The organism is Rhizobium sp. 'Codium 1' (genome assembly GCF_020889605.1).
In the GTDB taxonomy this organism is placed as follows: Bacteria; Pseudomonadota; Alphaproteobacteria; order Rhizobiales; family Rhizobiaceae; genus Allorhizobium; species Allorhizobium algae.
This window is the reverse complement of the sequence record NZ_JAJGPW010000002.1, coordinates 740,578-796,017: the sequence shown is the minus strand read 5'-3', so window position 1 is coordinate 796,017 and position 55,440 is coordinate 740,578. Positions and strand designations below refer to the sequence as shown.

Annotated in this window: 56 protein-coding genes (2 of these 56 cut by a window edge); 31 read left to right on the top strand and 25 right to left on the bottom strand. The window is 61.6% G+C overall.

Features of this window, described 5'->3' with window-relative positions:
• Both LJE98_RS08925 and LJE98_RS08920 read right to left on the bottom strand, forming a co-directional pair.
• Window positions 1–5: the beginning of an aldo/keto reductase gene (locus tag LJE98_RS08925; protein WP_229574799.1), read on the bottom strand. It extends 889 nt beyond the left edge of the window; 5 of the gene's 894 nt are visible here — the first part of the coding sequence; it begins with the start codon at window positions 3–5; its stop codon lies beyond the left edge, outside the window.
• Window positions 5–1,162, bottom strand: coding sequence for an LLM class flavin-dependent oxidoreductase (locus LJE98_RS08920; RefSeq protein ID WP_229574798.1), 1,158 nt, complete (start codon window positions 1,160–1,162; stop codon window positions 5–7). Before LJE98_RS08920 ends, LJE98_RS08925 begins: the two co-directional genes overlap by 1 nt.
• A gap of 93 nt (window positions 1,163–1,255) precedes the next feature.
• Here LJE98_RS08920 and LJE98_RS08915 point away from each other — a divergent pair, with 93 nt between their 5' ends.
• Window positions 1,256–1,975: a GntR family transcriptional regulator gene (locus LJE98_RS08915; protein ID WP_229574797.1), complete on the top strand. Its 720-nt coding sequence runs from the start codon at window positions 1,256–1,258 to the stop codon at window positions 1,973–1,975.
• Between the two features lie 73 nt (window positions 1,976–2,048).
• Window positions 2,049–3,122, top strand: a complete 1,074-nt coding sequence (locus LJE98_RS08910; protein WP_229574963.1) for a Gfo/Idh/MocA family protein — start codon at window positions 2,049–2,051, stop codon at window positions 3,120–3,122.
• Between the two features lie 249 nt (window positions 3,123–3,371).
• Here LJE98_RS08910 and LJE98_RS08905 read toward each other — a convergent pair whose 3' ends face one another.
• From LJE98_RS08905 to LJE98_RS08890, 4 genes are all read right to left on the bottom strand, one after another.
• Window positions 3,372–6,560: an efflux RND transporter permease subunit gene (locus LJE98_RS08905; RefSeq protein ID WP_229574962.1), complete on the bottom strand. Its 3,189-nt coding sequence runs from the start codon at window positions 6,558–6,560 to the stop codon at window positions 3,372–3,374.
• 53 nt (window positions 6,561–6,613) lie between these two features.
• Window positions 6,614–7,591 carry an efflux RND transporter periplasmic adaptor subunit gene (locus LJE98_RS08900; protein ID WP_229574796.1) on the bottom strand — a complete coding sequence of 326 codons (978 nt, stop codon included), beginning with the start codon at window positions 7,589–7,591 and terminating at the stop codon, window positions 6,614–6,616.
• A gap of 11 nt (window positions 7,592–7,602) precedes the next feature.
• On the bottom strand, window positions 7,603–7,803 hold the full coding sequence (locus LJE98_RS08895) for a YgaP family membrane protein (protein ID WP_229574795.1): 201 nt from the start codon (window positions 7,801–7,803) through the stop codon (window positions 7,603–7,605).
• Window positions 7,804–7,897: 94 nt separating this feature from the next.
• On the bottom strand, window positions 7,898–8,215 hold the full coding sequence (locus LJE98_RS08890) for an ArsR/SmtB family transcription factor (RefSeq protein WP_229574794.1): 318 nt from the start codon (window positions 8,213–8,215) through the stop codon (window positions 7,898–7,900).
• Between the two features lie 134 nt (window positions 8,216–8,349).
• Between LJE98_RS08890 and LJE98_RS08885 the strand changes: the two genes are divergently transcribed.
• From LJE98_RS08885 to LJE98_RS08875, 3 genes are all read left to right on the top strand, one after another.
• Window positions 8,350–8,682 carry a TIGR01244 family sulfur transferase gene (locus LJE98_RS08885; RefSeq protein WP_229574793.1) on the top strand — a complete coding sequence of 111 codons (333 nt, stop codon included), beginning with the start codon at window positions 8,350–8,352 and terminating at the stop codon, window positions 8,680–8,682.
• 115 nt (window positions 8,683–8,797) lie between these two features.
• Window positions 8,798–9,703 (top strand): MarR family transcriptional regulator, encoded by a 906-nt coding sequence (locus tag LJE98_RS08880; protein ID WP_229574792.1) that lies wholly within the window; start codon window positions 8,798–8,800, stop codon window positions 9,701–9,703.
• 160 nt (window positions 9,704–9,863) lie between these two features.
• Window positions 9,864–10,334 carry a chemotaxis protein CheW gene (locus LJE98_RS08875; protein ID WP_229574791.1) on the top strand — a complete coding sequence of 157 codons (471 nt, stop codon included), beginning with the start codon at window positions 9,864–9,866 and terminating at the stop codon, window positions 10,332–10,334.
• A gap of 336 nt (window positions 10,335–10,670) precedes the next feature.
• Here LJE98_RS08875 and LJE98_RS08870 read toward each other — a convergent pair whose 3' ends face one another.
• Window positions 10,671–11,396 (bottom strand): ParA family protein, encoded by a 726-nt coding sequence (locus LJE98_RS08870; protein WP_229574790.1) that lies wholly within the window; start codon window positions 11,394–11,396, stop codon window positions 10,671–10,673.
• Between the two features lie 358 nt (window positions 11,397–11,754).
• On the opposite strand from LJE98_RS08870, the gene ytfQ reads away from it, so the two are divergent.
• The 5 genes from ytfQ (at window position 11,755) to LJE98_RS08845 (ending at window position 17,096) form a co-directional block, all read left to right on the top strand.
• Window positions 11,755–12,717, top strand: a complete 963-nt coding sequence (ytfQ, locus tag LJE98_RS08865) for a galactofuranose ABC transporter, galactofuranose-binding protein YtfQ (RefSeq protein ID WP_229574789.1) — start codon at window positions 11,755–11,757, stop codon at window positions 12,715–12,717.
• Window positions 12,718–12,821: 104 nt separating this feature from the next.
• Window positions 12,822–14,345, top strand: a complete 1,524-nt coding sequence (locus LJE98_RS08860) for a sugar ABC transporter ATP-binding protein (protein WP_229574788.1) — start codon at window positions 12,822–12,824, stop codon at window positions 14,343–14,345.
• Window positions 14,342–15,385, top strand: a complete 1,044-nt coding sequence (locus LJE98_RS08855; RefSeq protein WP_229574787.1) for an ABC transporter permease — start codon at window positions 14,342–14,344, stop codon at window positions 15,383–15,385. The genes LJE98_RS08860 and LJE98_RS08855 overlap by 4 nt, the downstream gene beginning before the upstream one ends.
• Window positions 15,382–16,362 carry a galactofuranose ABC transporter, permease protein YjfF gene (gene yjfF, locus LJE98_RS08850; protein WP_229574786.1) on the top strand — a complete coding sequence of 327 codons (981 nt, stop codon included), beginning with the start codon at window positions 15,382–15,384 and terminating at the stop codon, window positions 16,360–16,362. The genes LJE98_RS08855 and yjfF overlap by 4 nt, the downstream gene beginning before the upstream one ends.
• Window positions 16,359–17,096 (top strand): FadR/GntR family transcriptional regulator, encoded by a 738-nt coding sequence (locus LJE98_RS08845; protein ID WP_229574785.1) that lies wholly within the window; start codon window positions 16,359–16,361, stop codon window positions 17,094–17,096. Before yjfF ends, LJE98_RS08845 begins: the two co-directional genes overlap by 4 nt.
• A 136-nt stretch (window positions 17,097–17,232) precedes the next feature.
• Here LJE98_RS08845 and LJE98_RS08840 read toward each other — a convergent pair whose 3' ends face one another.
• From LJE98_RS08840 to LJE98_RS08820, 5 genes are read right to left on the bottom strand one after another with little or no spacing between them, the layout of a single operon-like run.
• On the bottom strand, window positions 17,233–17,733 hold the full coding sequence (locus LJE98_RS08840; protein WP_229574784.1) for a GNAT family N-acetyltransferase: 501 nt from the start codon (window positions 17,731–17,733) through the stop codon (window positions 17,233–17,235).
• Between the two features lie 2 nt (window positions 17,734–17,735).
• A complete protein-coding gene (locus tag LJE98_RS08835; RefSeq protein WP_229574783.1) occupies window positions 17,736–18,668 on the bottom strand; it encodes an ROK family protein in 933 nt (310 codons plus the stop codon).
• Window positions 18,665–19,849, bottom strand: a complete 1,185-nt coding sequence (gene nagA, locus LJE98_RS08830; protein WP_229574782.1) for an N-acetylglucosamine-6-phosphate deacetylase — start codon at window positions 19,847–19,849, stop codon at window positions 18,665–18,667. Before nagA ends, LJE98_RS08835 begins: the two co-directional genes overlap by 4 nt.
• A complete protein-coding gene (locus tag LJE98_RS08825; RefSeq protein WP_229574781.1) occupies window positions 19,846–20,868 on the bottom strand; it encodes an SIS domain-containing protein in 1,023 nt (340 codons plus the stop codon). The genes nagA and LJE98_RS08825 overlap by 4 nt, the downstream gene beginning before the upstream one ends.
• A gap of 11 nt (window positions 20,869–20,879) precedes the next feature.
• Complete coding sequence (locus LJE98_RS08820) at window positions 20,880–21,647, bottom strand: GntR family transcriptional regulator (protein WP_229574780.1); 768 nt, start codon at window positions 21,645–21,647, stop codon at window positions 20,880–20,882.
• Window positions 21,648–22,127: 480 nt separating this feature from the next.
• Between LJE98_RS08820 and LJE98_RS08815 the strand changes: the two genes are divergently transcribed.
• The 5 genes from LJE98_RS08815 (at window position 22,128) to LJE98_RS08795 (ending at window position 27,579) form a co-directional block, all read left to right on the top strand.
• Window positions 22,128–23,312 (top strand): Gfo/Idh/MocA family protein, encoded by a 1,185-nt coding sequence (locus LJE98_RS08815; protein WP_229574779.1) that lies wholly within the window; start codon window positions 22,128–22,130, stop codon window positions 23,310–23,312.
• A 12-nt stretch (window positions 23,313–23,324) separates the two neighbouring features.
• Complete coding sequence (locus LJE98_RS08810; RefSeq protein WP_229574778.1) at window positions 23,325–24,209, top strand: carbohydrate ABC transporter permease; 885 nt, start codon at window positions 23,325–23,327, stop codon at window positions 24,207–24,209.
• Window positions 24,206–25,066 carry a carbohydrate ABC transporter permease gene (locus LJE98_RS08805; RefSeq protein WP_229574777.1) on the top strand — a complete coding sequence of 287 codons (861 nt, stop codon included), beginning with the start codon at window positions 24,206–24,208 and terminating at the stop codon, window positions 25,064–25,066. Before LJE98_RS08810 ends, LJE98_RS08805 begins: the two co-directional genes overlap by 4 nt.
• A gap of 62 nt (window positions 25,067–25,128) precedes the next feature.
• Window positions 25,129–26,349, top strand: coding sequence for an ABC transporter substrate-binding protein (locus tag LJE98_RS08800; RefSeq protein ID WP_229574776.1), 1,221 nt, complete (start codon window positions 25,129–25,131; stop codon window positions 26,347–26,349).
• Between the two features lie 99 nt (window positions 26,350–26,448).
• On the top strand, window positions 26,449–27,579 hold the full coding sequence (locus LJE98_RS08795) for a sn-glycerol-3-phosphate ABC transporter ATP-binding protein UgpC (RefSeq protein WP_324255823.1): 1,131 nt from the start codon (window positions 26,449–26,451) through the stop codon (window positions 27,577–27,579).
• 159 nt (window positions 27,580–27,738) lie between these two features.
• Here the strand turns inward: LJE98_RS08795 and LJE98_RS08790 are convergent, their stop codons facing one another.
• The 3 genes from LJE98_RS08790 to LJE98_RS08780 are packed head-to-tail and all read right to left on the bottom strand — an operon-like array spanning window position 27,739 to window position 30,838.
• Window positions 27,739–28,830 (bottom strand): D-TA family PLP-dependent enzyme, encoded by a 1,092-nt coding sequence (locus LJE98_RS08790; protein ID WP_229574775.1) that lies wholly within the window; start codon window positions 28,828–28,830, stop codon window positions 27,739–27,741.
• Window positions 28,827–30,308 carry a M81 family metallopeptidase gene (locus LJE98_RS08785; RefSeq protein ID WP_229574774.1) on the bottom strand — a complete coding sequence of 494 codons (1,482 nt, stop codon included), beginning with the start codon at window positions 30,306–30,308 and terminating at the stop codon, window positions 28,827–28,829. The genes LJE98_RS08790 and LJE98_RS08785 overlap by 4 nt, the downstream gene beginning before the upstream one ends.
• 38 nt (window positions 30,309–30,346) lie before the next feature.
• The gene (locus tag LJE98_RS08780; RefSeq protein WP_229574773.1) at window positions 30,347–30,838 is read right to left on the bottom strand and encodes a hypothetical protein; all 492 of its coding nucleotides are present in this window, start codon (window positions 30,836–30,838) and stop codon (window positions 30,347–30,349) included.
• A gap of 112 nt (window positions 30,839–30,950) precedes the next feature.
• On the opposite strand from LJE98_RS08780, the gene LJE98_RS08775 reads away from it, so the two are divergent.
• The 7 genes from LJE98_RS08775 to LJE98_RS08745 are packed head-to-tail and all read left to right on the top strand — an operon-like array spanning window position 30,951 to window position 38,468.
• The gene (locus LJE98_RS08775; protein WP_229574772.1) at window positions 30,951–31,337 is read left to right on the top strand and encodes a RidA family protein; all 387 of its coding nucleotides are present in this window, start codon (window positions 30,951–30,953) and stop codon (window positions 31,335–31,337) included.
• A gap of 16 nt (window positions 31,338–31,353) precedes the next feature.
• A complete protein-coding gene (locus tag LJE98_RS08770; protein WP_229574771.1) occupies window positions 31,354–32,220 on the top strand; it encodes a MurR/RpiR family transcriptional regulator in 867 nt (288 codons plus the stop codon).
• 31 nt (window positions 32,221–32,251) lie between these two features.
• Entirely contained in the window at window positions 32,252–33,028 is a 777-nt protein-coding gene (locus LJE98_RS08765) for an SDR family oxidoreductase (RefSeq protein ID WP_229574770.1), read from the top strand.
• Window positions 33,029–33,054: 26 nt separating this feature from the next.
• Window positions 33,055–34,986 (top strand): beta-N-acetylhexosaminidase, encoded by a 1,932-nt coding sequence (locus tag LJE98_RS08760; protein ID WP_229574769.1) that lies wholly within the window; start codon window positions 33,055–33,057, stop codon window positions 34,984–34,986.
• Window positions 34,987–34,999: 13 nt separating this feature from the next.
• A complete protein-coding gene (locus LJE98_RS08755; protein ID WP_229574768.1) occupies window positions 35,000–36,439 on the top strand; it encodes a M81 family metallopeptidase in 1,440 nt (479 codons plus the stop codon).
• A gap of 59 nt (window positions 36,440–36,498) precedes the next feature.
• Window positions 36,499–37,710, top strand: coding sequence for an MFS transporter (locus LJE98_RS08750; protein WP_229574767.1), 1,212 nt, complete (start codon window positions 36,499–36,501; stop codon window positions 37,708–37,710).
• Between the two features lie 11 nt (window positions 37,711–37,721).
• Window positions 37,722–38,468: a copper homeostasis protein CutC gene (locus LJE98_RS08745; RefSeq protein WP_229574766.1), complete on the top strand. Its 747-nt coding sequence runs from the start codon at window positions 37,722–37,724 to the stop codon at window positions 38,466–38,468.
• Window positions 38,469–38,471: 3 nt separating this feature from the next.
• On the opposite strand, the gene LJE98_RS08740 is transcribed toward LJE98_RS08745, so the two are convergent.
• Window positions 38,472–40,469 (bottom strand): putative bifunctional diguanylate cyclase/phosphodiesterase, encoded by a 1,998-nt coding sequence (locus LJE98_RS08740; protein ID WP_229574765.1) that lies wholly within the window; start codon window positions 40,467–40,469, stop codon window positions 38,472–38,474.
• 188 nt (window positions 40,470–40,657) lie between these two features.
• Here LJE98_RS08740 and LJE98_RS08735 point away from each other — a divergent pair, with 188 nt between their 5' ends.
• Entirely contained in the window at window positions 40,658–41,254 is a 597-nt protein-coding gene (locus LJE98_RS08735) for a DUF922 domain-containing Zn-dependent protease (protein WP_324255822.1), read from the top strand.
• 35 nt (window positions 41,255–41,289) lie between these two features.
• Here LJE98_RS08735 and pcaF read toward each other — a convergent pair whose 3' ends face one another.
• Genes pcaF through LJE98_RS08720 form a run of 3 tightly spaced genes read right to left on the bottom strand, consistent with a single transcriptional unit; the run spans window position 41,290 to window position 43,910 of the window.
• Window positions 41,290–42,495 carry a 3-oxoadipyl-CoA thiolase gene (gene pcaF, locus LJE98_RS08730; protein WP_229574764.1) on the bottom strand — a complete coding sequence of 402 codons (1,206 nt, stop codon included), beginning with the start codon at window positions 42,493–42,495 and terminating at the stop codon, window positions 41,290–41,292.
• Window positions 42,496–42,504: 9 nt separating this feature from the next.
• Complete coding sequence (locus LJE98_RS08725) at window positions 42,505–43,206, bottom strand: 3-oxoacid CoA-transferase subunit B (protein ID WP_229574763.1); 702 nt, start codon at window positions 43,204–43,206, stop codon at window positions 42,505–42,507.
• Window positions 43,203–43,910 carry a 3-oxoacid CoA-transferase subunit A gene (locus LJE98_RS08720; RefSeq protein WP_229574762.1) on the bottom strand — a complete coding sequence of 236 codons (708 nt, stop codon included), beginning with the start codon at window positions 43,908–43,910 and terminating at the stop codon, window positions 43,203–43,205. Before LJE98_RS08720 ends, LJE98_RS08725 begins: the two co-directional genes overlap by 4 nt.
• 134 nt (window positions 43,911–44,044) lie before the next feature.
• On the opposite strand from LJE98_RS08720, the gene LJE98_RS08715 reads away from it, so the two are divergent.
• Window positions 44,045–44,806 (top strand): IclR family transcriptional regulator domain-containing protein, encoded by a 762-nt coding sequence (locus LJE98_RS08715; RefSeq protein WP_229574761.1) that lies wholly within the window; start codon window positions 44,045–44,047, stop codon window positions 44,804–44,806.
• Window positions 44,807–44,809: 3 nt separating this feature from the next.
• Here LJE98_RS08715 and pcaQ read toward each other — a convergent pair whose 3' ends face one another.
• Window positions 44,810–45,733, bottom strand: a complete 924-nt coding sequence (pcaQ, locus tag LJE98_RS08710; protein ID WP_229574760.1) for a pca operon transcription factor PcaQ — start codon at window positions 45,731–45,733, stop codon at window positions 44,810–44,812.
• 97 nt (window positions 45,734–45,830) lie between these two features.
• Here pcaQ and pcaD point away from each other — a divergent pair, with 97 nt between their 5' ends.
• From pcaD to LJE98_RS08685, 5 genes are read left to right on the top strand one after another with little or no spacing between them, the layout of a single operon-like run.
• A complete protein-coding gene (gene pcaD, locus LJE98_RS08705) occupies window positions 45,831–46,640 on the top strand; it encodes a 3-oxoadipate enol-lactonase (protein ID WP_229574759.1) in 810 nt (269 codons plus the stop codon).
• The gene (gene pcaC, locus LJE98_RS08700; protein ID WP_229574758.1) at window positions 46,633–47,052 is read left to right on the top strand and encodes a 4-carboxymuconolactone decarboxylase; all 420 of its coding nucleotides are present in this window, start codon (window positions 46,633–46,635) and stop codon (window positions 47,050–47,052) included. The genes pcaD and pcaC overlap by 8 nt, the downstream gene beginning before the upstream one ends.
• The gene (gene pcaH / locus LJE98_RS08695; protein WP_229574757.1) at window positions 47,045–47,794 is read left to right on the top strand and encodes a protocatechuate 3,4-dioxygenase subunit beta; all 750 of its coding nucleotides are present in this window, start codon (window positions 47,045–47,047) and stop codon (window positions 47,792–47,794) included. Before pcaC ends, pcaH begins: the two co-directional genes overlap by 8 nt.
• On the top strand, window positions 47,794–48,408 hold the full coding sequence (pcaG, locus tag LJE98_RS08690; RefSeq protein ID WP_229574756.1) for a protocatechuate 3,4-dioxygenase subunit alpha: 615 nt from the start codon (window positions 47,794–47,796) through the stop codon (window positions 48,406–48,408). The genes pcaH and pcaG overlap by 1 nt, the downstream gene beginning before the upstream one ends.
• 18 nt (window positions 48,409–48,426) lie before the next feature.
• Window positions 48,427–49,476, top strand: coding sequence for a 3-carboxy-cis,cis-muconate cycloisomerase (locus LJE98_RS08685; RefSeq protein ID WP_229574755.1), 1,050 nt, complete (start codon window positions 48,427–48,429; stop codon window positions 49,474–49,476).
• Here the strand turns inward: LJE98_RS08685 and LJE98_RS08680 are convergent, their stop codons facing one another.
• The 5 genes from LJE98_RS08680 to LJE98_RS08660 all read right to left on the bottom strand — a co-directional run bounded on the left by LJE98_RS08680 (window position 49,477) and on the right by LJE98_RS08660 (window position 52,774).
• Window positions 49,477–49,671 carry a zf-HC2 domain-containing protein gene (locus LJE98_RS08680; RefSeq protein ID WP_229574754.1) on the bottom strand — a complete coding sequence of 65 codons (195 nt, stop codon included), beginning with the start codon at window positions 49,669–49,671 and terminating at the stop codon, window positions 49,477–49,479.
• Window positions 49,668–50,303 carry a sigma-70 family RNA polymerase sigma factor gene (locus LJE98_RS08675; protein WP_229574753.1) on the bottom strand — a complete coding sequence of 212 codons (636 nt, stop codon included), beginning with the start codon at window positions 50,301–50,303 and terminating at the stop codon, window positions 49,668–49,670. Before LJE98_RS08675 ends, LJE98_RS08680 begins: the two co-directional genes overlap by 4 nt.
• A 106-nt stretch (window positions 50,304–50,409) precedes the next feature.
• The gene (locus LJE98_RS08670; protein WP_229574752.1) at window positions 50,410–50,841 is read right to left on the bottom strand and encodes a DUF3429 domain-containing protein; all 432 of its coding nucleotides are present in this window, start codon (window positions 50,839–50,841) and stop codon (window positions 50,410–50,412) included.
• Window positions 50,842–50,843: 2 nt separating this feature from the next.
• The gene (locus LJE98_RS08665) at window positions 50,844–51,833 is read right to left on the bottom strand and encodes an NAD(P)/FAD-dependent oxidoreductase (RefSeq protein WP_229574751.1); all 990 of its coding nucleotides are present in this window, start codon (window positions 51,831–51,833) and stop codon (window positions 50,844–50,846) included.
• Window positions 51,834–51,868: 35 nt separating this feature from the next.
• Window positions 51,869–52,774 carry a LysR family transcriptional regulator gene (locus tag LJE98_RS08660; protein ID WP_229574750.1) on the bottom strand — a complete coding sequence of 302 codons (906 nt, stop codon included), beginning with the start codon at window positions 52,772–52,774 and terminating at the stop codon, window positions 51,869–51,871.
• 133 nt (window positions 52,775–52,907) lie between these two features.
• On the opposite strand from LJE98_RS08660, the gene LJE98_RS08655 reads away from it, so the two are divergent.
• Complete coding sequence (locus LJE98_RS08655; protein WP_229574959.1) at window positions 52,908–54,482, top strand: proton-conducting transporter membrane subunit; 1,575 nt, start codon at window positions 52,908–52,910, stop codon at window positions 54,480–54,482.
• Window positions 54,483–54,486: 4 nt separating this feature from the next.
• On the top strand, window positions 54,487–55,440 hold the beginning of the coding sequence (locus LJE98_RS08650) for a YbcC family protein (protein ID WP_229574749.1). The gene runs 1,461 nt beyond the window's last position; the window shows 954 of its 2,415 coding nt (coding positions 1–954); its start codon is at window positions 54,487–54,489; its stop codon lies beyond the right edge, outside the window.

Below are 55,440 nucleotides of genomic sequence, written 5' to 3'. Positions count from 1 at the left end.
TGCATTAGCGGCGAACTCCATTTCCGAGAGGTGTGGGCGGCGTTTCCGAGGGAACGCGGCCATAAGCATGGGGGAGCGAGACGGTCTTGAGTTCCGGCAGCACCTTGGTGCCGAAGTGGACGGCCTCGTCGATATGCGGGTATCCCGACAGGATAAAGGCGCGGATGCCCATTTTCCGGTAGGCTTCGAGTTCGGACAGGATCTGGTCCGTGGAGCCGACAAGGGCTGCACCACAGCCGGAACGGGCACGGCCGATACCGGTCCACATGTGCGGTTCGATATAGCCGAACTGGTCGGCGAGTTCGCGAGCGCGGGCCTGATGCGCGACACCGAGCGAGATCGAGTCATGCGCACGGTCGCGGATCAGCTTGCCGTATTCGTCATCGAGCTTCGAGACGATGTATTCGGCGTATTCCCGCGCTTCCTTTTCGGTGTCGCGGACGATCATGTGAATTCGCAACCCATAATCCAGTGTGCGGCCATGGGCCTCGGCTCTGGCATGGACGGCCTTCATCCGCTCTGCAAGCTGGTCCTTCGTCTCGGGCCACATCAGATAGACGTCGCATTGCGCACCGCAGAGTTCGAGCGCGTCGGGCGAGTAGCCGCCGAAGTAGAGAAGGGGGCCGCCATTCTGCTGATAGGGACGGGCGGGTTCTGTCGATACACCCTTGAACTGGTAGACTTCGCCCTCGTGGTCGATCGTCTCGCGTGTCCAGGCCTGGCGCAGGATTTCCACGACCTCATGGCTGCGCTTGTAGCGGAAGGCGCTGTCTGCCACTTCGCCCGGAAAATCCGAGCTGATCACGTTGAGGGTCAGGCGACCCTTCAGCATGTGGTCGAGGGTCGCGACCGTACGCGCCAGCATGATCGGCTGCATCTCGCCGCAGCGGATGGCGGCCAGCATGTTGATACTGGAGGTGATCGGCGCGCAACCGGCAACGAAGCTGAGCGTGTCCTGACCCACCTGATAGGAGGAAGGACAAAGGATGTTGCGGAAGCCGAGCTGTTCGGCCTTCTGCACAATGTCCGAGCAGTGTTCGAAGCTCGAGCGCAGGCCTCCGTCCGGCACGCCGAGAAATTGATAATCGTCAGAGCAGAGCGCGGCGAACCACGACACTTCCGCGCCATCCAGGTCTGCCGATGTAACGGGTACGATGGTCATTGAGGTCTCCTCCAAGGCTCCAACTTTCCTCTTGCCTAACACCGGATTTGATGTAGATCAATAGTGTATCAATTTTTTCTCGGCGATACAGAAATGCCACAGAACCACGCGACCCAGCCGCCCGGCAGCCTTCCGATCTATGTGCAGATCACCGAACTTCTCGTTCGCGATATCGCGGCGGGGCGGTTGATCGACGGGGAGAAGCTGCCGCCGGAACGGGACATGGCCGAGGAACTCGGCATCGCCGTGGGAACGTTGCGCAAGGCTCTGGCTGAGCTGCAAAATCGGGGGCTTCTCGAGCGAGTCCAGGGGTCCGGCAATTATGTCCGTGCGATCTCGGATCCGCAGTCGGTCTATGCGCTGTTCCGGCTTGAACTGCTGGGCGGAGGTGGATTGCCGACGGCAGAGATCCTGACCATTGATCGCCTTGAAAAACCGGCTGATTTGCCTGCCTTTGGGCGTTCCGGCCAGGCGCATCGCATCCGCCGTCTGCGCCGCCTTTCAGGCAAGCCCGCTGCGCTCGAGGAGATCTGGCTGGACGGATCTTATATCGAGGCGATCGAGCGCGAGGCGGTGTCGGAATCGCTCTATCTCTTCTACAGGACCAAACTGTCGCTGTGGATCGCGCGGGCAGAGGACCAGATCGGCCTCGATCTCGTGCCCGACTGGGCGCCGTCGATCTTCGGCCAGGCGCCCGGAGCAGCGGTCACCCACATTCAACGTATCAGCCAGGATCAGGAAGGGTTTCGCGCCGAAGTTTCGCGGACCTGGCTCGACCACAACATTGCCCGCTACGTGTCGCGGCTGAAATGACGGCACGGCACAAGGCAGACCAACCCAGGAGGAAAGAGTGGCAGGACTGAATTACGGAATCATCGGTTGCGGCATGATGGGGCAGGAGCATTTGCGCAACATCGCCCTTTTGCAGGATGCAACGGTGGTGGCGATCTTTGAGCCGGATGCCGGCATGCGTGCACTGTCGGCAGAGGCGGTTCCTATGGCCAAAATGGTCGAATCGATCGAGGAACTGCTCGCCGTCGAGGCGGTGAACTGCCTGTTGATCGCGAGCCCCAACTTCCTCCATCTCGACCAGCTGGAAAAGATTGCCGCGATCCGCCCGCTGCCGGTGCTGGTCGAAAAGCCGCTTTTCACCGATCCGGCCGATGCGCCGCGTCTCGCCGCCTTGCGTGCCGCCTATCCGGCTCCCATCTGGGTCGCCATGGAATATCGCTACATGCCACCCGTCGCGCGAATGATCGCGCAGGCGGAAGAGGCGACTGGCGGCATCCGGATGCTGACCATTCGCGAGCATCGTTTTCCCTTTCTCGAAAAGGTCGGTGACTGGAACCGGTTCAACCGCAACACCGGCGGGACGCTTGTGGAGAAATGCTGCCATTTCTTCGACCTCATGCGGCACATCCTGAAATCGGATCCGGTGCGTGTCATGGCGTCCGGCGGTCAGGCGGTGAACCATCTCGACGAAGTCTACGAGGGCAAGTCCTCTGACATCTGGGACAATGCCTATGTCATCGTCGATTTTGCGTCGGGGGCCCGGGCCATGCTCGAGCTCTGCATGTTCGCGGAAGGCGCTCGTTATCAGGAGGAAATCTCGGCCGTGGGACCGGAAGGGAAGATCGAATGCCTGGTTCCCGGTCCCGGTCGCTTCTGGCCGGAACATCTCGGCGAGCCGCCGATCGCCCAGGTCATCGTGTCGCCACGCGATCCCAAGGGACCCCATGTGGTGGAAATTCCGGTCGATCCGGAACTGCTGGAAGCCGGTGATCACAACGGCTCCACCTTCTATCAGCACCAGCGTTTCCAGAAGGCCGTGCGGGGTGAAGGGGTGGTGGACGTTGCTCTCGACGATGGCTGGTGGGCGGTGGCCATGGGCCTCGCGGCCCAACAATCGGCGCAGACCGGCCAGGCTGTGACCTTCCCGCTTTCGTTCGCGCCACGCTGAATGGGCATCGGCGATGGCGCGATCTCCGGGGACGCGCCATCCGCCGACAACGACATCTCACGTCCTGTCTTGCTTTCGGGAGCCGTATTGCGACCAGGTTTCAGTCGCGGTCGGCCATGGGTCCTGCCTCGGCCCTAGTATGAATTTTCGCCCCCACCTTCCTTTCATGGTGGCGATGGGGAGCCCCGGACCTGAACGAAGACGGCCGCGCTCGAGGCGCGGCCGTTGGCATCAGGACCCATTCCTGCTTCAGGTTCGCAGCACCCGGTAGATCGCGGGGATGACCAGCACCGTCAGCAGTGTGGAGGAGATCAGGCCGAAGAGCAGGGAGATCGCAAGCCCCTGGAAGATCGGGTCGGTGAGGATCACGGCGGCACCGATAATGGCGGCAAGTGCTGTCAGGAGGATCGGCTTGAAGCGGATCGAACCCGCCTCGACCAGAACGTCTGTCAGGCTCCTTCCCGTGTGGTCGGCATGGCGGATGAAATCGACAAGCAGGATCGAATTGCGGACAATGATGCCGGCGAGCGCGATAAAGCCGATCATCGATGTCGCCGAAAACGGCGCGCCGAAGAGCCAGTGGCCGCCGAGGATGCCGATGAAGGTCAGCGGCACGGGCGTCAGGATGACCAGCGGCACCTTGAAGGAGCCGAACTGGGCGACCACGAGAATGTAGATGCCGAGCAGCGCGATCATGAAGGCAGCGCCCATGTCGCGGAAGGTCACCCAGGTGACTTCCCATTCGCCATCCCAAAGCAGGGTTGCCTCCTCCTCGTTGGTCGGTTGACCGTTCAGGGAGATGACCGGCTTGGGGAGGCCCGTCCAATCCTGCGCGTCGATCGCGTCCTGAACGGCGAGCATGCCGTAAAGGGGCGCTTCGAAGTCCCCGGCCAGCTCGGCCGTCACCATCTCGGCGCTGATGCCATTGTGACGGAAGATCGGCAGTGAGGTCTTCTCATCGAGGACACGCACGACGTCGCCGAGCTCGACCACGCCCTTGTCGCCCGGCAAGACATTGGCCGGCATCGGGGTCGAGAGGAAACGCTCGTCGATGACCTTTTCGCCTTTCGCCCGCTCAAGCCGGATCGGGATCGGCGGGCGGCCTTCGCCGCGATGGGAATAACCAATGGTCTTGCCGTTCGACAGGATCGAGATCGTATCGAAGACGTCGCCCTCTTCGACGCGGTAGAATTCTGCGTCGTCGGTCGAGATGACCAGACGCTTGCGCGGGGCCTCGACACCGTAGGAATTGTCGACGTCGACGATAAAGGGGACCGAGCGGAAGGCCGCCTCGACTTTGGCCGCGACACGGCGGCGGATCTCCGCCGTGGGGCCGTAGATCTCCGCAAGAAGGGTGGCCATGACCGGCGGACCCGGTGGGGGCTCGACGACCTTGAGGCTTGTGCCTTCGGGTGTCGGGATCGATGCAATCTTCTGACGGATGTCGAGGGCAATATCGTGGCTCGAACGATCACGGTCCGATTTCGGCGTCAGATTGATCGCGACGTCACCCTGATAGGAGGCCGCACGCATATAGGCGTGGCGCACGAGGCCGTTGAAGTTGAAGGGTGCGGCAGTGCCGGCATGGGTCTGCACGGACACCACTTCCGGCATGTCGAGGACGGTGCGGCCGACGGCCTGTGCAATGGCATCGGTCGCCTCGACGGACGAGCCCTCCGGCAGGTCGATCGTCACCTGCAGTTCCGACTTGTTGTCGAAGGGCAGGAGTTTCACCGTGACATGCTTGGTGTAAAACAGGCTCAGCGAACCGAGCGTGAGCAGCCCGACCAGTACCAGGAAGATCCAGCTTCGGGTCTTGGTGGCGAGGATGGGGCGGGCGGTCGCCGCATAGAGCCGTCCGAGTTTCCCGCCCGTCTCGTGGGCCTCATGGGCGTGGACGGGCGCGTTGCCTGCGACCTTCAGCATCAGCCAGGGCGTCACCATGACCGCAACGAAGAAGGAGAAGATCATCGCCGCCGAGGCATTGGCCGGGATCGGGCTCATATAGGGACCCATCATGCCGGAGACGAAGAGCATCGGCAGGAGGGCGGCGACGACTGTGAGGGTTGCAACGATCGTCGGATTGCCGACCTCGGCGACGGCCTCAATGGCGCTGCGGCGGCGCGAGCGCTTGTCACCCATGCCCCAGTGACGGGCGATGTTCTCGATGACGACGATCGCGTCATCGACGAGAATGCCGATCGAGAAGATGAGGGCAAAGAGCGAGACGCGGTTCAGCGTGTAGCCCATCAGGCGTGAGGCGAAAAGGGTGAGCAGGATCGTCACGGGAATGACAATGGCAACGACCAGAGCTTCGCGACGGCCGATCGCCAGCCAGACGAGGGCGATGATCGAGACGGTTGCGAGGCCGAGGTGGTAGAGAAGCTCGTTCGCCTTTTCGTTGGCGGTTTCGCCATAGTCGCGGGTCACCTCGACATGGATGTCCTCAGGGATCAGCTTGCCTTCCAGGGCTTCGATCCGCTCGAGGATGGTTTCCGCCACGATCACGGCATTCGAGCCGGCGCGCTTGGCAATGGCGAGCGTGACCGAGGGCACGCGCTCGACGCTCTCGCCATCCTTGCTCAGCGTGGACACCAGGGCTTCGCTGGTGTCGGTGGCAAAGTCGATCATGGCCACGTCGCGGACATAAACCGGGCGACCATCGCGGGACGTCAGCAGCAGATTGCCGATCTCGGCCGGGGTGGACAGGGTCTCACCGGCGATGACGTCGATCTGGCGGCCCTGTTCCCGCACCTGCGAGGCCGGCATGGCCGTGTTTGCGCCGCCAACCTTGCCGGCCAGCTGCTGCAGGGTGATCCCATAGAGGGCGAGCTTTTCCGGCTGGGGAGAAATGCGGATGATCTCGTTGGTCTCGCCCACCACATAGGTCAGGCCGACGTCCGGGACCTTGGCGATCTCGTTGCGGACTTCGCGCACGATGCGGGTCAGGTCGTTGGCGCCGATATGGTCACTGGCGACCTTGGTCGGGGAGAAGGTGAGCGTGACGATCGCGACGTCATCGATGCCGCGCCCGACAACCCTTGGTTCAGCAATGCCGACGGGAATACGGTCGATATTGGCACGGACCTTGTCGTGGACACGCAGCACCGCCGTGTCGGACGAGGTGCCGACAAGGAAACGGGCGGTCACCATGACCATGTTGTCCATGGACTGGGAGTAGATGTGCTCGACGCCGTTGATGCTCTTGACGATCGTTTCCAGTGGTTCTGAGATCAGCTTCTGGGCGTTGTCGGCGCGCAATCCCGGAGCCTCGACGATGATGTCGACCATGGGCACGGAGATCTGCGGTTCCTCTTCGCGCGGCAGGGTCAGCAGCGCGATCAGGCCAAAGGCGAAGGCGGCGATCAGGAAAAGCGGTGTGAGCGGTGACTTGATGAAGGCGCGTGTGAGATTGCCGGCAATGCCCAGATTGCCCATGGGGGTATCGTTTTCCGGGTCCGCGCCACCAGGGGCGCTATCGATATGATCAGTCATTTCGTCACCACGACATCACCGGCCGCGAGGCCGGACAGGATCTCGATCTTTTCCTCCCCGTCGATCTCCACGGCATTGCCGGCGACCACGGCGCGATCCACCACCTTGTCGCCCTCGCGGACGGCGACGAAGTCGATGCCGGCTCGGCTGGAAACGGATGTCGGAGGCACCAACAGCGCCTGGCGATTGCCGACGGGCAGTTCAACGAGCACTCTCGCTGCGACGAAATCGGTGTCGAGGCCGTCGACCTCCACATCCGCCGTGACCCGACCGCCTTCGATCTGCGGATAGATCTTCACGAGTTCGCCTTCGAGCTTTTCCCCTGCGGCCTCGATGCGGATCTGTGCGCCTTGAGAAAGTTCATGGGCGTGCCGTTCGGGGACTGCGAGTCTCAGGAAGAAGCCACCTCCAGCAATCGTGGCGACCGTTTCACCGGCCATGACCACGGCGTCGCGGGTGACAGGCACTGAGATGACGCGGCCGTCCGACGGCGCAAGAACGGCGCCTTCGGAGGATTGCTGGACAAGAAGGGATCGCTGGGCTTCGGCCTGGCGAACCTGATTGGTGATCACGTCCAGCTGGGTGCGAAGCTGATCGAGCCGCTGGGTGCTGGCCGCGCCGCTGCGGACCAGCCTGTCTGCACGGTCGAGTTCAACCTGTGCATCATTCACCGAAGCCGTCAGGCCCTGAAGCTGGGCATCCACAGCCTTGATCTGGAAGTCGATTTTGTCGTCCTTGACCTCGGCAATCACGTCGCCGGCCTTGACGAGGTCGCCCTCGGTCACGGTGAGGCGTGCTACCGTGCCGCCGAGTCTTGCGCGTGCCAATACTCTGTTGCGCGGCTGGATTTGGCCATAGACCGCCTTCATCTCCGGTATGCTGACCGGCTTCAGCTCGGTGTCGGCTGCATGGGAGACGCTCATTCCGGTTGCCGTGAGGGCAGCGATCAGGGTGATGAAGGCGGTGGGCTGCATGACAAATGTCCTCAGAATGCGGTGCCGGGTCGAAGACCCAGCTTGCGGAAGATCATGGCTGCCGGGCAGAAGCCGGTGAAGGCCGACTGTAGCATGTTCACGCCAATGAAGACGGTAAACCAGATGAATCCTGGATGGACGAAGTGCGTGAGCAGCAGCGACAGGAGGACCATGAGGCCGGCAAAGGCGAGGACGGCGCGATCGATCGACATATTTTTCTCCTTAATGTACATATCTACGACAATACGTAGATAATGGGCAAGCGGAAGTCAAGCGGAGGCGGGCCTCATTCCATGGTCGCGGCTGTCAGGTGACGCAATCCGAGGTCTTGCAGAAACTGTCGTAGAGGGTGCCAATCACGGCTCGGGCCGGTTCGCTCTCAATCCGATACCAGATTGTCTGGCCGTCACGCCGCCCCGCAATGATCTTCTCGCGACGCAGGAGTGCCAGGTGCTGGGAGACGGTACTGTCGCGAATCCCAAGGAATTCCGCCAGTTGGCCGACGGAATGCTCGCCATCAGCGAGGCGGCAGAGGATCAGCAGGCGATACCGGTTCGATAACGACTTCAGGAGTTCGCTGGCCATATCGGCACCAAGCTTCATCTGTTCAGGATCAATCTTCATAGATACGAATGTATATCATTAATCAGTGCTGGCAAGTGTTGACATGCCGCGGGGGCGCTATAAATATAATAAAAATACTATGTGTTGTGCGTTGACAGCCTCGCGTCCGCATTTATCTCTCGAAGGAGCCCTGCATGAGCATTCGCAGCATCGATCCCAGTTTTCATGTCACCGGCCAGATCAAACCTTCGCAACTGCGCGAATTCGCAGATCTTGGCTTCAAGACCGTGATCTGCATGCGTCCGGACAAGGAAGGCTTTTTCCAGCCCTCCTTCGGGGAAGTGGAGGAGGCAGCGCGCGGTGTCGGGCTGGAAGCGCATTACCTGCCTGTTGTTCCCGGATCGCTCTCTTTCGATCAGGCGCGCCAACTCAGGGATCTGCTCTCCAGGCAAACTGGCCCGGTTCTCGCCTATTGTGCCTCCGGCATGCGCTGTATCGCTGCCTACGACCTTGCCAAGCGGGCCTGATTTGCGCGGATCCCCAGCTGCCTGCAGTTGGGCTCGGTGAGGCAGCGCACAAGGCCAGGGCTCGACGCAGCCGGCGATTTGTTCTCCTATGTCCGTCAATCGAGGAGCGGCGGCAATGGATCAGATGCATACAGAACACTTTGCAGGCAATCCACGCATCGTTTACGGCGGTGTCGAAGAACACCTCCAGGAGCCGGTCTGGCAGGCCGCCATGCCGCTTCTCGCACGACCGGGCTATGAGCGCGCAGTGCTCGCCTACTGCCGCAGAATGGTCGAACCGAACGACTTTCGCTGGCCGGCAAACAAGATCTTCGCACAGAAAACGCGCTACATCACCTGCTACATGCTGATCGCACTTGCGGGGCGTTTCGACCTTGGGATCGGCCCGGCGCCGACGATGACCCTGCTCAAGAGCGTCGTGCCGGGCAGCGGGCGGCAAGCCAGCGATCTGATAGCGGGCCTGAGGGCAGGCGGCTATGTCACAGCCGAACAGAATCCGAGCGATCGGCGCGAACTAATCCTTCGCCCGACCGAAGCGCTGATCCTCAAGATCGCCCGCTCGCCCCTGGCCTTCCTCGCGTCGTCCGCTCTGCTCGAACAGCATGCGTTGCATGACTGGGTGGCCGTTGATCCTTTACGGATGGGTGATCTCCTCGCGCGATCGATGGATGCCATCCTGACCAAGGACGTGCTTTTCGCTCCCTTTCCGACAATCGTCGATTTCTCCGGCCGGGATAGCGGTTATCTCATTCTGTGCGCCGTGATCGGCGCTCATCTCTCCCGATCCGGAGGCGAAAGCTGGGACCTTCAGCTGAGCTATGATGCTCTTTCGCAGCGTTTTCAGGTCTCCCGCCAGCACGTGGGCAATGTCCTGACGCCCTCCGTGAAACGTGGTCTCTTCAGCATCCAGAACGGCCGGATCGAGGATGTCGACGGAGGATTGCTCACCGAGTTCTTCTGGTGGAGCGCCGGACAGATGGCGCATTATCAGATGGTTGCGCGAGAATTGTCGTCTGGTTGACGTATATGGCAGAATCTATGCGTTGATTTAGAAATTATTTAATTGCTGGTGGGCTAGATTGATTCCGAGTTGCAGACTCAGGATTGCACGCCGGTCCAACCGGGCGATCATCATCGTGACAAGGTGCCAGCCGGTCGGGCTTGCCGAGGAGAAATTGCAGATGAACACGACGTCGAATGCCACAGATGCCCTCGAGATCATCGCTTTTCGCCTTCACCAGCAGGAATTCTGTGTCAAGACGACCTCCATCCGCGAAATCCGTGGCTGGGCACCGGTGACGCCGATCCCCCATTCTCCCTACGAAGTCCTCGGCGTGATGAACCTGCGCGGCACGGTCATCCCGATCGTCGATCTGGCGGTCAAGCTTGGCATGCCGGCGGCGCAGGCGACGGAACGCAGCGCCGTGGTCGTCACTGAAGTCAATGGCATGACGGTCGGCCTTCTCGTCGATGGCGTATCGGACATTCTGACCGTCGCCGGCAGCACGCTGCAGCCGCTTCCAGCCGCGACCGGCCCAAGCGCCGCCTTCTCCGACGGTATTATCGCGCATGACAAGAGCATGATCTGCTTCCTCAGCCTCGAGCGCATGTTTGGCGAGGATGATCCTTCTTCCTGGGGCATGGCAGCCTGATCATTCGGGGCGGGGCGATTGAAGCCCCGTTTCCTTTCAGGGCGACAATTGCGCCCGATCTCCCGTCAGTCTTTTGTCCAAATTTGTGACGTGATGCGGCGCATCAGCAGCGGCCACGAAGACATGCGATCTCATGCCGTCAGCGGAGACCCTCAAGGGTCTTCTGGACGACGCCGCTATATCCGCAATTGATATGGTTTCTGTGGGCTGACTTCTCGGTCTCGCAACGAGTGACCGATCGGCTCGCTCCGGACAAGACTGGTAGCCCGGCTTCCTGTCCGCCGACGAGCGCCGGGCCTCCATTCAGGACGACAATCCAACTTGTTTCGAAAGGCGTCAGGCAGCCGTTTCGTAACGGGCCATATTCCGCCGGCTCATCGGGGATCGGTCCTGGGTCTTGCCGGGCGTGACCAAGGTGAGAATTTCAGCGGCAAAGGCTTCTGCGTTGCGGATTGCCTTTTCGCCGCCGCTCGTCGTCGTGCCCTCAAGCTTGCGCAGGGGGCGATTGAGGTCAAACATCTCCCGGAAGGCTGCCCTTTCGGCGATCGGCGTGTCGAGAACATTGATCTGCTGCTCGGCCAGAAGGCGTTTCACGGCCGTCATCGAACGAGTGGTGATGGCGGGGTTGACCCTGGAAAGCACGACCGAATGGGGGATGCAGATACCGGCCTTGCGGTCGAGATAGCGCAGCAGATCGAGAACCTGTGCACCGCCTTGCGCATCCATGCTGCTGCCCTGGATCGGAACAATGACGTGGTCGGAGAGGCCGACTGCGGAAGCGAGAAGCGGGGATTGGATGCCGGGAAGGTCGATGATGACGAAATCCCATTCCTGCCGGCGTTCGTGGACGATCTTTTGTATGGTTGAGGCGGAGACATAGGTTTCGACAGACAGGCGTGGAATGAGTGGTGCACCTTCCTGCCAGCGCGAGAACCACCGTTGCGGGTCGGCGTCCAGAACGCAAACGCGATGATTCTGATGCAGGAGTTCGGTGGCGAGCAGAAGGGCTGCGGTCGTCTTGCCTGCGCCGCCTTTCGTGTTTGCGAAAGTGATTACTGCCATGGTTTATTCCTGGTTCGGGTATCGGGAGCCGGAATTGCTCATGCAAGGCACAGGAATCGTGCAGTCGAAGTTGTAAAGAAACGTGGGTAATAAGATATTGCGATTTTTAGGGAGGTTATGCACTTTGGCTAAACTTCAAGCATCCTTCGGCCTTTCGCGGACGACCGTTCAGCCTCGCAGTGAATGGATATTAACTTTCGGCATCTTGAAGTAGAGTGGCCTGCATCAGGGGCGTGTCGTAAGTCTATGCTGCGGTGCACAACATATAATAGTACTTTTTCTCTTTACAGCGGTTGAGCCGTTGCCTATGCATAATGGCAGGCACCGTGGAGGCGGTGTCTTTTCAAGGGAGGACATCATGACATTTCTTCGCAAGCTTGCGCTTAGCGCAAGCGTGATTGCACTCGGCTGCTCGTCTGCCCTGGCGGCAGACCTCACCGTCGGCTTCTCGCAGATCGGTTCTGAATCGGGCTGGCGCGCTGCTGAAACATCCGTCACCAAGCAGGAAGCTGAAAAGCGCGGCATCGAACTGAAGTTCGCCGACGCACAGCAGAAGCAGGAAAACCAGATCAAGGCTATCAGGGGCTTCATCGCTCAGGGGGTCGATGCCATCCTCGTTGCTCCCGTCGTCGCAACCGGCTGGGAAGATGTTCTGACGGAAGCCAAGGAAGCCGAGATCCCGGTCATCCTGCTCGACCGCGGCGTCGATGCTCCGCAGGATCTCTACCTGACCTCTGTCGCATCCGACCAGGTGAAGGAAGGTCGTGTTGCAGGCGAATGGCTGGTCAACACCGTCGGCGACAAGCCGTGCAAGGTCGTTGAACTGCAGGGCACCGTCGGGTCGACGCCTGCCATCAACCGCAAAAAGGGCTTTGAAGAAGCCATTGCAGGCAAGGCGAACATCAGCATTGCCCGCAGCCAGACCGGCGATTTCACACGCGCCAAGGGTAAGGAAGTCATGGAAGGCTTCCTGAAAGCTGAAAATGGCGGCAAGGACATCTGCGCGATGTATGCCCATAACGACGACATGGCCGTCGGCGCCATCCAGGCAATCAAGGATGCCGGGCTGAAGCCGGGTACAGACATTCTGGTCGTGTCGATCGATGCTGTTCCGGATATCTTCGCCGCCATGGTTGCTGGCGAAGCCAATGCGACCGTGGAACTGACCCCGAACATGGCAGGACCTGCCTTCGATGCGATCGATGCCTTCATGAAGGACGGCAAGCAGCCGGAGAAGTTCATCATCACGGAATCCAAGCTCTACACGCCTGCCGACAATCCGCAGGGCGAGTATGACAACCGCAAGGGCCTCGGTTACTAAGGTAACCCTCCCGGCAGGACCCCGCCAAATACTCGTGGCGGGGTCGCTGTCGCTTTCTCCCGGCGTCAGCAGGGGATAGCTTCGAGGGAGAGGGGGAAGAGGCAATGACCAAGCATCCATCGATCGTGCTTGCGGCGGCGGGCATCACCAAGACATTCGGCAATCACACGGCGCTCGCGGACGTCGACATCGCATTTCATCGCGGCGAGGTGCATGCGCTTCTCGGTGAGAACGGTGCCGGAAAATCAACGCTGATCAAGATCCTGACGGGAGCGTATATTCCCGATGGCGGGACGATTTCCGTCGATGGCGAAACCGTCCATTTTACCACGCCGCAGCAGGCCCAGGCGCTCGGCATCGGCACGGTCTATCAGGAGGTCAACCTCCTGCCCAACATGACCGTCATCGACAATCTGTTCATCGGTCGCCAGCCGACCAACCGCTTCGGTCTGGTCGACAAGCGCCACATGGAGCGGAAATCTCGCGAGATCCTGACGAGCTATGGCCTCGATATCGACGTGAAGGCCGAACTTTCGACCTTTTCCGTCGCTGTCCAGCAGATCATCGCGATCGCACGTGCCGTCGAACTCTCCGGCAAGGTTCTGATCCTCGACGAACCGACCGCGAGCCTTGATCGTTCTGAGGTCGAAAAGCTCTTCGGCATCGTCCGCCAATTGCGTGATCGTGGCCTTGCCATCGTCTTCATAACCCATTTTCTCGATCAGGTTTTCGAGCTGTCGGATCGCGTGACGGTCCTGCGCAATGGGCGCCTCGTCGGGACAGAGGCCATCGCCTCGCTCGACCGCACCAGCCTCGTGCGCATGATGCTTGGCAAGGATCTGGCCTTCCATCATCCCGAGGTGCTGGGCGAAGAGGGCGAGGTGGGCGAGACGCTGATGGAGTTCGAGGGGTTCGGGCTTTCCAACAGTGTTCAACCCTTCGATTTGAAGATCCATCGCGGTGAAGTCGTCGGTGTTGCCGGTCTCCTTGGTTCCGGACGCACGGAAATGGCACGGCTGATGTTCGGCATCGACCATGCCGACAGTGGCTCGCTCAAGATCGACGGCGCGACACGCCAGGTGCGCAATCCGCGCGATGCGGTGGAGCTCGGCTTCGGCTTTTGCCCGGAAGACCGCAAGATCGACGGCATATTCGGTGATCTCTCGGTCCGCGAGAACATCGTCATCGCCATGCAGGCGCGGCTGGGCTGGTTCAAGGCACTGAACCGTGACGAGCAGTTGGAGATCGCCGGTGACTTTATCGAGGCGCTCGACATCCGCACGGCATCGGCCGAGCTACCCGTCAAGCTCCTGTCCGGCGGAAACCAGCAGAAGGTGATCCTTGCCCGCTGGCTCGCCACCGATCCGCGCTTCCTGATCCTTGACGAACCGACGCGCGGTATCGATGTCGGCGCTCACGCCGAAATCGTCCGCATGATCAGCCGGTTGCGTGAAGACGGTCTCGCACTCGTCGTCATATCGTCCGAGCTCGACGAGATCGTCAGCTATTCCTCGCGCGTCGTCGTCATGCGCGACCGCAAGATGGTCGCAGAACTGCATGGCGCCGATATCACGCCCGGCGTCATTGTCCAGACCATTGCCGCCCTTCCGGCGGAGGCCGAGGCATGAAAAGGCTTTCTATGTCCCGTATCATTTCCCCGCAGCTGTTGGCGCTCGCCGGCGTGCTGTTCTTCAACTGGCTTGTCTTTCCCGGCTTTTTCAACATCACCTGGCAGGATGGCCGGTTGTTCGGCAGCCTGATCGACGTCATGAACCGTGGCGCCCCCGTCGCGATCCTTGCGATCGGGATGACCGCGATCATCGCTACCAAGGGCGTGGATCTCTCGGTCGGTGCGGTCATGGCGGTGGCCGGCGCGGTTGCCGCGACCTGTGCGGTTGCCGGCCAGCCGCTGATCGTCACCCTCGTCGCTGCCCTTGCCGTCGGGATCCTGTGCGGCATGTGGAACGGCATTCTCGTCGCCTATCTCGGCATCCAGCCCTTTGTCGCAACGCTGGTACTCATGGTGGCCGGGCGCGGGGTGGCACAGTTGATCACGGAGGGGTCGATCGTCACCTTTTCCGACCCAGCCTTGATCTTCGTGGGCACCGGCAATCTCTTCGGTCTGCCCATGCCGGCCGTGATCGCCATCGTCTTGATGCTCTTCGTCCATCTTGTGATGCGGCGCACGGCGATCGGTCTGTTCATCGAGGCCATCGGCATTAATCTTTCCGCCGCCAATTACACCGGGCTGCGCAGCAAGATTTTCATTCTCTGCATCTATGCCTTCGGCGGCTTCTGTGCGGCGACAGCGGGGATTATCGCCGCTGCGGACATCCGCGGGGCAGATGCCAACAATGCCGGTCTCTGGCTCGAACTCGACGCCATCCTCGCGGTCGTCATCGGTGGCACTTCGTTGCTTGGCGGACGCTTCTCGATCCCGATGTCGGTGCTCGGCGCGATCATCATCCAGGCGATGAACACAGGCGTGCTCGTCTCGGGCTTCCCGCCGGAGTTCAACCTGATCGTCAAGGCCGGCATGATCATCATCATCCTGGTGCTGCAGTCGGCCCGGATCGCCCATCTGCTCGGCCGCAAGTTCGGTCCGCGCCAGGCCGTTGCGACAACACCCCCCAAGACCTCAGGCCAAACTTCGGGACAGGCACGATGAATCCGCGTTATCGCCCACTCGCTGCGACCACCCTCATCTTCGTGGTCGCCTATGCCATCTGCATTTTCCAGTTCCCGGCCATGTGGTCGACCAGGGTGTTCGGGAACTTCCTGACGGACAACGCCTTTCTCGGCATCGCCGCCGTCGGCGCCACCTTTGTCATCATTTCCGGCGGCATCGATCTATCGGTCGGCGCGGTGATCGGCCTGACGGGGGTCATCACGGCCATCCTGATCTCCTGGGTCGGCATCCATCCGCTGGCGGTCTTTGCGATCGTGCTTGCGCTTGCGGCCACCTTCGGGGCCTCCATGGGAGCGGTCATTCACTTTCTGCAGGTGCCCCCCTTCATCGTGACGCTGGCCGGCATGTTCCTGGCGCGCGGTCTGGCCTCGGTGCTCAGCCAGGATTCGATCCCGATCGACCACGAGTTCTACCGGACCATCTCCAGCCTCTACTACCGGCTGCCCGGTGGCGGCCGCCTGAGCTTCATCGGACTGCTGATGCTTTGCACCTTCCTCGTCTTCGGTTTTATCGCCCACAAGACGCGGTTCGGCTCCTATGTCTATGCCATCGGCGGCAACATCAATTCGGCGTCGCTGATGGGGGTGCCGACCGGGCGGGTAACGGTCGGCATCTATGCGCTGTCGTCCTTCCTGGGCGGGCTCGCGGGCATCGTCTATTCGCTCTACACCTCGGCCGGCTATCCGCTGGCGGCGGTGGGTATCGAACTTGACTCGATTGCAGCCGTAGTGATAGGCGGGACCCTGTTGACGGGCGGTTACGGTTTCATCTTCGGAACCCTGATCGGGGTCATGCTGCAGGGCCTCGTCCAGACCTATATCGTCTTCGACGGAACGCTCTCCAGCTGGTGGACTAAAATCGCCATCGGGTTCCTGCTGTTCATGTTCATCCTGCTCCAGAAGCTGGTGTTTACCGCACAGACCGGGCGTACGCGCCTGAAGAAGGCCCCTGCATGAGCGAGCCGGGGAGCCTTCTTCGCTCCCTGTCAGGGCGGTTGACGGCGCGTAACTATCATTCGCATGTCATCAACGAGATCGGGGCCGGGGTCATCTCCGGTCGCTATCCCGTTGGGACGACCCTTCCGAATGATGCCAAATTCATGGAAGAGTTCGAGGTGTCGCGTACGGTTCTGCGCGAGGCATTGAAGACCCTGGAGGCCAAGGGCTTGCTCGAAGCAAGGCCGAAAGTCGGTACCAAGGTTGCCAAGAAAAGCCGTTGGAACCTCTACGATCCTCAGGTGCTGGCCTGGCATCTCGAAGCGCCGCTAGACCCGGAGTTTCTCTCCGGCCTGCATGAGGTGCGCCGCTCGATGGAACCGCAGGCGGCAGCTGAAGTTGCCAGACGCCGCACGGCGGACCAGATCCGCCTGATGCTCTACTGGATCCACCAGATGGAGACCTCGCTGGGCTCCCTGCAGAACTTCGCGCTTGCCGATTTCGAGCTGCACCGGATCATCGCGGACGCCGCTCACAATCCATTCGTGCGGGCGCTTTACGGTGTCATCGAGCTCGCGCATGCGCTGGCCTACAAGGCACTGATGACTGCTCCTGACGCTTGTGTGCTGGACGCAATCCTCGACAAGCACCGGCTCCTGGTGAACCGGATCGAATATGGCGACGAAGCCGGAGCGCGAAATGCCATGCTCGAAACCATCGAACATGACCGGATGGTGGCGCAGCGGTCCGGCTAGTCCCAGACCGGGCTGGTGGGTTCATAGGGCGAGTGCATTCTTGAGCATCGGAGCTTCTGCCATCGACAGGTCCGAGATCGGCCTCTATGTGCCCGGGCGTCGGCATCCCCCGACATCGGACTTCGGCTGAGGTGCTTCAGTCCGTCATGCCTGCCGGTGCGGCAAGCGGCAGCATGTCCTTGTAGATGCCAGGCGACGAGCCGGGAATTGCGATTGCACCCACGCTCCTCTCATAAAAACCCTCGGGGCCGGCACCGCCGATGATGGCATAACCGTAACCCTGATCGCGCATGTCGAGAAGGGTGCGGATCAGCAGCGCATGGCCGATGCCCTGACCACGGGCATTCTCATCCACACCGGTTGGGCCAAAGAAGCCCTTCATCGTTGCCTCGTGGCAGGCAAAGCCAAGCAGGGTCTCGCCTTCATGGGCAATCCAGCAGGTGACGGGCTGGCGCATGATTGCTGCCGTCGCCTCGGCTGCCCAGCCGGCGCCGAAACGCGGCTCGATCCAGGCACAGATCCCCGAGAGTTCCGGCACGAGCGCGCGCCGGATCGTTACGCCTTCGGCCTGCATGCGCCTGTCGAGGTCGGGGTTTGGCTGCAGATCGTAGAGTTTTACGAGCATGTCCGTAGCCATTCTCAGCCTCCTCCATGCTCTTTGGCGAAGTCGAGCCCCAGGATCGCGGCCCCGATGAGGCCCGGCTCCACGCCGCAGGCGGCGGGAACGACGATCGGGTCCTTGAACTTGCGCAGAATGCGTGCACGCAGGGCCGTATCGATGCGTGCCAGAAGCGCCGGCACATTCGAAAGGCCGCCGCCGACGGGTAAAATGGTCGTGCCGGTGACGTTGACGACGACCGAAAGCGCATCCGTGAGGATGTCGACGTAAACGTCGATCGTGCGTTCGGACATGGCCTCCCCCTTCTGCCAGTCGGTGATTATCTGCTCACTGGTCAGATGTTTGCCATGGATATGCTTGTGCAGTTTCTCGAGGCCTCTGGCGCTGCAGACCGCGTCGATGCAGCCAATCTGGCCGCAGCCACACTGGAAGCGCGGCACGCGGATTGGTGGAGAGCCGGCCTCTGTCGGCTGGATCGGACCGTGTCCCCATTCGCCGGCAAAGCCGCTTTCGTTGATCAGCTTGCCGTCGATGACGAGTCCACCGCCGACGCCGGTGCCGAGGATCACGCCGAACACGACACGATGACCGCGGGCCGCCCCAATGCCGGCTTCGGCGAGAACGAAGCAGTCCGCGTCGTTTGCGACGATCACCGGGAGGCCCAAGGCGGCTTCGAGATCGGCCTGCAGTGGCCGGCCGTGGATGCAAGGGATATTGGCGACGACGGCGTTCGCGGTGTCGGGGTCGATTACGCCCGCAATCGAGATTGCGATGCAGGCAGCGCGCTTGCCAGCGAGTGCTTCGGCTTCCGCAATGACGGAGGCGAGTGTGGCCACGAAGGCGTCGAAATCATGAATGGGAGTCGGCTGGCGCGGGAAGGGACGGATATCCTCGGGGCTCGTTGCCAGGGCGCCCTTGATGGCCGTGCCGCCGATATCGAAGCAGACGATCATGCGAAGGCCCAGCTCGGTTTGGTGTCAGCAGTATGGACGCAAGTGCCTGCAATCCAGGTGGATCTGATGTCGAGGTCTGCGCCGAGCACGACGAAATCGGCATCCTTGCCGGCAATGAGGCTGCCCTTGCTCGGGGCGCCGATCGCTTCGGCCGGATAGAGCGACGCCATGCGCAGCGCCTCTTCCAGCGGCTGCCCAAGCTGTTCGTGCACGTAGCGGACGCAGGAGAGCATGTCGATGTCCGCACCGGCCAGCGTTCCGTCGGCGAGCGTCAGCCGGCCATCACGGCGGTAAACGGTTCGGCCGTTCAGGTCGAAGCCGTTCTCCCCGGTGCCGATGGTCGACATGGCATCGGTGACCAGAAAGATATGGGCGGGCCCTGTCTTTGCGGCGAGCGCGATCTTCATGGTGACCGGATCGACATGGAAGCCATCGGCAATGAGGCCGCAATGCAGGGAGGGGGAAGCAAGGGCAGCGCCGACAAGGCCAGGCTCGCGGTTGCCGAGCTGGCTCATGGCGTTGAAGAGGTGGGTGACGAGGGTGGCGCCCGCCTTGATGTAAGCCGCAACGCCAATGCAGCTGGTATCGGTGTGGCCGAGGCTCACCCGGTAGCCGGCCTGAACCAGACGCCGGACCTGATCCGGCGTCACGCTCTCGGGGGCAATCGTGATCATCGGTATGCCGAAACGCGGCGCCTGTTCGAGAAGATAGGCGAGATCGGCTTCGATCATCGGGCGGATCAGGGCCGGATCATGCGTGCCCTTGCGGGCAATCGACAGATGCGGTCCCTCGAGATGCAGGCCGAGGTAGCCGGGCTCTCCCGCTGCGGCTGCGGCCGCGCCGGCGGCGATCGCTTCTCTCTTGAGTTCCGGTGCATCGGTGATCAGCGTGACCATCAGCGCGGTCGTGCCATAACGAGCATGGGTCTCGCAGATCGTGCGGATGCCCGGCACCGTGGGATCGTTGTTGAAGAGCACGCCACCGCCACCATTGACCTGGAGGTCGATGAAGCCTGGGGTGATCAGTGCATCGCCGGCATCGTGGTGCATCATGCCGCCGGGCAAATCCGCTCTGGCGAGAACAGCCTTCACCCGGCTGTTCTCGACCAGGAGTGCAGCATCCTCGTGGAACATGTGCCCATCGAAGATGCGGCGTGCGGTGATGGCGAAGGCGGACGTCATTGTGTCTCGGTGACTTTCTTCAGCGCGACTGGCTTGTCGGGATTGAAACCGCGCGCACGGGAGAGGGATTCGATGAAGCCATAATAGGGAACGATCAGAGCCAGCGCATCCGTGATCGGATGGCCCGTTGCGATGATCGGCAGCTTGTGCCCGGCCGCCGCCTGGTCCGATGTGATGAAGCAGGTGGCATTGCTGGCCGCGAGCTTCGAGACAGTTCCGGCGATCGAGGCCTCGGCCTTGTCCCTTGCCGCAAAGGCAACGACGGGAAAGTTGCGGCCAACGATCGAGACCGGGCCGTGCAGCACTTCTGCCGAGGAATAGGCTTCGGCATGCAGTTCGCAGGTTTCCTTGCATTTCAGGGCCGCTTCAGCGGCAATCGCCAGCGTGGGTCCGCGACCGAGCATGTAGAGAGAGTCGGCCGACTTTAGCGGCTCGAGCAACGCGGTCCAGTCGAGGGCGAGAGCCTGTTCGAAATGCTCGGGCAGGGCCTCGACAGCGCGGGTGAGCGCTACGTCGCGGCTCCAGCTCGCGAGGATCGCAAGCCCCGCGACGATCGAATTCACGTAGGACTTGGTCGCAGCTACCGCGATCTCAGGACCCGCCTTGATGTCGATGGCGAATGTCGCCGCGTCCGCCAGCGGCGAGGGGAGCGTGTTCACCAGACTGATCGTCGTGGCGCCGCCGTCTCGGGCGCCCTTGGCCATAACAACGATATCGGGGCTGGCGCCGGATTGGGACACGGCAAAGGCGGCCGCGCTGCCGAGCTTCATCGGAACCTCGTAGATCGAGGCGAGGGAGGGGCCGAGCGAGGCGACCGGCAGGCCCATCTGCAGCTCGATCGCATATTTCAGGAAATATGCCGCATGATCGGACGAGCCGCGGGCAATCGTCACCACGATGGCGGGATCCTTGTCGCGCAATGCGTTCGCCGCGTCTGATATCACGGATTTCGAGCTGTCCAGCAAACGGGCGGCGGCTGCGGGGATCTCGTTGATCTCCTCACGCATCTTGGTGGTCATGGTACGCGCTTTCAGTCTTGGGGCTTCATGGGCGAGCCGATGCCGAGTTCGGCAACCAGATCATAGGCGTCGCTGCGATAAAGGGCGCGCGACATTTCCATCACGCGACCGGTTTCGAGATAGGCGATGCGCTGCACTGACAGTGCCGCAGAGCCCGGCGGGACACCGAGCAGCTTGGTTTCCTCGTCCTTCAGCAGAACGGCGGAAATACGCTGATTGGCGCGTACAGGCCGGATACCGGCGTCGAGCAGGCAGAGGTAGAGGGAATCCTCTATTTTTTCCGGATCCGGCAGAAGGTCATCCGGCAGACTGGTGCGTTCCAATGCGATCGGCATGTCGTTGGCGGTTCTCAAGCGGTCGATCCGCGCGACGCGCGCGCCGCTGACAAGGCCCAGCATCATGGTTTCTTCGGCCGTGGGATAAAACAGGCCGCGCCCCAGCCAGCGGGAGCCTGCGACCATGCCGCGCCGGCGCATGTCTTCGGTGAAGGAGGTGAGCTGACTGAGCGGCTGCTGCATGCGCGGGACGGGCTTGACCACAAAGGTCCCGGAGCCGCGGCGGCGAACGAGCAGGCCTTCTTCCACCAGTTCGTCGATCGCCTTGCGCACAGTCACGCGGCTGATGTCTGCCGCTTCGGCAATGTCGCGTTCTGCCGGCAGGGCATCGCCGTGCTTCAGGCGCCCCGAGGCGACGGCGTCCTCGATCATCTTGCGAAGCTTCACATAAAGCGGTCCGCCGCGCACCATCTGGAGCTGTTCAAGGGGGAGGGCTGTGCTCATGCGGCAAATCTGCCCCAGCGATGGCGTGGCTGCAAGCAGATGGCAGCGACGGCAATCCTCATCAACTTCTGCATGCTTCCGTCCCGGCGTTGGTCTTTGCGAAACAATACCAACCAGAGACCTATTTCGCAAATGGTTTTGAAGCTCTGACCTGATTTCTGAGGCGTTTTAGAAATTTCGCCGTGAAAACAGCATTTTGCGCGTTTTTCAAAGATTTTCGGCGAGCTCAGCTTTACGATTGGACTAGTTTTGGTATCTTAAATTAACGATTGGGGAAGATCGCAATCCAAATCCTTTGCGCTGGCATGCCCTTGAGGTTTCTGCCGTGGCTGGGAAGTGGAGTGCCAGATCTTCATCCAGTATCGCGAACGGTCATGAAAACAATTTTCATCAATGCTGGGATTTTCGCTTCCTGTGTTGACGATCTTGGAAAAGTGACGCAGTCTGCGAAAAATAATTACGAAAGCAGGGGAATGTATCATGAAGGTCGCGATTATCGGACTCGGATTCCGTCTCGGATATCTGGGTCGGGTGTTCAGGGAGATTGATCCGAGCTTCGAGATCGTTGGTTATGTCGATCCGGCTCCGGCCGGCATGCCGACGCTCGATGAATACGGTATTTCCCCCGGCAAAGCTTATGGCACCCCCGAGGCGCTCATCGCAGGCGAAAGCTTCGACCTCCTGATGATCGGGTCGCCGAACCACATGCATCTGGAGCATATTCGTCTCGGTCTCGAGGCAGGGCTCACAGTCTTCACGGAAAAACCCATCGTCACCAGCATCGAGGAGAGCTATGCGCTGGCCTCGCTGCTCCACACGCATGGACATGACCGGCTGCTCGTCGGCCTGGTTCTGCGGTATTCCCCGCTCTATCGCGATCTGCGCAAGGCGCAGGAGGAGGGGCGTCTCGGCAATGTCGTGTCGATCGAAGCTTCCGAGCACATTCAGCCCTATCACGGTGCCTTCTTCATGCGCGACTGGCGCCGCTACGGACGATATGCCGGTGGTTTCATGCTGGAAAAATGCTGCCACGACCTCGACCTCTACAACGGCGTGGTCGGTGCCCGTCCGCGTTTCGTCGCAAGCTTTGGCGGCCGCAAGAGCTTCGTGCCGGAGAATGCGCCCGAGGCCACCGGTATCAACGACCTCAATGTCTATCACCGCAAGCCGAGCGGCTGGCAGGGCTCCGACAAGGTCTTCGACAGCGACGGCGACATCATCGATTACCAGACTGCCATCGTGGAATACGAGAACGGCGTGTCGATGACCTTCCATACCAATCTCAATGTGCCGGACGAATTCCGCCGCTTCTGCGTGATCGGATCCAAGGGCATGGCGGAAGGCGATTTCGTGCGTGGTTTCATGGATGTGCATGACGCCCGCACCAATGAGAAGGTCATTGCCAACACCTACAAGGCGCCTTCCGCGCTTTCCCAGCACTACGGCGCCGATGAGCAGATGGCCGAAGATGTCATCGCCTTCGTCAATTCGGGGGCAAAGCAGCCGGTGTCTGCAATCGATGCGCTGGAAGCCGGCATGCTTGCGCTTGCCATGGACGAGGCCCGCCTCGGCCGCAAGGTTGTCGATCTGAAACCCGTCTGGGAAAAGTTCGATGCATGCCTTCATGGACCCGCCGGCGTTTCCGCCCGCGCGCGTTCGGCATAAGGGAGCGGTCGGATGCAAGCTCGCCAAAGCGCCATCACCTTCGCCTGGCTGCTGATCGCGCCGGCCCTTCTCTATATCACGGCCATCGTAGCCTATCCGCTGGTCGACACCTTCATTCTCTCATTCACCGACGCTTCGCTCAGGAAGACGACGAACTGGGTGGGCTGGGTGAATTACGAGAAGATCTTCAACGACACCTTCGCGACCGTCATCGTCAGGACGTTTATCTGGACCTTCTTCTCGGTGTCGATCAAGATGATCATCGGCACCTTCGGGGCTGCCATGCTGAACACGGCCGTGCCGGGTCGTACGCTCTTCCGCGTGCTCACCATGCCACCATGGATCGTACCCATGGCGATCGGCATCTTCATGTGGGGCTGGATGTATAACGGCCAGTTCGGGATGATCTCCGGCGTCCTGCAACGCACCGGCGTGGTCGATGGTCCGGTTGCCTTCCTCGCCTATGGCTCGACGGCCTTCTGGGCGACGATCTTCACGGATGTGTGGATCGGCGTGCCGATGGTGACGCTCTACATGCTCGCCGCCATGCAGGCGATCCCGCAGGATCTGTACGAAGCTGCCTGGACCGATGGCGCGGGGCGCTTCTACCGCTTTCGCCGGATCACCCTGCCGCTGATCCTGCCCGCCATGATCACCATGTCGATGATTTCGCTGATCTCCACCTTCAACTCCTTCGACATCATCTGGATCCTCACGCGCGGTGGCCCGAGCGGCGAGACCACGACAATGATCATCGACACCTATCACACGGCGATCGGGTCCAAGAAATACGGCGAGGGTGCTGCCCGGGCAGTCCTGATCTGTATCTTCCTCTCGATCTTCTGCGTCGCCTATTTTCGCGTGACCAGCCGTCTTTCGCAGGAGCATGCACGATGAGCTACGACAAGACAGCCCTGATCAACCGCTATCGTTGGTATGAACTGGTCGGCATCTATGCAGGTATCGCCGTGTTCCTGACCTTTGTGCTCGCGCCCTTCGTCGAAGGTTTCCTGGTGTCGCTGAAGCCGCTCAGCCAGCTCTTCTCCTCGCCCTATCGGTTCTTCCCGGAGAATGGTTCGTTCGACGCCTACATCACGATGTGGGACAGCGTGCCAGGCTTTGCGCGATACATCTTCAACTCCTTCTTCATCTCGACGATCGCGACCCTTGTCGTGCTGCTGCTTGTCGTGCCGGCCTCCTACGCCTTCGCCCGGTTCGAGTTTCGCGGCCGGGGGCAATTGCTCGGGGCCTTCCTCGCCGTCAACATGTTCTCGGGCGCGGTGCTGCTTATCCCGCTCTTCCGGCTGATGCGCTCAATGGGGGTCCTCAACACCTATTTTGCCATGATCGTGCCGGGTGTCGCCTTCCTCATCCCGACCGCCATCTGGCTCTTGCGCACCTATATGATGCGCATCCCGCGCGAGCTGGAAGAAGCAGCCTATGTCGATGGTGCCAGCTATTTCTATACGTTCCGTCGGGTCGTTCTGCCGCTCGCAATGCCGGGCATCGCCGTCGTCGCCATCACCACCTTCATCGGTGCCTATGCCCAGCAGTTCATCTTCGCCCTGACCTTCAATTCCAAGACCGAATACATGCCGCTGCCGATCGGGCTTTTTGCCTATTTCGGCCGTCAGGAGGTCATCTGGAACGAGCTGATGGCGGCGAGCTTCGTCGGGATCGCGCCTGCCATGATCGTGATCTTCTTCCTGCAACGCTACCTCGTCAGCGGGCTTACCGCCGGTGCGGTGAAGTAGGGCTGCCAACAAAATTCGGGTCAACCGGACGCTTTCAACCTGTCAACAAAGGGGAACTATCGATGACAAGAAAACTGACCATGCTCGCAGGCTCGTTTGCCCTGCTCGCCAGCTCCGCGCTCACCACGCTGGCGGCTGACCAGGAGATCAGCTGGATCTATTGCGGCGACAAGATCGACCCGATCCACGAGAAGTACATCGCCGAATGGGAAGGCAAGAACGAGGGCTGGAAGGTCAAGCCCGAGGTCGTCGGCTGGGAACAGTGCCAGGACAAGGCCACGACTCTTGCCGTCGCCGGTACGCCCGTTGCCATGGCTTATGTCGGCTCGCGCACGCTGAAGGAATTCGCCCAGAACGAACTGATCGTTCCGGTTCCGATGACGGATGAGGAGAAAGCCTCCTACTACCCGAACATCGTCGAAACAGTGACCTTCGAAGACACGCAGTGGGGTGTTCCCGTCGCCTTCTCGACCAAGGCACTCTACTGGAACAAGGATCTGTTCAAGGCTGCCGGCCTCGATCCGGAAACCCCGCCGAAGACCTGGGCTGAAGAGATCGAGTTTGCCAAGCAGATCACGGAAAAGGCTGGCGTCGCCGGCTACGGTCTGCCCGCCAAGACCTTCGACAACACGATGCACCAGTTCATGCATTGGGTTTACACCAACAATGGAAAGGTCATCGACGGCGACAAGATCGTCATCGACAGCCCGGAAGTACTTGCAGCGCTCCAAGCTTACAAGGATATCACACCTTACTCCGTCGAGGGTGCGACCGCGTATGAGCAGAACGAAATTCGCGCCATCTTCCTCGACGGCAAGGTCGGTATGATCCAGTCGGGTTCGGGCGCCGCCTATCGTTTGAAAGACACGAAGATCAACTGGGGTGTTGCCCCGCTGCCGCGCGGCCCATCGGCCCAGGGTGAAGGCACACTGCTGATCACCGACAGCCTGGCGATCTTCTCCGGTTCGGGCGTCGAGGAAAAGGCGATCGAGTTCGCCAAGTACATCACCTCGACCGATATCCAGCACGAATACGAGCTGCAGGGCGGCGCTGGCCTCACCCCGCTGCGCCCCGGTGCGGTCGTCGACCAGTTCGTCACCAACGAGCCTTTCTGGAAGCCTTTCATTGACGGCATCGCCTATGGCGGTCCCGAGCCCCTCTTCACCGACTACAAGGGCTTCCAGAATGTCATGATCGAGATGGTCCAGTCGGTCGTCACCGGCAAGACCGAGCCGGCCGATGCGCTGAAGAAGGCTGCAGCTGATCTCGAGCAGTACAAATAATCTCGGGCGACCGAGGCTCCGCGGGCCGGGTCCGGCCCGCGGATTTCATCAGGCATATTTGGCCGGTCAACGACGGACCGGCAGTGGAGACTAAGGGTCGTGGGTCAGCTATTTCTGAAAAAGGTGCGCAAGTCGTACGGGCATTTCGAGGTCATCAAGGGTGTCGATCTCGAGGTGAATGACGGTGAGTTCGTCGTTTTCGTCGGGCCATCGGGCTGTGGCAAGTCCACGCTGCTCCGCATGATCGCGGGTCTCGACGACACAACCGATGGTGACATCGTGATCGATGGCGAGCGTGTCAACGACAAGCCGCCTGTCGAGCGCGGCATCGCCATGGTCTTCCAGTCCTATGCGCTTTATCCGCATATGTCGGTCTTCGAGAATATTGCCTTTCCACTGCGCGTCGAGAAGCTCTCCGAGGCGACGATCCGCGAGAAAGTGGGGGCTGTCGCGAAGATCCTGCAGCTTGATCAGCGTCTGCAGCAGCGTCCCGGCCAGCTTTCCGGCGGCCAGCGCCAGCGTGTCGCGATCGGCCGGGCCATCGTGCGCGAACCGAAGATCTTCCTCTTCGACGAGCCGCTCTCCAACCTGGATGCGGCGCTTCGTGCCGACATGCGTATCGAGCTGACCAAACTGCACCGCGACCTTGAAGCAACGATGGTCTACGTCACCCATGATCAGATCGAGGCCATGACCATGGCAGACCGGATCGTGGTGCTGAATGCCGGCAACATCGCCCAGGTAGGCGCGCCGCTCGAACTCTATCACAAGCCGCAAAACACCTTCGTTGCCGGCTTTATCGGTAATCCCAAGATGAACTTCGTGCCGGTCACCTGTGTCGGTGTCGATGCCATTGGGGTCACTATTTCCTATGAAGGCCAGACGGCGCTGATCCCGGTCGACGGGCGCTCCGATCTTGTCGGCCAGACGCTGACGCTCGGCATTCGCCCCGAACACACACGTCTGAGCGATGGTGACATCAACATCATGGTAACGCCCGCCGTCATCGAGCGGCTTGGCATCAATACCATTGCCTATGCGGCCTTGCCAAATGGCGAGCCTTACTGCGCGCTGCTCCCTGGCTCTGCCCCGGTGCGTCCCGAACAGCCTATGACAACAGGCATCATGGCTGCCGACTGCCATCTGTTCGACGCCAACGGCCAGGCTCTGGAACGGCGCATCGACTGGCGCACCCTCGACCTCCCGGCGTCCGTCAAGGCCGCCAGTTAAAGCTCCTCCCGGCCCTGCCAAAGGCCAATCCCCTGGTCCGCCTTCGGGCGGACCTTTTTTTATATGGAGGGAGCGGACTTCTCCACCTGGAATGCGTCCGAGATCCGCAAGTCGCCCGCCGGCATGCGCTCGGGAACGGCTTTGCAACAGTCGCTGCTGCTACCAGACGAGCCCGCGAGCCGCGACGTCTTCCACGCGGGTGACGATGCCGTCGCGGTGGAAGGTCATGAGGTCGAAGAGGTTGGAGACGACGCAGGTGTGGTTGGGGATGATCCTGACCTTCTCGCCGATCTCCGGTCGCCGTCCCTGAACCTTCGACAGATCAACCGTGCCATGCTCTTCGGAGAGGCCGCAAATTACGGCGTCCGGATACTCGACTATGACGCCGTAGTCAGAGAAGCCGAGGAGGTCAGAGGTGAGGGCCTTGGAGCCTGCGTCGAGGATGGCACGATCCTCGGTCGGGCGGGAGACGACGGTGGCAAGGATAGACATGGCGCAGTCGTCAAGGCTGCAATGGCCGGCCCTTGCCATGGCGCGGTCGTTGTAGACATAGGTGCCGGCCCGGTGCTCGGTCGCCGAGGGTACTTTGTGGGCGAAGAAGAGGCTGGGCGTGCCGCCATTGGAGACGATGGGGCAGGGGAGGCCACGGGTGGCGAGGCCCTCGCGTGTCGTCGCGAAAAAGGCCTCCACGGCTTCTTCGCTATTCGCCTTTGGATAGGTCAGGATGCCGCCGAAGGTCAGGCCGGGGGCCGCGGCGATCGTCTCGGCGAGCGCAATGGCCGCCTCCGGGCTCTGGACGCCGCAGCGTCCGCCACCCGTGTCGCATTCAACGAGAACGCTCAGCGGGCGTTCAGCAGCAAAGGCGGCAGAGAGGCCGCGGATGGTGATTTCGCTGTCTGCCACAACCTTCAGGCCGGAAATGCGGGCATTGAGCGGAACGAGGCGTTTCAGCTTCTCGGGACCAAGAATGTTGAAGGTGATCAGCAGGTCTTCGAAGCCGGCATCGGCAAAGACCTCTGCTTCGGTGATCTTCTGGCAGTTGATGCCCTTCGCGCCCGCCTTGACCTGTTCGGCGGCGATCGCCGGGATCTTGTGCGTCTTGATGTGCGGACGGAAGGCGAGGCCATGACTGTACATATAGTCCTGGACGCGGGCGATGTTGGCGGCAAGCCTGTCCTCATCGACCAGGGGAAGCGGGGTCGACAGTTCTGCAATCGGCTGACCGATCCTCGGGCGGGGAAGTTGCATCATGCGGCCTCATTGCCCTCGGGCGTATCATGCGGGTTTGCCATGATCGGCCAGATATCGCGGCGCACATGGCGATAGGCTGTCTTGGCCGGGTCGTTCGGATAGGGCGTGCCGGCGGCACAGTACAGGATGTCCGAGGCGATCTGCGAGAAGGCGGCGTAGAAGTGGTTGGTCGACTTGATGACGAGGAGATGCTTGCTCGTCGGGTCAATGCCAAGGGCCGTGAAGAGAGAGGGGTCATAGCTCTGCACCCGGACCGAGCTCAGGATGATGTCGATGCCATCAAGCCGGATATGGGCCGCATCGCCGAAGGGCGCGATGCTGTCGCCGAAGCGCATCTCGGCATTGGCCACGACCTTGACCACCTTGACGAGACCATCGATCGGATGGCCGGTGCCGGGCGCAGACTTTGCGCCGAAGCGCAGCGGGATTTCAGCACCTTCGCCGGCCGCCATGCAGATCTGCACGGCGATCGGATCCCAGATCATGCCGATTGCAGCATTGGTCACGCCACGCGCCAGCATTTCCGCGAGGATCACGGTCGCATCACCCGCCGTGCCGCCACCCGGATTGTCCCACATGTCCGCAATGACCACGGGCCCTTGCGGATAGGCGAGCGCATGGTCGAGGGCCGTCTTTTCGTCGATCTGCGGCATCATGAAGGTGCCGCGCCGGGCGAATAGTTCGAGGCCGAGGTCGCGGGCAAGCATGGCGCCCTTTTCCGGATGGCCGTTGGTCACGGCTATGGTCTTCGTTCCCATCTCCGGCACATCGCCCGCCATGAAACCATGAATGACAGAGAGCGACAAAACCTCTGCATCCATTTTCTCGATGGCCATAAGCCTGTCAACAAAGCTGCGCATCGGCTCGCGCGATGTCGGGAAGATATCGATCATCCGGCAGTCAAAGACCGACATGACGGGTTTCGCCCGGCCTTCCAGCGTGTCGACCGCGATACGCCAGAGATCTTCGGCGCGATCGACGAAATCTGTGTGCGGGAATTCCTTGAAGACGACGAAAAAATCAGCGGCTGCGACGCGCTTCGCCGTCAGGTGGCTATGCGGATCGAGTTCGGCGCAGAGCAGGATGTCCGGGCCGATGATCTCGCGGATCCGGGTCAAGAGATCGCCTTCCGGGTCGAGATAACCGTCGGCGACCATGGCGCCATGCAGGCCGAGCACGACAGCATCAACGGGCAGTGCTGCCGTCAACTGGTCGAGGATCTCGTCGCGCAGGCTCTCATAGGTCTGCCGATTGACGAGACCCGCCGGGTCCGCCCAGGTTGCGGTGCCCTCGATCAGCATCCAGCCCTTCTCGGCGCAGACCTTGCGGCCGACGGTGATCGGCGCCGTGCAGAGCGTTGGTGTCGCGGGGTGCTCACCCGGAGGCGCGTAGAGCGAATCCTCGAAGGCGCGCCGGTCGATGCAGATCGGGGAGAAGGTATTCGTTTCCGTTGCAAGCGCGGCGGTGAAGATGCGCAAGGGCCGACCTCCGGGGTCTTGAGGGTTCGAGGGCGGGTTCAGCGCTTGCCCATCGGATTGGGCAGATAACCGGTAAAGCCGGAGATTTTCCAGCGGCCTTCATGCAGTCGGCAATAATAGAGCGTCTGCCAGCGCATGACATCGAGCGTGCCGTCGGCCTTCTTGAGGCCACCGTCGAACTTCTTGCGCACGAGGGCCGTCTCTCCGGAAATCTCGATCTCCTCGAGTGTCGTCGTGGTGAAGATCGCGGTGCGCGGATCCTCGCCGTAGCTCTGGGCGGCAAAATCCTTGGCCTGCTTCAGCCATTCGTCGCGATAGGCGGCGAGATTGGGGAAGGCCAGCGTCCACTTGTCCGCATCCTCCTCGCGATTGCCACTGATGCCGATAAAGCCGTCCTCGACGAAATCATGTGCGACCATGCTCCAGTCGGCGGCCAGAAACGCATCGATGTCGCGAGGGACGAGCATCTCCCAAATGGCATGGCGGGCTTCGTCCGTGGCCGGAAACGGATTCTGGAATGGGTCGCGCATTTCTTCCCCGTCTTTAAATTCTTTTCATGGATGTGAATTTTCTCTGGTCAAAATCGGTTTTTTATGGTCGCTTGTCAACGATCGAAGAAAATAATTTGCATAAGGGGTATCCATGACGATCAAGCGTTACGGGGCCGAAAAGGCGGGTGCAGGTGGTCAGCGTTTGCCGTTTGCGCGCGCCGTCGAGGCCGATGGCTGGCTCTATGTTTCCGGTCAGGTGGCGATGGAAGACGGGGAAATCATCCCGGGCGGCATAGTCGAGCAGACCCACAAGACGATCGCCAATGTCATCGCCATTCTTGACGAGGCCGGCTACGGCCTTGAACATGTCGTGCGCTGCGGCGTGTGGCTGGATGACCCTCGCGATTTCTGGACCTTCAACAAGATCTACCAGCAGTATTTCGGCGAGCACCCGCCGGCGCGCGCCTGTGTTCAGGCTTCGATGATGGTCGATTGCAAGGTCGAAATCGACTGCGTAGCCTTCAAGCCTTCGAAATAAGAGAGAGGGCAGGGCATTGGATATCTTCGCACGCATTCAGGAAGAGGCAGGGCAGTTTTCGGCCTCCGAGCAACGCATCGCGGATATCCTGCTCAATTCCTTCGATTTCGCGGTCAATGCCTCGATCATCGAACTGGCCGAAAAAGCAGAGGTCTCACCGCCGACGGTCACGCGCTTCTGCCGTCGTCTTGGCTGCCACAACTTCGCAGATTTCAAAGTGAGCCTCGCGCGGACTGCCTATGTCGGCGTGCGCTATCTCAATCCCGAAGCACAGAGCACCGAGCCGGCCGATGTCGCGACCGATGTAATCACCAAGGCGCAAAATGCCATGTTCATGGTGCATCGGGCGCTCGACCCCGTGATGCTTGATAAGGTCGCGGACAGGCTTGCGCGGGCGGAGATGGTCTATGCCTTTGGCTCAGGCGGCAACTCCTCGATGATCTCGGGCGAACTGCAGAACCGTCTTTTTCGCCTCGGCTCGCGGGTCACCGCCTCAGCAGACCATAATATGCAACTGATGCTGACAGCGGCTGCACGCTCGAATGATGTGTTGATCGGCTCGTCGTTTTCGGGGCGCAATACCGAGCTGGTGAAGTGTTTCAGGCTCGCGCGCGAGAACGGCATCACGACGATCGCGCTCACCCAGAGCAACAGTCTGGTGGCGGAAGCCTCCGAACTTGTCATCGGCATCGACCTCCCGGAGGGCGAAAACATCTTCCGGCCGACCTCTACGCGCTTTGCCTATCTCGCCGTCGTCGACGTGATCGCAAGCCTGGTTGCCTATCGCAATCGCAAGCAGTCGCAGGTGACGCTGCGCCATATCAAACAACAGCTGGTCGAGCACCGCGATGGTGGGGATGACCGGCAACTTCTCGGAGACTGAACCATGCCCGCATCGATGTCGGAGACCCGCCGTGACGCATAAGGTTGCTGTCGTGACCGGAGCTGCCGGAGATATCGGTCGGGCGATCGCAAGGCGCCTTGCCGACAGCCACGACGTTGTCGTGCTGCTGGATCTGGATCGTCAGGCGCTGGAACAAGCGATGATCGAGCTCGATGATGAAGCTCGCTTCGTCTCGCTCGTCTGCGATGTGACGGACGAAAAGGATCTTGCCGAGACCGCCGCGCGCATCGCGACCCATGGCCTCGTGCATACGTTGGTCAACAATGCCGGTGCGGCGCGGGCCGTCAGCCTCGGTGATACCGATGGCGAGATCTGGCGCAAGGACAGTGCACTCAATCTCGAAGCGCCCTTCCTCTGCTTCCGCGCGTTTGAGGAGGCGCTCAAGGCGTCCAAAGGTTCGCTCGTCAACATCTCCTCGGTCAACGGCATGGCCGTCTTCGGTCACCCGGCCTATAGCGCGGCCAAGGCAGGGCTTATTCACCTCACCAAACTGATTGCCGTCGAATATGGCAAACATGGTATCCGGTCGAATGCGGTCGCACCGGGTACCGTGCGCACCCAGGCCTGGGAGGCGCGGGCCGCCGCCAACCCTGATGTCTTCGAAGAGGCCAAACGCTGGTACGCGCTGCAACGCATCGCGACTTCTGAAGATATCGCAAATGCCGTGTTCTTCCTGTCGAGCGATCAGGCGGCTGCCATCACAGGCGTCTGTCTTCCCGTCGACTGCGGCCTGACGGCCGGTCAGGCCGAACTCGCGCGAACATTCTCGCAATCCGACAACTATTGATACCGAAAAGCCCGGAGCATTCCCCCATGGCAAACGAAGTTCAGTTCCGTCTCGAAAATGCGTGGCATCCCGTGGAGGGCGATGACTGCGGCGCCTTCGTCTTCACGCTGGTCAATCTCTCTGATGTCGCGCTTGCCGATTTCAAGCTGGCCTACACCTCACTCACCCGCGTGAAAGACGTGCAAGAGCCGATCCTGGAGAATGCTGTCTTTCTGAAGCGCAATGCCAATTTCCACCAGTTTGCGCCACCTGCCGGCTTCGTGCTGCAGCCGGGAGCCTCCTGGACTTTCCGCGTCGGCGGTCTGTGGCGACCGGCGAAGCATCGGACGGACGGGGCGAAATCCGCCTTCATCACCCTTTCCACCGGCCAGCATACGGCCGTTGCGGTGGCCGACCTGATGCTTGGCGCTGGCGACAGCGCACCGCCGCCGGCCCTCCTGCCTGAGGGCAAAGTCTCCCAGCCTTTCGCCATGCTGCCCTGGCCGGCGTCGGCCGAACTGGTGCCGGGTGAAGGTTTCCCTGTCGCGCTCTATCCTGCCGACGGTGCCTCGCTTGTTGAGTTGCGCGCCGTCGAGAACGTGTTGCGTCTCTTTTGCCGTCTCTTTGCCGTCGGCCATGCGCCGCTGTCGCTGGCGCCGGTTCACCAAGGGCGGGCGATTTCCTTCAAGTCGGACGAGGCCCTTGGTGTCTCCGTCTATAGGCTGGACTTTGCGGGTGACGGCATCACGCTCGCCTATGGTGATGTCGCCGGCCTGCAATATGCGCTGACACTGCTTGCCCAGATGCTGCATGGAGCCCGCACGCAGCCGGATACCTTCCGCTTCCCGGCTTCCGGCGTCGTTGCGGACAAGCCGCGCTACGGCTGGCGCGGTTGCCATCTCGATGTCTCCCGCCAGTTCTTCCCCGTTGCCGACGTCAAGCGGCTCATCGACATCCTCGCCTGGTTCCGGATGAACACCTTCCACTGGCATCTGTCCGACGACGAAGCCTGGCGTCTCGAAATCAAGGCCTTCCCGCAGTTGACAACGCTTGGCGTTTTGCGCGGACCCGACGAGCCGCTCTTGCCGCAGCTTGGCAACGGGGCCGAACCGGTCGGCGGCTTCTATGCGCAGGACGAGGTGCGCGATATCGTTGCCCATGCAGCAGCCCTGCAGGTCGAGGTGGTGCCGGAGATCGACGTCCCCGGCCACAGCACGGCCATGCTTGTTGCCCTGCCGGAGCTCGTCGATGGCCAGGAAGCGCCCGACAGCTATCGCTCGGTTCAGGGCTATCCGAACAATGCGCTGAACCCGGCGATCGAATATACCTACGAGGTGCTGGGCAAGGTCTTCGACGAGATGGTCGAGCTCTTCCCATCGACGCTCATCCATATCGGTGGTGATGAAGTGGCGGCCAATACCTGGATGGCATCGCCACTCGCCAAGAAACTGATGGAGCAGGAGGGTATCGAGGGGACCTTCGGGCTACAGAGCTATTTCATGAAGCGGATCCAGAAGATGCTGGCCGAGCGCGGCCGCAAGCTCGCCGGCTGGGACGAAGTCAGTCATGGCGGCGGCGTCGATCCCAAGGGGACAGTGCTGATGGCCTGGCAGAAGCCGGAGGTCGGGCTGGAACTGGCAGAACAGGGCTACGACGTCGTCATGACGCCGGGCCAGGCTTATTATCTCGACATGGTGCAGGACGAGGCGTTTCAGGAGCCGGGTGCGAGCTGGGCCGGCACCGTGCCGCCGAAGCACACCTACGCCTATGAGGCGGTCGCCGAGTTTCCAGCCGAGCTTGCGGCCCGCATGCGGGGTGTCCAGGCCTGCATCTGGTGCGAACACTTTCTGACCCGCGACTACTTCAACCACCTCGTCTTCCCGCGGCTTCCAGCCATTGCCGAGGCGGCCTGGACGCCGAAGGAAAACAAGGACTGGCTGCGATTTGCCGCCACCGTCCGTTTGAGCCCCCGCTACTGAGGATCCCAGTCCCATGACATTCCGCATTGCCGTTGGCGGTATCCATACCGAATGCTCGACCTCGTCTCCCGTCCTGATGCAGCCGGAGGATTTCCGTGTGCTGCGCGGGCCGAATCTGCTGGCGCATGAGTATTTCGACTTCCTCGATGCCGAGGATGTCGAGCACCTTCCGCTTTTGCATGCTCGTGCCGTTCCCGGTGGGCCTCTGGCGCGCGCCACTTACGAGGGGTTCAAGGCGGAATTCCTGGAGCAGCTGAGGGCCACACTGCCGATCGACGGGCTCTATCTCGCCATGCATGGCGCGATGAATGTGGAAGGCATGGATGATGCCGAGGGCGACTGGATTTCGGCGGCGCGCGCCGTTGTCGGTCCGGACGTGCCGGTGGCGGCAAGCTATGACCTGCATGGCAACGTCACCCAGAAGATCGTCGACCAGCTGGACATCTTCGCCGGTTATCGCACGGCGCCGCATATCGATGTGCGGGAGACCATGGTGCGGGCCTGGTCGATGCTGGTCCGCACGTTGCGCACGGGCGAAAAACCCGGTGTCGCCTGGGCGCCGGTGCCGGTTCTCCTGCCCGGCGAGCGGACCTCGACCGAGGACGAGCCGGCCAGGAGCCTCTATCTGAAGCTGCCTGAGCATGATGCAGTCCCTGGTATCTGGGACGCCAATCTGATGGTTGGTTATGTCTGGGCCGACGAACCGCGCGGCACGGCCTGTGCCGTGGTCACGGCGGTCGACAAGGCTGCGGCTGAGAAGGTCGCGGCTGCCATCGCGCAGTCATACTGGGATGCGCGCGAGGATTTCCGTTTCGGTCCCGTGACCGGCCCGCTGGCGAAGATGCTCGATATTGCCGAAAGCACCGAGACACGGCCGATTATCCTCGCCGACTCCGGGGATAACCCGACCGGGGGTGGCGTCGGCGATCGAGCGGATGTGCTGAAGGCACTTCTGAGGCGGTCAATCGACGAGGTTCTGATTGCCGGTATCACGGATCGACCTGCCATCGAACGCTGTTTTACAGCCGGCGTCGGTTCGCGGGTCACGCTCATGGTCGGCGGGTCTCTGGACCCGGCTAGCCCTTCCGTCGAAGTGGAGGCAACTGTCGTCTTTCTCGACGATCCCGGCTCCGCTGCCGATCAGCAGGCGGTCGTGCGGATCGGAGACATCACGCTGGTGCTTGCCGCGCGGCGTCGGCCCTATCACAATATCGCGGATTTCACCCGGCTTGGCCTCGATCCGACCAAGGTGCGGCTGCTGGTGGTGAAGTCAGGCTATCTGTCGCCGGAGCTTTCGCCGGTCGCCAATCCGAACCTGATGGCGCTGACGGACGGCGTGATCAACCAGGATATCGAGAACCTGCCCAGCCATCGCCGACATCAGCCGAGCTATCCCTTCGTCAAGGATTTCGGCTATACGGCAAAGGTCTTTTTCTCGACGCGATTCCCTTGAGACCATGATCACCGTGCCGTCCTTCCGGCGGCACGAACTCCAGACCGATAGTTCCCTTCATGTTGTCCTCCTTTTCGGTGGTCTATCGCCACAAGCCGATCCGGGTCAGTGCGGCCGCAATCTTCTTCTTCGGCTTCTCCGGCGCCGCGACGTCGCCCTACATGTCGCTCATCGGCATCCGGGAACTCGGACTGTCAGACGCCGTCTATTCTGTGCTGATCTTCCTGGCTGCCGTGGTGAATGTTTCGGCCAGCGTCACTGCCGGCATTATTGCGGATCGGCTCGGACATTTCCGGTCGCCGATGATCCTGGCCGCCGTCTTCGGCATCGTCGGTTTCGGACTGGTTTATGTGGTCCCGACGCCGGTGATGTTTGCGATCGCGACGCTGGTCCTGATCCCGGTCTTCGGCACGATCAATTCGCTCATCTTCGCCAATATCCGTGCGGTTTCCACCGGCATGGCGGTGCGCGAACTGATGGCGGTGAATTCTGCCGTCCGGGCCATTCTCTCTGCCTCCTGGGTACTGGTACCCGGAATCGTCGGTGCTCTTCTGATCGGTCAGCCGAGCATGCTGCCGGCCTTTCTGCTCGCGAGCCTCGCTTCTGCCGTCTGCCTCCTGCTCTTCGTCTTCGGGCTTGATCGTCAAAAGCCCGTGCAGGAGGGAGAGCGGCAGCACTATTCCTTCTTCCGTTCCATCCGCCAGATCGGCTCGGCAAGCGTCCTGCCTCGGCTTCTGGCGATTTCGCTGATCTCGGCCATGCTGCATGCCAATGGCACCGTCCTGCCGCTGATCGTCACCGGCAAGGCGGGTGGAACACCAGCTGATGTCGGCGTCATCGTCGGGATCGTCGCCTTTCTCGAGATCATCTTCATCCTCTTCTGGGGATGGGTCGAAGCGCGAACCTCCATCCTCTTCGCCATGGTCACCGCAGCACTCATCTATTGCAGCTATCTCGTCTTCCTCGGTCTCGCCGATCGTCCGGTCGATGTCTATCTGCTCACGTTGGTTGCAGGGCTTGGCGCCGCCGGTATCATTGCAATCCCGATCACCTATCTGCAGAACCTGATCGCCGACCGCGCCGGTCTCGGCAGTTCGCTGATTGCGGTCAACATCTTCCTGAGCGGCGGTATGGCCTCGCTGATGTTTGCGCTGGGCACCAGCATCAGCGACTATGCGGGTACGGCGATCATTGCCTCGATTGCCGGTCTTGTCGGGGTCTGCCTGCTCTGGCTGCTTGACGGGAAGTCACGGAAAAAAGCACAGGGTTGAGGGATCGGTTCATGACGTCCCAGGAAAAAGCTTCAGCTCCTCTACTCGAAGTCTGCGTCGATGATATCGCAGGCCTTCAGGCGGCCGTCTCCGGTGGCGCGGACCGCATCGAACTCTGCTCTGCACTCGGTTCGGGTGGACTCACACCGTCTCGCGGCTTCATGGCCGCTGCCGCGCAGGTGCCGATCCCCGTCTTTGCCCTGATCCGTCCGCGCGCCGGTGGGTTCGTCTATTCCGAGGCGGAGGTGGCGGTGATGGAGGCCGATATTGCGGCCGCTCGTGACGCCGGACTGGCCGGTGTCGTGATAGGGGCCACGACTGCCGACGGCGCCCTCGATCAACAGGTGAACCGGAAGCTCGTCGACGCAGCGATGGGCCTGGACCTTACCCTGCATCGGGCGATTGATGTCGTCTCGGATATGGAGCGCGCCCTCGATCTCGCCATCAGCCTGGGCTTCTCACGTGTTTTGACGTCGGGGGGCGCGCGTCACGCGGAAGAAGGGATCGACATGATCGCGCGGTTGGTCGAGCGCAGTACAGGCAAGATCTCGATCATGCCGGGCGGTGGCGTACGACCAGAAAATGTGGCACGCTTTCTGGCGATCGCCGGAGTAACCGAGCTGCATGCCTCCTGCAGCGGGGCGTATGTCGGCGCTGGGCGGCTCGTCGAACTCGGTTTTTTGAGCGAGATGCCGCGGCGAACGGATGCCGCGATCGTGCGGCAGCTCAAGGCGCAAATCAATGTGCGGGCGAGCTGAAGCTTACGAGGCCCGTGCCTGCCGTTGCGCCAACAGTAGCTTCATGGCCTCAGCGGCGACCATCGGCTTCCCGAAGTAATAGCCCTGAACCGCTCGGACGCCGAGATTTTCGAGGATGCGTAGTTCCTCTTCTGTCTCTACACCCTCGACGATCGCTTCCAGTTCCATCTCGGCACAGAGCGCCAGCACCGATTTGACGATGTTGAAGCTGGTCCTGCGGGTGTGGATGTTGCGAACGAAACTGCCATCGATCTTGATCTTGGTGAGCGGCAGCTTGTGTACATGATTCAAGCTGGAATAACCGGTGCCGAAATCGTCGAGCGAGATGCCGGCGCCCAGTTCACGCAGCATCTGGATCGAGGCGCTCGCCTGTTCGAAGTCGTGCATGACCGCAGTTTCAGTGATCTCGAAATTGATCCGGCGCGGGTCGAAGCCGCTTTTCAGCACGATTGAGACAATCTTCAAGGTGTTTTCCGGCGAGCTGAGATCGTGAGCCGAAAGGTTGAACGAGAGGTAGACGTCGTCCGGCCACAGGCAGGACACTTCGAGTGCGCGTTCGAGCAGAAGGCGGGTGATCAGCGTGATGCGCCCGTTATGCTCGGCGACCGGGATGAATTCGGCCGGCGAGACCTGACCGATACGCGGGCTTTCCCACCGGGCAAGGGCTTCGAAACCAATGCTGACGCGGCTGTCGACGCAGGTGATCGGCTGGAAAACGAGCGAGAGTTCCTGCTCCAGATCGGCAGCGACCAGTGCTTCCTCAACAATCTTCTGGCGGTTCAGTTCGTTCGCCTGAACGGCGTTGAAGATGACCGTCCCGGCGCGGTGGTGCCGCTTTGCGGTATAGAGCGCGTAGTCGGCGAGTTCGTAGATTTCCTGCCCGGTCTGGCCGACATCGGGGTAAAGCGCAAAGCCGACCGAGCCGGTGACCTGGACCATGCCGCTGCCGATGTTGATGCGTTCGGCGATCAGTTCGCAAACCTTTTCACCGAGCGCCATGGCATCGGCTTCTTCAACATCCCCCTGGAGCAGGAGGCCGAATTCGTCGCCGCCGAGGCGATAGACGGAGAGGCGCTGGTCCGCGAGCGTGGACAGCCGGTTGCTGATCTCTATCAGCACCTTGTCGCCTGCCGAGTGGCCATAGAGATCATTGACCGGCTTGAAGCCGTCGAGATCGATGACGCCGACCGCGAGCTTGCCACTGGCGGCACTCGCTCGGCTGAAGGTCGTCTCCAGCATCTGGAAGAAGCTACGGCGGTTGGCGAGCAGGGTCAGACTGTCAAGATTGGCGAGGCGCAGGTTTTCATCCGAGAGTGCCTGCATGGCCTTGTTCTGCTCCTGCAGCGCCTGCTGCTGCAGCATCAGGACGTTGCGAGACTCGTGCAATTGGCGGAAATCGCGATAGTGCGAGACAAGGATCATGATCATTGCCATCGTCACGAGGATCACGTTGACGCCCGTCGCGATGAAGGTGGGCTCGCCACTCAGGCACATGACCACGAAAAAGGGCAAGTTGACCGTCACCGTAACGATCAGGGCGGCCGAGCGCAGGTGCATCAGACAGAAGATGCAGCCGATGACCGTGATCGCCATGAAGAAGGCGACATGAGCCTGCTGATGGGCGTCGCCATAAGGTATGAGCGAAATCGACCAGGCAGTGCAGAAGACGGCGATCGGGAGAGACAGGAGGTTTGTGGCCCGGAGCTGGCGATAGGCCTGCTGCGGCGTGCGCTGGAGATTACGGCCACGCAGCCAGATCAGCGATCGGAGTGCAAAAAGCGTGGTGAGAATGGCGGGTAAATAAACGACCAGGTAATCCGGCGCTGAACCAAGGTGGGTCCAGGAGAGCGAGATCATGTTCGTCGCGAGGATGAAATAAAGAAGCGGGACCTGCTTGGAGAAGGCCTCGAACTGAGCTGCGGTCAGCGCCGGATTGCCATTGGGAACCTTGAGCAGGTCCACCCATCCCGCTGCACGGCTCAGGAAAGCATGCTTCGTCACCTTTTTTTCCACGCCTTTGTACTCTCCCCGTCTCTCCTGTCCGGTTTCATATATATGAGGATCAGTTAAATTTGCGGAAACTGCGGTCAATCGAAATACGGCGAGGCGGCTGTCGAGGTTGCAGTTGGTCATTGCGGTCGGGCATGGCCACCGGTATCAGGTTCAATGATCCTGGGAGCCTTTTGTCCGTGACCACTGTCTTTCGCCTGCTTAACGGCCTTCTTGTATCAATGGTTGCAGCGTTTCCGGCTGCCGGCCAGGAGTGGCAGGCCACAGAAAAGGTCGCCCACTACCCGGTGAACGGAACAACGCCGATGGCCCTGTATCAGTCGGTCGGCGAGCGGGGGCCTAAGCTCAGCCTCGGGCGGGTGATCGCCCATACGACGTTCAAGCTGACCTGGCAGCGCGACTATCAGCAGCAGGGGGCGGCTTGCGTGCTCGCAACGGCGAAACCCAAGCTTGTCGTCACCTACACCCTGCCGAAGCCCGCACAGAAGCTTCCGTCCGACGTGGCGGCGAAGTGGGACGCATTTTACGAGGGTATCGTCGCACACGAGAAGCTGCATGGTGAATTCATGCGGGATCTGACGCAGCAGATTCAGGATGTGTCGATCGGGCTTCGCCACGAAAACGACCCGGGCTGCCAGAAAGTGCGTGCAGCGCTGCAGGCCCAGTTGAAGCCCATCTCGGATGCGCATGTGGCGCGCCACAGCGAATATGATCGGGTGGAAATGTCACCCGGCGGGGCCGTGCATCAGCTCATCCTGGCCTTCCTCAATCCTTGAGCAGACAGGCGCCGGTTTCCCGCCGCCTTCGGATGTCAGACGCGCTCCAGCGCGATTGCAATGCCCTGGCCGACGCCGATGCACATGGTGGAAAGCGCGTAGCGCCCGCCAGTTTCTTTTAGCTCCAGTGCTGCCGTTCCCGCAATGCGAGCGCCCGACATGCCGAGCGGGTGGCCGAGCGCGATCGCGCCGCCATTGCGGTTGACGCGTGGATCGTTGCTGGCGATACCGAGGTCACGGAGTGTCGCGATGCCTTGGGACGCAAAGGCTTCGTTCAGCTCGATGACGTCGATCTGCTCCTGTGTCAGGCCGAGACGGGCGAGCAGCTTCCTGGAGGCCGGGGCCGGACCAAAGCCCATGATGCGCGGCGGAACGCCTGCGGTTGCACCACCCAGAATGCGGGCGATCGGGGTGAGGCCATATTTCTTCATCGCGGCTTCCGAGGCGATGATCAGGGCGGCGGCTCCGTCGTTGACGCCCGAGGCATTGCCGGCGGTGACAGTGGCCCCTTCTCGTCTGTTGATCGGCTTCAGCTTGGCCAGCGCCTCGATCGAGGTCGCACGCGGATGCTCGTCGCGGTCGATGATCACAGGATCGCCCTTGCGCTGGGGCACGGTGACGGGCGTGATTTCCTTGGCCAATCTGCCATTGGCTTGCGCTTCTGCCGCCTTGGCCTGGCTGTCCACGGCAAAGGCGTCCTGATCCTCACGTGAGACCTCGAAGTCGATGGCGACATTGTCGCCCGTCTCGGGCATGGAATCCACACCGTACTGCTTCTTCATCAGCGGGTTGATGAAACGCCAGCCGATCGTGGTGTCGTAGATCTCGGCATTGCGGGAGAAGGCGGTCTCGGCTTTCGGCATGACGAAAGGTGCCCGGCTCATGCTTTCGACGCCGCCGGCGATCATCAGCTCTGCCTCGCCTGACTTGATCGCGCGGGCAGCCGTGATCACGGCATCCATGCCGGAGCCGCACAGCCGGTTGATCGTGGTGCCTGTCACCGAGACTGGCAGGCCGGCAAGCAAGGCTGACATGCGGGCGACGTTGCGGTTGTCCTCGCCTGCCTGGTTGGCACAGCCGTATATCACGTCTTCTACTGCCTCCCAGTCGATGCCGGGATGACGTTCCATCAGCGCTTTCAGCGGTACGGCGCCCAGATCATCGGCGCGCACCGAGGCGAGAGAGCCGCCGAAACGGCCGATGGGCGTGCGGATGTAGTCGCAAATATAGGCTTCTGACATGGCTTGAACTCACAATTTGGGAACGACGAGGTCGGCGACGGGACCATCTGTGTGCAGTTTTGCACCGGTCATGGCCTGCAACTCGTCCATGCTCATGGCAGCGAGCTTTTCGCGCACGATAAACTTGCCATCGGCAATGTCGATCACGGCATGGCTCGTATAGACGCGGGTGATGCAGCCGACGCCGGTCAGCGGAAACGTGCAGCGCTCGACGAGCTTCGGCTTGCCGTCCTTGGTCACGTGTTCGGTGATGACGACGACCTGCTTTGCACCATGTACGAGGTCCATGGCGCCGCCAACGGCCGGAACCCCCTTGGAACCGACGCGCCAATTGGCGAGGTCACCGTTCTCGGCGACCTGATAGGCGCCGAGGATTGCGACGTCGAGATGGCCGCCGCGAACCATGGCGAAGCTGTCGGCATGGTGGAAGAAGGCGGCTCCCGGCTTCAGCGTGATCGCCTTCTTGCCGGCATTGATCAGGTCCCAGTCCTCTTCGCCTGCGGCCGGTGCTTCGCCGAAGTTCAGCACGCCGTTTTCGGTATGGAAGATCGCTTCGCGGCCCTCAGGCTGGAACTTGGCCACCATTTCCGGGAAGCCGATGCCGAGGTTCACATAGGCGCCGTCGGCGATATCCTGGGCGGCACGCCAGGCGATCTGTGCGTTGGAGAGCTTGATGTCTTCGCGGGTGTCGATTGCGGCTGCGTCGGTCATGCGTAGGCCACTCCGGCTCGGATGAGCTCTTCTTCCTGTTGCGGGTTGGCGACTTCGACGACGCCATCGACAAAGATGCCCGGGGTGATCACCTGCTCGGGATCGATCTCGCCGGGCTTCACGATTTTCGAAACCTGGGCGATGGTCTTGGCGGCGGCCATGCACATCAGCGGATTGAAGTTGCGGCCGGCCATCCGATAGGTGAGGTTGCCCATGGTGTCGCCGAGATGCGCCTTGACGATGGCGAAGTCGGCCTTCAGCCAGCGTTCCTGCACGTATTTGCGGCCGTCAAACTCCGCGATCACCTTGCCCTCCGCCAGTTCCGTACCGAAGCCGGTCGGCGTGTAGAAGGCCGGAATGCCGGCACCGCCGGCGCGGATGCGTTCGGCCAGCGTGCCTTGCGGCACCAGTTCCAGTTCGATCTCGCCAGCAAGGTAGCGATCGGTAAAGGCGCGGGGATCGGAAGACCGCGGGAAAGAGCAGATCATCTTCTTCACCAAGCCCGCATCGATCATGGCCGCGATGCCGATGCGGCCATTGCCAGCATTGTTGTTGATGACAGTGAGGTTCTTCGGGCCGTTGTCGATGAGGGCGTGAATGAGCTCAATCGGGGCGCCGGAGCCGCCGAAGCCACCGATCATGACGGTCGCGCCGTCGCGGATCTCGGCCACGGCTTCCACCAGGCTTGAAATTGTCTTGTTCATGGGAACTCCCGTCTCCTCAAGCGCGGTCTGCCTCGTAAACCTGTCGCCAAATATGACCTTGAAACCATCGACAGCAAGTGGTTTGTGCGATATTTGATATTTGTTCGATAATCGCACGAAATTGGAGGTGGTTTATGGCAGCGGGCGAACGTGACCTGATGGGTGGATTCGCCAAAGGCTTGAGGGTGCTGGAAGCATTCGGCCCCGAGCGCCAGAGGCTCAGCATCACCGAGGCTGCCGAAACCAGTGGTCTTGACCGGGCGACTGCGCGTCGCTGCCTGCTGACGCTCGCGGATCTCAGTTACGCCGACTATGATGGAAAGTTCTTCTCACTGACGCCGAAGATTCTGCGTATCGGCCATTCCTGGCTGTCGGCGACGCCACTGCCTGTGCTGTTGCAACCGCATCTCGATCAGTTGTCGGAACGCGTCGGCCACAGCGCCTCGGCCTCCATTCTCGACAGCACCGAGATCGTCTATATTGCACGCGCTGCACAGAAGCGCGTCATGTCGATCAACCTGATGCCGGGCTCGCGCCTGCCGGCCTACAGCGCCTCCATGGGGCGCGTGCTGCTGGCCGCGCTATCCGATGCAGAGATCGACGTCATTCTGGCGGCAACCCAGTTCAAGGCACATACGCCGCTTACTCTCATCGAGCCGTCGGCACTCAAGGCAGAGATCGCACGTGTCCGGGAGCGAGGCTATGCCGTCATCGATCAAGAGCTTGAGATTGGTCTCTGTTCAATTGCCGTGCCGGTCCGGAATGATCGCGGTCGTGTGGTGGCTGCCATCAATGTCGGTGCGCCGGCTGCGATCCTGCCAGCAGCCGAATTGCCTGCCCATTGCCTGCCCGCGATGTTGGAGCTTCAAGCGCGGCTGACGCCGCTGCTGCCCTGATCGTCAGGCATTGGCCACCTCGTGCGCGGCCTCGCGGATCGTCCGCATCAGGAGCGCCAGCGGCATGGACGGCACCGCATCCGCCCGAACGGTGAGGCCCACCGGGCCCTTTGTCTCGCTGGTGTCGATCGGCAATGCCGCCAGCGTTTTGTCTGCGAGGTCCGTTGCCACGACGCCCGCAGAGATGATCCAGATCGCATCCGTCTGGCGGACATAGGCGCGACCGAAGCTGTCGGAGACCGTCTCGATCTGGGTTGGCAGGCCGGAAATGCCGTTGGCGATCAGGAAGCGCTCGACGAAGGGGCGAATGATCGAGGCCCGCGTCGGCATCAGCACTGGATACTTTTCCAGTTCGCCAAACAGGTCGGAAGCGGCCAGCAGGAGCGGGTGACCGGCGCGAACGCAGAAGATCACCTGTTCCGAATAGAGATGTTCAAAGGAGAAGCCTGCCATCTGCTCGGGCGCGGCCAGCCGTCCGACGACGAGGTCGAGGTCTCCGACCCGCAACTGCTCCAGAAGGACCGCATTTTCACCGGTGACAATCTTGATGCGGGCGGGCACGTCCTCGCGCAGGAACCGGGTCATTGCCTGCGGCATGATGCGGGTCGAGACCGTTGGCAGGGCCCCGACGCGTATCGGTGGCGCATCCGCATGAAGGGCATGCGATACGGAATCGAAGCCTTGGCGGAGCGCGGTCAGGGCCGCACCCGCGTGCTTGAGAAAGGCCTCGCCATAGCGCGTGATCCGGATGCCGCGACCGTCCTTTTCGAACACGGCGACACCCAAGACTTCCTCGAGTTCGCGGATGGTCTTGGTTACGGCAGGCTGGCTGACATGCAGGAGTTCCGCCGCCTTCATGACGCTCTTCTGGCGTGCAACCTCGACGAAGGTCTGCAGGTGGCGAAACTTCACTCTGTTGTCGATCATGTGGAAACATAACCCTACGGTTAGGAATAAGATGGAAAACATCATTTTACCTAACCAAACCGCATGAGCAATATGTCGGCAACGGAGGGAGGAACCCGTGCAGTTCGTTCAGATCAACGGCGTCAGCCTGCATCACCAGATCATCGGTGGGCCGGGCAACAAGCCGGTCATCGTCTTCATCAATTCGCTCGGAACCGATTTTCGTATCTGGCGCGACGTGATCGTCCGGCTCGCTGGCAGCCATCCTCTGCTCACCTATGACAAGCGCGGGCACGGCCTGTCGGATGTCGGGCAAGCGCCCTATTCGATCGATGACCATGTCGACGACCTGATCGGCTTGCTCGAACACCTCAATGTTTCTGGCGCCGTCATCTGCGGACTGTCTGTCGGAGGGCTGATCGCCCAGGGCCTCTGCGCGCGGCGTCCGGATCTGGTGAAGGCGCTGATCCTTTGCGATACAGCGCACAAGATCGGGACCGCGGAGATGTGGGCAGCGCGCATCACAGCCATCGAAGAAGGCGGGCTTTCGGGCATCGTCGACAGTGTGATGGAGCGCTGGTTCACATCGTCCTTCCGCGCCAGCGATCCGGCTTACCCGGGCTATCGCAACATGATGCTCCGCCAGCCGGTCGAGGGATATACTGGCACCTGTGCCGCGATCCGGGATGCGGATTTCACCGAGGCCGCAACGAGGATCGCCGTTCCCACACTCTGTGTTGTCGGCGATCAGGACGGGGCGACGCCACCCGATCTCGTGCTGTCGCTCGCCAAGCTCGTGCCGAAGGCGCGCTATGAAGTCATAAAGGATGCCGGCCATCTCCCCTGTGTGGAGCAGCCGGAAATGCTCACAACCATCATAGAGGCCTTCCTCGCGCCCATCATATCAGGAGAGGCAGCTCATGGCTGATGCCCGCAGTTCATCAGATCGCTACCGGCAGGGCATGGCAACGCGTCGCCGCGTGCTGGGCGATGCGCATGTCGATCGCGCTTCCTTGTCGGCCACGGCGTTCGATCAACCCTTTCAGGAGATGATCACCGAGGGAGCCTGGGGGACCGTCTGGTCACGGGCCGGTATCAGCCCCCGCGAACGTTCGATGATCACCATCGCGCTGCTTGCGGCCTTGGGTCATGACGAAGAGGTCGCCATGCATGTCCGAGCCACCGCCAATACCGGGGCCAGCCGGGAAGACGTCACCGAAGCATTGATGCATGTTGCCGTCTATGCCGGCGTTCCCGCGGCAAACAGGGCATTCAAGATCGCCAAGCAGGTGTTTGACATGGTGGATGCCGGCGAGACCGGGGGAGAGGGCCATGACTGATCTTTCGAACAAGAAGCCGGAGACGGGCGCCTTTTTCCCGCGCGACCGGAGTTTGCATCCGCCGGCCTATACCCCGACCTACAAGACCTCCGTTTTGCGCTCGCCGCAAAAGGCGCTTCTGTCGCTGGACGGCACGAAGTCGGAAATCACAGGCCCGGTCTTCGGTCATTCTATGCTGGGCGAACTCGACAACGACCTGATCCATAATTTTGCCAAGCCGGGCGAGAGCGCGATCGGCGAGCGCATCATCGTGCATGGGCGCGTCCTCGACGAACGCGGTCGTCCCGTTGCCGGTGCTCTCATCGAATTCTGGCAGGCCAATGCCGGCGGGCGCTATCGTCACAAGAAGGAAAGCTATCTGGCGCCGCTCGATCCGAATTTTGGTGGTTGCGGCCGCACGATCTCCGACGAGAACGGGTATTATGCCTTCCGCACGATCAAGCCGGGTCCTTATCCCTGGCCGAATGGGGTCAACGACTGGCGCCCGGCGCACATCCATTTCTCCATATTCGGCCATGGTTTTTCGCAGCGCCTGATCACCCAGATGTATTTCGAGGGCGACCCGTTGATCTGGAAATGTCCGATCGTGCTGACGATCCCGGATCGCGCCGCGATCGAGCAACTGGTCGCAGCCCTCGACTGGTCGGCAACCATCCCGATGGATGCGCGCGCCTACAAATTCGATATCGTGCTGCGTGGTCGGCGTTCGACCCTGTTCGAAAACCGGATGGAGGGAAATTGATGGTCCAGGATCTCGGTTACCTCAAGGAAAGTGCCTCGCAGACGGCCGGCCCTTACGTTCATATCGGCCTGACGCCAAATTTTGCCGATATCAAGGGTGTCTATCCCGTCGATCTCGGCACCACCATGGTCAATGACAGGACGCGCGGCGAGCGGATTACCGTAACCGGTCGTGTCATCGATGGATCCGGCACGCCGCTCAAGGATGCGTTGATCGAGATCTGGCAGGCAGATGCCGATGGCCTCTACAACAGTCCCTCGGAAACGCGCGGCAGCGCTGATCCAAACTTTACCGGCTGGGGGCGCTGCCCTTGCGACCTCTCGACCGGCGAGTATCGTTTCGAGACGATCAAGCCGGGTCGGGTGCCTTTCCGGGATGGCCGCCTGATGGCGCCACATATATCTTTCTGGATCGTGGCGCGCGGCATCAATCTCGGCCTCAACACGCGCCTTTATTTTGGCGACGAAGAAGCGGCCAACGCCGAGGATCCGATCCTTGCGCGCATCGAGCACCGCGTGCGCGTGCCGACACTGATTGCACAGCGCGAGGGATCGACCTATCACTTCGACATCTACCTGCAGGGGGAGAAGGAGACGATCTTCTTCGATATCTGAAAAGGGCACCGGCACAGCATGACCGCATCCGTCTTCGACCATCCTTTTCTGTCCGGCCTCTTGGGTGATGAGGAAATCGGTGCTCAGTTCTCGGCCGCTGCCGAGCTTTCGGCCATGCTGCGTTTCGAGGTGGCACTGGCGGAAGCGGAGGCAGCGGAAGGCGTTATCCCTGTCGAGGCGGCCGGGGCGATCGCGGCCCTGCCGGAAGCATTTTTTGCCGATCTCGACGCCTTGAAACAGGCGATCGGCCGCGATGGGGTCGTCATCCCGGATCTCGTTCGTCAGTGGCGGGCAATGCTCGCAGAACAGGGCAAGCATCTGCACTTCGGGGCCACAAGCCAGGACGCCATCGATACAGGTCTGATGCTGCGTCTGGGTGCTGTGCTTTCGATCCTCGATGAGCGGCTGACATCCATCATCTCGTCCCTCGAGGGGCTGGAGCAGCGCTTTGGCACCCGGTCCTTGATGGGGCGCACGCGCATGCAGGCGGCGATCCAGATCACGGTTTCAGATCGCCTGTCGAGCTGGAAAGGGCCGATCGTCGCCCACCAGGCAGCGCTGCAGGGCATGCTGAAAGCCGGCCTGCCGCTTCAGTTCGGGGGTGCCGCCGGCACACTCGACAAGCTCGGTGGCAAGGCGCAGTTTGTCCGAGCCCGGCTCTCCGACCTCCTTCAACTGTCTGATCGGCCGCAATGGCACAGTCAACGGGCGATAATCACCGAGATCGGTGGCTTGTTCTCCCAGGTCACCGGCGTCCTCGGCAAGATCGGTCAAGATCTGGCGCTGATGGCGGATAATGGCACGGCGCTGATCGGCGGCGGCGGCGCGTCCTCAGCCATGCCGCACAAGCGCAATCCGGTGAAGGCGGAAGTTCTGGTAACGCTTGCCCGGTTCAACGCCGTGCAGATCTCGGGTCTGCATCAGTCCCTGGTGCATGAACAGGAACGGTCTGGGGCGGCCTGGACGCTTGAGTGGATGATCCTGCCGCAGATGGCGATCGCCACCGGTGCCGCCACGCGGCTTGGCACCGAGATCCTGCAGTCGATCGAGCAACTCGGCACCCGCTGATTAGGTCTCTCCCGGATCGGATACGTCGGTCGCGACGTAGCGGCGGCTTGCCTTGCGCAACACACCGATTTGCCGGACGAAGCCCGAGCAGGCATCGCAACCGACAAGATGCAGGCGCAGGCGGATGGTCTCAGGAATGGACAGGCGCCGGTCGAGTTTGTCCGAGGCAAGTTTGGTCGCCTTGTCGCACATCATGATAATTTCTCCTCCGGCGCGAACCAGTGTCCTTCTAGGCAATTGCGCAGGCGAAGCCGCGCGCGGTGCATCAGGACATGCATGTTGGTGCTGGTGATGCCGACCTCGGCGCAGATCTCGGCTGTGTCCATCTCGACGAATTCACGCATCATGAAGACGCGGCCCTGGTCGGGCGGCAGATGATCGAGGCAAGTTTCGAAGACCCGCCAGAAATCCTTGCCCAAGAGTTCGACTTCCGGATTGCCCCAACCGCTGGGGCGGTTCTCCGGAGCCCAAGAGCCATTGGCGTCGAAGTAGCGAGGCTCATCCTCGTCGGGGAGGTGACCGAGCGGCATGGCGATCATCTGAGATTGCTTGCGCTTGAAGCGGATCTGGTCTGCGATCTTGTTGCGCAGGATGGCGAAGACCCAGGTGCGAAAAGCGGAACGGCCGGCAAAGGCGTCGGCGTTGCGGAGCGCACCGGCCAGCGCTTCCTGCACAGCATCTTCGGCGAAGCCGGGATCCGCAAGCTGGAGGCTTGCGAATTTCAGCATGCGTTGACGGAGTTCCGCCATATACGTCGCATCGGCCAGAAACGGCGCTGCCGCACCGTCTCCGCGGTTCAACTTCTGCTCGCCCGCATTCCCCATCATGATCCCCCGCACATTGGCCGCGCCTGTCAAGATCCGGCGCGCCCCGCAGCACGCCTCCGTTCCTCGCGGAATTCATTGCCATCTTACAGCACTTACCCTGAAAATCTCATGTCAGGATCATGACCACGGCATAAGCGGCGATCACCAGCAGTGTGACATTGCGCCGAAGTGCCAGATACCAGGCGGGTTGGGCGCCTTTTCTGTGAATGCGGAGATCGGCGGCAAGCAGGACCAGAAATACCGTAACATGCAATGCCATCGTGACGGCCGGAGCATGGGCGTAGACCAGCAGGCCCCCGATGGCTGCGAGGGCTGCAATATTGCTGACGATCAGCATGAGCCCCGGATCCTGAGTGCGGATCTGCGCCTGGCTCCAGAGCGTGCCGGCCATGAAACAGGCGATGCCGGTTCCGTAGGCAATGAAGGCCTCAGCGGTGAGCGCTGGATCGCCGCCGAGCACCTGGGCCAGAGCGAGCGCCCAAAAGGGCAGGGCGCCGGCATAGGTGAGAAGTTTCGTCAGCGCCGGATCGCGATACATTGTCAGGCTCCTTGCAGGCGGGTGATCATCCTTTTCGACAGCGCGGTGGCACTTTCCACGGCTGCCTCGACCCGGTTGCCGAGGCACCAGTCACCACAGGCGCCAAGGCCGAGGACTTCATCGAAGAGGAAGGGCTGGCTGGCGGGTTCTTCGACATTGGCGTAGCGCCAGCGATGCAGGTCGAGCCAGGCGGCGTTCGAGAAGTCTAGTCCAAGCAGGCGCTTCAGCGACGCAAGCATCTCCGATTTCACCTCGTCGCGGTCGCGTTCCAGGTTTGCCTCGGCCCAGTCGTTTCGGCTGTGGATGGTGAGCGCCAGCTTGTCGCGGCGGCCGGGTTTGCTGTCCTCGACGGCGATCCAGCTCAGGATGTCGTCCTCGATACGGGCGGCGTGGAAGTCGAGGTGCAGGGGCTCGTCGAGACCGATCATCAGGGTGAAGCAACCACTCATCCGGACAATGGCCAAAGCGTCGTGTCCGGAAAATGTCTCGGGCATCAGCCGGATTGTCTGTGGTGCCGGCGCCGTGGAGATGACTGTGTCGAAGCGGCCAAGATCCTGACCTTCGCCGTCGGTCAACGCCCAGCCATGTCCGCACTGCTGAAGCCCTGCAACGGTCGTTTGCTTGCGGATCTCAAGACCGTCAGCCAGTCCGTTCGCAAACCCGCTCATTCCGGGCAAGCCGATATACCGCGGTTCCGGTGGGCGATTGTCGGTCAGCAATCCGCCGGACTTCAGCGTGTGCACCGCCCTTGGCCAGATACCGGCATGGCCCGCCTCAACCGCTGCTTCCGCAACCGCGCGAAAGGCTGGCGAACGTGCGGTGAAATACTGGGCGCCATGGTCGAAAGCAAAACCCTCGCGGCGGCGGTTCGCCATGCGGCCACCGAGGCCTCGGCTCTTCTCGAAAATGGTGACGTTTGCGTATGGGACAAGCGCCTGCGCAAGGGTGATACCAGCGATGCCGGCTCCGATGATGGCTATGGAAGTCTTCACGATGTCCCCTTTTCAAGCGTTTATACGCTCAAAATTTACGTAGATCCGGCATCAGTGGATTTGCCGTCGCCATTCGCTTCGAGCAACGGCCGGATGAGCGGATTGGGGAAACGACGCTTTACGGTTACCGCAAAGAAGGCTTCGATCATACCGGGCAGGGCGTCGAACTCCACCAGTGTACCCGCCTCAAGTTCGCCCTTCACGACGATTGGCGGCAAAACGGCAAGGCCCGCGCCTTCGCGTGCCAGAAGACGCATCATCGCCATGTCGTCCACTTCGGCGGCAATCTGTGGCGTGATCCCAAGCCTTGCCACAAGCGCCTCGAACTGCGAGCGCACGCCGCTTTCGAGCGTGGGCAGGATGACGGGATGCTCGCCCAGCAGGTCGGCAAGGTTAGCGCCCGGCTTGCCGTAGGATGGCCTGCCGATGAGACTGACCCGCTGCTGGTAGACATGCTGGGCGATGAAGGGCGTGACGGAATCGGTCATTGGCGCCTGATTCAGCAGGACAATGTCGAGATTGAGCGCTTCGAGCGCGCCGAGCAGTTCGCTGGTGCTGCCGGAGCGCAGGATCATGTCGACATCGGATCGCCCGAGGATTGGCCGCAGGAATTCCATCTGGAAGTTGCGTGACAGGGTCGCGAGCGCCCCAATGCGGATCGCGCGGCGGGTTCTTCCTGTTTCCTTCAGTGTTTCGACAAGCTCTTCGCCGGCCGAAAAGATCGTGTCGGCATGGTCGAGCGCGATGCGGCCGGCTTCCGTGAGATAAAGCTGTCGTCCGCGACGCTCGAAGAGAGCGTGGCCCAGACGCTCCTCCAAGTGCTTGATCTGGATGGAGAGCGCCGATTGCGACAGGTTTAGCCGTTCGGCCGTGCGCGTCAGATTTCCATCATGGGCGACGGCGCGGAAATAGCGGAGGTGGTGATAGTTCAGCTCGGACATTGTTCTATTTTATAGAACGAAATTGGAGAAACAATGAATTTTTCTTGTGATCACGTCGCTGATAACAGGTCCGTGAGATCGCCGTTGCCTCCTCCCAAGCAGCGGTCCAGACCGGAGACGTCAAGTGATCCACATGCTGCCGCTTCTCGCACCGCTCCTGCTTGCCGGTGCCTCGTATTACGCATTCAAGGCGCCGGGGCTTCGCCCGCGCCGGGCGATCCGCGTTGTCGAACTCGCTGCCCTCGGTTCCATGCTCGTCGTGTTTTTGTCCGGCGTCGTCCTCGCTCTGCAGGGTCCGGGCACGAGCCCGGCCCTCGGCTACGGCCCCTTCGCGTTCGCCTCGCGGCTCGACCTTGTCAGCCTGGTGATGCTGCTGCTCGTGTCCTTCATCGGATGGGTGGTGCTGCGCTATGCCGGCACTTTCCTCGACGGTGAGGTCCGTCAGGGTCAGTTCACCGGCTGGATGACGGCGACACTTGCCGCCGTCCTTCTGCTCGTCCAGTCCGGCACGCTGTTGCAGCTTGTCGTCGGTTGGGTCGCGACCAGCCTACTCCTGCATCAGCTCCTGCTCTTCTATCCTGACAGGATCGCTGCCCAACGCGCCGCGCGCAAGAAGTTCATCGTCTCGCGCACCGGTGACGCCGCCCTGATCGGCGCCGTCATCCTGCTCGCCATCTCCTTCGGCACCGGCGACATTGCGACCATTCTCGCCGCTGCCCGCGAGGGCGAGGGCCTGCCGCTGACGATTGCCGCTGCGGCCCTGCTGGCGATCGCAGCGCTTCTGAAGTCCGCGCAGTTCCCGACCCATGGCTGGCTCACGGAAGTTATGGAAACGCCGACCCCTGTCTCTGCCCTCTTGCATGCCGGTGTCGTCAACGCCGGCGGCTTCCTGCTGATCCGCTTTGCCGATGTCATGCTGCAGGCCCCCGTGGTGCTTGCGGTGCTGGTCATGATCGGTGGCTTCACGGCGCTGTTCGGCAGTCTCGTGATGCTCACCCAGTCGGCGGTGAAGACCTCGCTCGCCTGGTCGACGGTCGCGCAGATGGGCTTCATGATCCTGCAATGTGGTCTGGCACTCTTCCCGATCGCGCTTCTGCACATCGTCGCCCATTCGCTCTACAAGGCGCATGCCTTCCTCGCATCCGGTTCGGCCATCGAGACGGTCGCCTCGATCCGGCGCCCCGGTCCGGTCGCGATCCCCAACGCGAAGGCTGTCGGACGCGCCTTTCTGCTGGCGCTGGCCATCTACGCCGTTATCGGTGTGCTCTTCGGCTTTGCGGACAAGGCGCCGCAGGCCCTAGCATTGGGAGCGATCCTGATCTTCGGCGTGGCCTATCTGATCGCGCAAGGCTTGGCGGATGCGGCGCCCTGGGCGCTGACCTGGCGGACCTCGCTCTACTCGATCTCGGCGGCCACGGCCTACTTCGCCCTGCAGCGGATCACCGACAAGCTGATGCTCGACACGCTGCCCGCAACCCCACAGCCAGGGCCGCTCGAATGGACGCTGATGCTGCTGGCCGTCGTCACCTTCGGTGTGGTGGCGGTCGCCCAGTCGCTCTTCCCGCTCTGGGCCTATCATCCGGCAGCGGCGGGCCTCAGGGTGCATCTCGCCAACGGCCTCTACGTCAATGCCCTCTTCGATCGCCTGCTTGGTGGCTGGACGCTTCCACGCACTACCTCCGCAACGCCCGCTTTCGTGAAAGAGTGAACCGATGACCAGGATGACCACAGTCGATACACTGCATGGTGAAGCGCTTGCCCGGGCAGCCAATCAGGCGGTGCGGGCGATTCCGCCGGCCTGGTCGCTGACGGCGACCGTTGCCGTCAACCCCTTCCTCGGCCAGGTCAGCGAAACGCTGGACCACACCGCGGCCCGGCTTGCCCGGATCGGTGGCGTCAGGCTCGCTTTGCCGCGCAAGCACTATGCCGACAAGATCGCCAAGGGGGAGATCACCGATGAGGACCTGATCGCTGCCCTCCAGTCGAGCGCGCTCTTCAACCGCATCGACCTGCCGGCGCTCAAGGCGGCCGTTGGCGAAGAACCGCAGCCGGTTATCGCACTGCCGACGATCGCGGATCTTGCCGCGCGGGCCACGGGCAAGGATTGGCCCGGGCTGGTCTCCGAGCGGATCGGGACCTTTGCAGCCGGTTTCTTCGACCAGGGGCAGGCCCTCTGGGCTGCGTCCCGGCGCAACGGGCTCTATGCCGCCTGGCGTGCCTTTGCGACCCATGATCTGACGCCGGAAATTCTGGGACTGAAGGGCTTCAGCATCCATGTCGATGAAACGCCGGAAACCCCTGACGGGGCGATCGAGCGGGCGGCCGTTTCGCTGGGCCTCGGCGCCGAACCCGGCACCTATTTCCACCAACTGCTGCTGACCGTCGGCGGCTGGGCGCAGTATGCGCGACACATCCAGTTCAAGGCCGAGATCGAGGGCCGCACGGATACCACGGCGCTCGAACTGCTGGCGATCCGGCTCGTCTTCGAAGAGGTGCTGTATGCCCGGCACAAGACTGAGATCGAGCGCGAGTGGCAGCAGGTGCGACACAAGCATGTCGAGCCGGTCAGCCCGGATTTCGATACCGTCATTGACGGGTTGCTGCGGGTTGCTGCCGAGCGGGCAGCACAGCGGAAGCTCGCCGCGACGCTCGCCGCACCCTCGACG

Excerpts from the sequence above, each read along its gene's own strand:
- LJE98_RS08920 (WP_229574798.1), bottom strand. The coding sequence starts at position 1,162 with ATGACCATCGTACCCGTTACATCGGCAGACCTGGATGGCGCGGAAGTG.
- LJE98_RS08915 (WP_229574797.1), top strand. The coding sequence starts at position 1,256 with ATGCCACAGAACCACGCGACCCAGCCGCCCGGCAGCCTTCCGATCTAT.
- LJE98_RS08910 (WP_229574963.1), top strand. The coding sequence starts at position 2,049 with ATGATGGGGCAGGAGCATTTGCGCAACATCGCCCTTTTGCAGGATGCA.
- LJE98_RS08905 (WP_229574962.1), bottom strand. The coding sequence starts at position 6,560 with ATGGGCAATCTGGGCATTGCCGGCAATCTCACACGCGCCTTCATCAAG.
- LJE98_RS08900 (WP_229574796.1), bottom strand. The coding sequence starts at position 7,591 with ATGCAGCCCACCGCCTTCATCACCCTGATCGCTGCCCTCACGGCAACC.
- LJE98_RS08895 (WP_229574795.1), bottom strand. The coding sequence starts at position 7,803 with ATGTCGATCGATCGCGCCGTCCTCGCCTTTGCCGGCCTCATGGTCCTC.
- LJE98_RS08890 (WP_229574794.1), bottom strand. The coding sequence starts at position 8,215 with ATGAAGATTGATCCTGAACAGATGAAGCTTGGTGCCGATATGGCCAGC.
- LJE98_RS08885 (WP_229574793.1), top strand. The coding sequence starts at position 8,350 with ATGAGCATTCGCAGCATCGATCCCAGTTTTCATGTCACCGGCCAGATC.
- LJE98_RS08880 (WP_229574792.1), top strand. The coding sequence starts at position 8,798 with ATGGATCAGATGCATACAGAACACTTTGCAGGCAATCCACGCATCGTT.
- LJE98_RS08875 (WP_229574791.1), top strand. The coding sequence starts at position 9,864 with ATGAACACGACGTCGAATGCCACAGATGCCCTCGAGATCATCGCTTTT.
- LJE98_RS08870 (WP_229574790.1), bottom strand. The coding sequence starts at position 11,396 with ATGGCAGTAATCACTTTCGCAAACACGAAAGGCGGCGCAGGCAAGACG.
- ytfQ (WP_229574789.1), top strand. The coding sequence starts at position 11,755 with ATGACATTTCTTCGCAAGCTTGCGCTTAGCGCAAGCGTGATTGCACTC.
- LJE98_RS08860 (WP_229574788.1), top strand. The coding sequence starts at position 12,822 with ATGACCAAGCATCCATCGATCGTGCTTGCGGCGGCGGGCATCACCAAG.
- LJE98_RS08855 (WP_229574787.1), top strand. The coding sequence starts at position 14,342 with ATGAAAAGGCTTTCTATGTCCCGTATCATTTCCCCGCAGCTGTTGGCG.
- yjfF (WP_229574786.1), top strand. The coding sequence starts at position 15,382 with ATGAATCCGCGTTATCGCCCACTCGCTGCGACCACCCTCATCTTCGTG.
- LJE98_RS08845 (WP_229574785.1), top strand. The coding sequence starts at position 16,359 with ATGAGCGAGCCGGGGAGCCTTCTTCGCTCCCTGTCAGGGCGGTTGACG.
- LJE98_RS08840 (WP_229574784.1), bottom strand. The coding sequence starts at position 17,733 with ATGGCTACGGACATGCTCGTAAAACTCTACGATCTGCAGCCAAACCCC.
- LJE98_RS08835 (WP_229574783.1), bottom strand. The coding sequence starts at position 18,668 with ATGATCGTCTGCTTCGATATCGGCGGCACGGCCATCAAGGGCGCCCTG.
- nagA (WP_229574782.1), bottom strand. The coding sequence starts at position 19,849 with ATGACGTCCGCCTTCGCCATCACCGCACGCCGCATCTTCGATGGGCAC.
- LJE98_RS08825 (WP_229574781.1), bottom strand. The coding sequence starts at position 20,868 with ATGACCACCAAGATGCGTGAGGAGATCAACGAGATCCCCGCAGCCGCC.
- LJE98_RS08820 (WP_229574780.1), bottom strand. The coding sequence starts at position 21,647 with ATGAGCACAGCCCTCCCCCTTGAACAGCTCCAGATGGTGCGCGGCGGA.
- LJE98_RS08815 (WP_229574779.1), top strand. The coding sequence starts at position 22,128 with ATGAAGGTCGCGATTATCGGACTCGGATTCCGTCTCGGATATCTGGGT.
- LJE98_RS08810 (WP_229574778.1), top strand. The coding sequence starts at position 23,325 with ATGCAAGCTCGCCAAAGCGCCATCACCTTCGCCTGGCTGCTGATCGCG.
- LJE98_RS08805 (WP_229574777.1), top strand. The coding sequence starts at position 24,206 with ATGAGCTACGACAAGACAGCCCTGATCAACCGCTATCGTTGGTATGAA.
- LJE98_RS08800 (WP_229574776.1), top strand. The coding sequence starts at position 25,129 with ATGACAAGAAAACTGACCATGCTCGCAGGCTCGTTTGCCCTGCTCGCC.
- LJE98_RS08790 (WP_229574775.1), bottom strand. The coding sequence starts at position 28,830 with ATGATGCAACTTCCCCGCCCGAGGATCGGTCAGCCGATTGCAGAACTG.
- LJE98_RS08780 (WP_229574773.1), bottom strand. The coding sequence starts at position 30,838 with ATGCGCGACCCATTCCAGAATCCGTTTCCGGCCACGGACGAAGCCCGC.
- LJE98_RS08775 (WP_229574772.1), top strand. The coding sequence starts at position 30,951 with ATGACGATCAAGCGTTACGGGGCCGAAAAGGCGGGTGCAGGTGGTCAG.
- LJE98_RS08760 (WP_229574769.1), top strand. The coding sequence starts at position 33,055 with ATGGCAAACGAAGTTCAGTTCCGTCTCGAAAATGCGTGGCATCCCGTG.
- LJE98_RS08755 (WP_229574768.1), top strand. The coding sequence starts at position 35,000 with ATGACATTCCGCATTGCCGTTGGCGGTATCCATACCGAATGCTCGACC.
- LJE98_RS08750 (WP_229574767.1), top strand. The coding sequence starts at position 36,499 with ATGTTGTCCTCCTTTTCGGTGGTCTATCGCCACAAGCCGATCCGGGTC.
- LJE98_RS08745 (WP_229574766.1), top strand. The coding sequence starts at position 37,722 with ATGACGTCCCAGGAAAAAGCTTCAGCTCCTCTACTCGAAGTCTGCGTC.
- pcaF (WP_229574764.1), bottom strand. The coding sequence starts at position 42,495 with ATGTCAGAAGCCTATATTTGCGACTACATCCGCACGCCCATCGGCCGT.
- LJE98_RS08725 (WP_229574763.1), bottom strand. The coding sequence starts at position 43,206 with ATGACCGACGCAGCCGCAATCGACACCCGCGAAGACATCAAGCTCTCC.
- LJE98_RS08720 (WP_229574762.1), bottom strand. The coding sequence starts at position 43,910 with ATGAACAAGACAATTTCAAGCCTGGTGGAAGCCGTGGCCGAGATCCGC.
- LJE98_RS08715 (WP_229574761.1), top strand. The coding sequence starts at position 44,045 with ATGGCAGCGGGCGAACGTGACCTGATGGGTGGATTCGCCAAAGGCTTG.
- pcaQ (WP_229574760.1), bottom strand. The coding sequence starts at position 45,733 with ATGATCGACAACAGAGTGAAGTTTCGCCACCTGCAGACCTTCGTCGAG.
- pcaC (WP_229574758.1), top strand. The coding sequence starts at position 46,633 with ATGGCTGATGCCCGCAGTTCATCAGATCGCTACCGGCAGGGCATGGCA.
- pcaH (WP_229574757.1), top strand. The coding sequence starts at position 47,045 with ATGACTGATCTTTCGAACAAGAAGCCGGAGACGGGCGCCTTTTTCCCG.
- pcaG (WP_229574756.1), top strand. The coding sequence starts at position 47,794 with ATGGTCCAGGATCTCGGTTACCTCAAGGAAAGTGCCTCGCAGACGGCC.
- LJE98_RS08685 (WP_229574755.1), top strand. The coding sequence starts at position 48,427 with ATGACCGCATCCGTCTTCGACCATCCTTTTCTGTCCGGCCTCTTGGGT.
- LJE98_RS08680 (WP_229574754.1), bottom strand. The coding sequence starts at position 49,671 with ATGATGTGCGACAAGGCGACCAAACTTGCCTCGGACAAACTCGACCGG.
- LJE98_RS08675 (WP_229574753.1), bottom strand. The coding sequence starts at position 50,303 with ATGATGGGGAATGCGGGCGAGCAGAAGTTGAACCGCGGAGACGGTGCG.
- LJE98_RS08670 (WP_229574752.1), bottom strand. The coding sequence starts at position 50,841 with ATGTATCGCGATCCGGCGCTGACGAAACTTCTCACCTATGCCGGCGCC.
- LJE98_RS08660 (WP_229574750.1), bottom strand. The coding sequence starts at position 52,774 with ATGTCCGAGCTGAACTATCACCACCTCCGCTATTTCCGCGCCGTCGCC.
- LJE98_RS08655 (WP_229574959.1), top strand. The coding sequence starts at position 52,908 with ATGCTGCCGCTTCTCGCACCGCTCCTGCTTGCCGGTGCCTCGTATTAC.